At 60.8% G+C, this 43,248-nt stretch carries 51 protein-coding genes, 4 tRNA genes and 3 pseudogenes; 52 read left to right on the forward strand and 6 right to left on the reverse strand.

Annotation, left to right across the window (positions count from 1 at the left end; genetic code table 11):
- Positions 1–185: 185 nt before the first annotated feature.
- Complete coding sequence (locus P1T08_10950) at positions 186–920, reverse strand: hypothetical protein (protein ID MDF1596594.1); 735 nt, start codon at positions 918–920, stop codon at positions 186–188.
- Positions 917–1,885 (reverse strand): hypothetical protein, encoded by a 969-nt coding sequence (locus P1T08_10955; protein ID MDF1596595.1) that lies wholly within the window; start codon positions 1,883–1,885, stop codon positions 917–919. The genes P1T08_10950 and P1T08_10955 overlap by 4 nt, the downstream gene beginning before the upstream one ends.
- Before the next feature lie 207 nt (positions 1,886–2,092).
- Between P1T08_10955 and P1T08_10960 the strand changes: the two genes are divergently transcribed.
- The 17 genes from P1T08_10960 to P1T08_11040 all read left to right on the forward strand — a co-directional run bounded on the left by P1T08_10960 (position 2,093) and on the right by P1T08_11040 (position 18,134).
- Positions 2,093–2,174, forward strand: a tRNA-Tyr gene (locus tag P1T08_10960).
- A 96-nt stretch (positions 2,175–2,270) separates the two neighbouring features.
- Positions 2,271–2,343: transfer RNA gene (locus P1T08_10965), tRNA-Thr, on the forward strand.
- A gap of 130 nt (positions 2,344–2,473) precedes the next feature.
- Positions 2,474–2,550, forward strand: a tRNA-Met gene (locus P1T08_10970).
- A gap of 29 nt (positions 2,551–2,579) precedes the next feature.
- Positions 2,580–3,776: an elongation factor Tu gene (tuf, locus tag P1T08_10975; protein ID MDF1596596.1), complete on the forward strand. Its 1,197-nt coding sequence runs from the start codon at positions 2,580–2,582 to the stop codon at positions 3,774–3,776.
- An 86-nt stretch (positions 3,777–3,862) separates the two neighbouring features.
- On the forward strand, positions 3,863–4,024 hold the full coding sequence (gene rpmG / locus P1T08_10980) for a 50S ribosomal protein L33 (GenBank protein ID MDF1596597.1): 162 nt from the start codon (positions 3,863–3,865) through the stop codon (positions 4,022–4,024).
- A gap of 179 nt (positions 4,025–4,203) precedes the next feature.
- Positions 4,204–5,046: a MaoC family dehydratase gene (locus P1T08_10985; protein ID MDF1596598.1), complete on the forward strand. Its 843-nt coding sequence runs from the start codon at positions 4,204–4,206 to the stop codon at positions 5,044–5,046.
- 4 nt (positions 5,047–5,050) lie between these two features.
- On the forward strand, positions 5,051–5,617 hold the full coding sequence (locus P1T08_10990; GenBank protein ID MDF1596599.1) for a sigma-70 family RNA polymerase sigma factor: 567 nt from the start codon (positions 5,051–5,053) through the stop codon (positions 5,615–5,617).
- The gene (locus P1T08_10995) at positions 5,614–5,961 is read left to right on the forward strand and encodes a hypothetical protein (GenBank protein ID MDF1596600.1); all 348 of its coding nucleotides are present in this window, start codon (positions 5,614–5,616) and stop codon (positions 5,959–5,961) included. The genes P1T08_10990 and P1T08_10995 overlap by 4 nt, the downstream gene beginning before the upstream one ends.
- Before the next feature lie 161 nt (positions 5,962–6,122).
- Positions 6,123–6,198 (forward strand) — tRNA-Trp (locus P1T08_11000).
- 28 nt (positions 6,199–6,226) lie between these two features.
- Positions 6,227–6,532 (forward strand): preprotein translocase subunit SecE, encoded by a 306-nt coding sequence (gene secE, locus P1T08_11005; protein ID MDF1596601.1) that lies wholly within the window; start codon positions 6,227–6,229, stop codon positions 6,530–6,532.
- Positions 6,533–6,534: 2 nt separating this feature from the next.
- Positions 6,535–7,242 (forward strand): transcription termination/antitermination protein NusG, encoded by a 708-nt coding sequence (gene nusG / locus P1T08_11010; protein MDF1596602.1) that lies wholly within the window; start codon positions 6,535–6,537, stop codon positions 7,240–7,242.
- Between the two features lie 73 nt (positions 7,243–7,315).
- Positions 7,316–7,744 (forward strand): 50S ribosomal protein L11, encoded by a 429-nt coding sequence (gene rplK, locus P1T08_11015; GenBank protein MDF1596603.1) that lies wholly within the window; start codon positions 7,316–7,318, stop codon positions 7,742–7,744.
- A gap of 94 nt (positions 7,745–7,838) precedes the next feature.
- Positions 7,839–8,555 carry a 50S ribosomal protein L1 gene (gene rplA, locus P1T08_11020; protein MDF1596604.1) on the forward strand — a complete coding sequence of 239 codons (717 nt, stop codon included), beginning with the start codon at positions 7,839–7,841 and terminating at the stop codon, positions 8,553–8,555.
- A gap of 688 nt (positions 8,556–9,243) precedes the next feature.
- Positions 9,244–10,053 (forward strand): 50S ribosomal protein L10, encoded by an 810-nt coding sequence (gene rplJ / locus P1T08_11025; protein MDF1596605.1) that lies wholly within the window; start codon positions 9,244–9,246, stop codon positions 10,051–10,053.
- Positions 10,054–10,055: 2 nt separating this feature from the next.
- Entirely contained in the window at positions 10,056–10,439 is a 384-nt protein-coding gene (gene rplL, locus P1T08_11030) for a 50S ribosomal protein L7/L12 (protein MDF1596606.1), read from the forward strand.
- 332 nt (positions 10,440–10,771) lie between these two features.
- Positions 10,772–14,155 carry a DNA-directed RNA polymerase subunit beta gene (gene rpoB / locus P1T08_11035; GenBank protein ID MDF1596607.1) on the forward strand — a complete coding sequence of 1,128 codons (3,384 nt, stop codon included), beginning with the start codon at positions 10,772–10,774 and terminating at the stop codon, positions 14,153–14,155.
- Between the two features lie 28 nt (positions 14,156–14,183).
- Complete coding sequence (locus P1T08_11040) at positions 14,184–18,134, forward strand: DNA-directed RNA polymerase subunit beta' (protein ID MDF1596608.1); 3,951 nt, start codon at positions 14,184–14,186, stop codon at positions 18,132–18,134.
- Between the two features lie 102 nt (positions 18,135–18,236).
- On the opposite strand, the gene P1T08_11045 is transcribed toward P1T08_11040, so the two are convergent.
- The 3 genes from P1T08_11045 to P1T08_11055 form a co-directional block, all read right to left on the reverse strand.
- Positions 18,237–18,803 (reverse strand): hypothetical protein, encoded by a 567-nt coding sequence (locus tag P1T08_11045; GenBank protein ID MDF1596609.1) that lies wholly within the window; start codon positions 18,801–18,803, stop codon positions 18,237–18,239.
- On the reverse strand, positions 18,800–19,141 hold the full coding sequence (locus P1T08_11050; GenBank protein MDF1596610.1) for a helix-turn-helix domain-containing protein: 342 nt from the start codon (positions 19,139–19,141) through the stop codon (positions 18,800–18,802). Before P1T08_11050 ends, P1T08_11045 begins: the two co-directional genes overlap by 4 nt.
- A 101-nt stretch (positions 19,142–19,242) precedes the next feature.
- Entirely contained in the window at positions 19,243–21,507 is a 2,265-nt protein-coding gene (locus P1T08_11055) for a GAF domain-containing sensor histidine kinase (GenBank protein ID MDF1596611.1), read from the reverse strand.
- Between the two features lie 335 nt (positions 21,508–21,842).
- Between P1T08_11055 and rpsL the strand changes: the two genes are divergently transcribed.
- The 34 genes and pseudogenes from rpsL to rplQ all read left to right on the forward strand — a co-directional run bounded on the left by rpsL (position 21,843) and on the right by rplQ (position 41,784).
- Positions 21,843–22,214, forward strand: coding sequence for a 30S ribosomal protein S12 (gene rpsL / locus P1T08_11060; GenBank protein MDF1596612.1), 372 nt, complete (start codon positions 21,843–21,845; stop codon positions 22,212–22,214).
- Positions 22,214–22,687: a 30S ribosomal protein S7 gene (rpsG, locus tag P1T08_11065; protein MDF1596613.1), complete on the forward strand. Its 474-nt coding sequence runs from the start codon at positions 22,214–22,216 to the stop codon at positions 22,685–22,687. Before rpsL ends, rpsG begins: the two co-directional genes overlap by 1 nt.
- Positions 22,688–22,765: 78 nt before the next feature.
- Positions 22,766–24,877, forward strand: a complete 2,112-nt coding sequence (fusA, locus tag P1T08_11070) for an elongation factor G (GenBank protein ID MDF1596614.1) — start codon at positions 22,766–22,768, stop codon at positions 24,875–24,877.
- Positions 24,878–24,890: 13 nt separating this feature from the next.
- Entirely contained in the window at positions 24,891–26,087 is a 1,197-nt protein-coding gene (gene tuf, locus P1T08_11075; GenBank protein MDF1596615.1) for an elongation factor Tu, read from the forward strand.
- 83 nt (positions 26,088–26,170) lie between these two features.
- Positions 26,171–26,485: a 30S ribosomal protein S10 gene (gene rpsJ, locus P1T08_11080; GenBank protein MDF1596616.1), complete on the forward strand. Its 315-nt coding sequence runs from the start codon at positions 26,171–26,173 to the stop codon at positions 26,483–26,485.
- Positions 26,482–27,114 (forward strand): 50S ribosomal protein L3, encoded by a 633-nt coding sequence (gene rplC, locus P1T08_11085; protein ID MDF1596617.1) that lies wholly within the window; start codon positions 26,482–26,484, stop codon positions 27,112–27,114. Before rpsJ ends, rplC begins: the two co-directional genes overlap by 4 nt.
- A complete protein-coding gene (rplD, locus tag P1T08_11090; protein ID MDF1596618.1) occupies positions 27,114–27,866 on the forward strand; it encodes a 50S ribosomal protein L4 in 753 nt (250 codons plus the stop codon). The genes rplC and rplD overlap by 1 nt, the downstream gene beginning before the upstream one ends.
- Complete coding sequence (gene rplW / locus P1T08_11095; protein MDF1596619.1) at positions 27,866–28,153, forward strand: 50S ribosomal protein L23; 288 nt, start codon at positions 27,866–27,868, stop codon at positions 28,151–28,153. The genes rplD and rplW overlap by 1 nt, the downstream gene beginning before the upstream one ends.
- A gap of 138 nt (positions 28,154–28,291) precedes the next feature.
- Positions 28,292–29,125: a 50S ribosomal protein L2 gene (rplB, locus tag P1T08_11100; protein ID MDF1596620.1), complete on the forward strand. Its 834-nt coding sequence runs from the start codon at positions 28,292–28,294 to the stop codon at positions 29,123–29,125.
- 91 nt (positions 29,126–29,216) lie between these two features.
- Positions 29,217–29,489 (forward strand): 30S ribosomal protein S19, encoded by a 273-nt coding sequence (gene rpsS / locus P1T08_11105; protein MDF1596621.1) that lies wholly within the window; start codon positions 29,217–29,219, stop codon positions 29,487–29,489.
- On the forward strand, positions 29,486–29,827 hold the full coding sequence (gene rplV / locus P1T08_11110) for a 50S ribosomal protein L22 (GenBank protein MDF1596622.1): 342 nt from the start codon (positions 29,486–29,488) through the stop codon (positions 29,825–29,827). The genes rpsS and rplV overlap by 4 nt, the downstream gene beginning before the upstream one ends.
- 4 nt (positions 29,828–29,831) lie before the next feature.
- Positions 29,832–30,452 (forward strand): annotated as a pseudogene (gene rpsC / locus P1T08_11115) (30S ribosomal protein S3).
- Between the two features lie 518 nt (positions 30,453–30,970).
- Positions 30,971–31,384: a 50S ribosomal protein L16 gene (gene rplP, locus P1T08_11120; protein MDF1596623.1), complete on the forward strand. Its 414-nt coding sequence runs from the start codon at positions 30,971–30,973 to the stop codon at positions 31,382–31,384.
- On the forward strand, positions 31,381–31,614 hold the full coding sequence (gene rpmC, locus P1T08_11125; protein ID MDF1596624.1) for a 50S ribosomal protein L29: 234 nt from the start codon (positions 31,381–31,383) through the stop codon (positions 31,612–31,614). Before rplP ends, rpmC begins: the two co-directional genes overlap by 4 nt.
- Positions 31,614–31,871, forward strand: coding sequence for a 30S ribosomal protein S17 (gene rpsQ / locus P1T08_11130; protein ID MDF1596625.1), 258 nt, complete (start codon positions 31,614–31,616; stop codon positions 31,869–31,871). Before rpmC ends, rpsQ begins: the two co-directional genes overlap by 1 nt.
- Positions 31,868–32,236, forward strand: coding sequence for a 50S ribosomal protein L14 (rplN, locus tag P1T08_11135; GenBank protein MDF1596626.1), 369 nt, complete (start codon positions 31,868–31,870; stop codon positions 32,234–32,236). Before rpsQ ends, rplN begins: the two co-directional genes overlap by 4 nt.
- Complete coding sequence (gene rplX, locus P1T08_11140) at positions 32,236–32,541, forward strand: 50S ribosomal protein L24 (protein ID MDF1596627.1); 306 nt, start codon at positions 32,236–32,238, stop codon at positions 32,539–32,541. Before rplN ends, rplX begins: the two co-directional genes overlap by 1 nt.
- Positions 32,541–33,095 (forward strand): 50S ribosomal protein L5, encoded by a 555-nt coding sequence (rplE, locus tag P1T08_11145; GenBank protein ID MDF1596628.1) that lies wholly within the window; start codon positions 32,541–32,543, stop codon positions 33,093–33,095. The genes rplX and rplE overlap by 1 nt, the downstream gene beginning before the upstream one ends.
- A gap of 10 nt (positions 33,096–33,105) precedes the next feature.
- On the forward strand, positions 33,106–33,291 hold the full coding sequence (locus P1T08_11150; protein ID MDF1596629.1) for a type Z 30S ribosomal protein S14: 186 nt from the start codon (positions 33,106–33,108) through the stop codon (positions 33,289–33,291).
- A 2-nt stretch (positions 33,292–33,293) separates the two neighbouring features.
- Positions 33,294–33,689, forward strand: coding sequence for a 30S ribosomal protein S8 (gene rpsH / locus P1T08_11155; protein MDF1596630.1), 396 nt, complete (start codon positions 33,294–33,296; stop codon positions 33,687–33,689).
- Position 33,690: 1 nt separating this feature from the next.
- Entirely contained in the window at positions 33,691–34,233 is a 543-nt protein-coding gene (gene rplF / locus P1T08_11160) for a 50S ribosomal protein L6 (GenBank protein ID MDF1596631.1), read from the forward strand.
- Complete coding sequence (gene rplR / locus P1T08_11165; GenBank protein ID MDF1596632.1) at positions 34,230–34,583, forward strand: 50S ribosomal protein L18; 354 nt, start codon at positions 34,230–34,232, stop codon at positions 34,581–34,583. The genes rplF and rplR overlap by 4 nt, the downstream gene beginning before the upstream one ends.
- Before the next feature lie 8 nt (positions 34,584–34,591).
- Complete coding sequence (gene rpsE / locus P1T08_11170; GenBank protein MDF1596633.1) at positions 34,592–35,173, forward strand: 30S ribosomal protein S5; 582 nt, start codon at positions 34,592–34,594, stop codon at positions 35,171–35,173.
- 7 nt (positions 35,174–35,180) lie between these two features.
- Positions 35,181–35,372: a 50S ribosomal protein L30 gene (gene rpmD, locus P1T08_11175; GenBank protein ID MDF1596634.1), complete on the forward strand. Its 192-nt coding sequence runs from the start codon at positions 35,181–35,183 to the stop codon at positions 35,370–35,372.
- Between the two features lie 40 nt (positions 35,373–35,412).
- Entirely contained in the window at positions 35,413–35,883 is a 471-nt protein-coding gene (rplO, locus tag P1T08_11180) for a 50S ribosomal protein L15 (protein MDF1596635.1), read from the forward strand.
- A gap of 103 nt (positions 35,884–35,986) precedes the next feature.
- Positions 35,987–37,312 carry a preprotein translocase subunit SecY gene (secY, locus tag P1T08_11185; protein ID MDF1596636.1) on the forward strand — a complete coding sequence of 442 codons (1,326 nt, stop codon included), beginning with the start codon at positions 35,987–35,989 and terminating at the stop codon, positions 37,310–37,312.
- Positions 37,313–37,413: 101 nt separating this feature from the next.
- Positions 37,414–38,052: an adenylate kinase gene (locus P1T08_11190; GenBank protein MDF1596637.1), complete on the forward strand. Its 639-nt coding sequence runs from the start codon at positions 37,414–37,416 to the stop codon at positions 38,050–38,052.
- The gene (gene map / locus P1T08_11195; protein ID MDF1596638.1) at positions 38,049–38,822 is read left to right on the forward strand and encodes a type I methionyl aminopeptidase; all 774 of its coding nucleotides are present in this window, start codon (positions 38,049–38,051) and stop codon (positions 38,820–38,822) included. Before P1T08_11190 ends, map begins: the two co-directional genes overlap by 4 nt.
- A gap of 150 nt (positions 38,823–38,972) precedes the next feature.
- Positions 38,973–39,086, forward strand: coding sequence for a 50S ribosomal protein L36 (gene rpmJ / locus P1T08_11200; protein ID MDF1596639.1), 114 nt, complete (start codon positions 38,973–38,975; stop codon positions 39,084–39,086).
- Between the two features lie 3 nt (positions 39,087–39,089).
- On the forward strand, positions 39,090–39,467 hold the full coding sequence (gene rpsM / locus P1T08_11205; protein ID MDF1596640.1) for a 30S ribosomal protein S13: 378 nt from the start codon (positions 39,090–39,092) through the stop codon (positions 39,465–39,467).
- 19 nt (positions 39,468–39,486) lie between these two features.
- Positions 39,487–39,873, forward strand: coding sequence for a 30S ribosomal protein S11 (gene rpsK, locus P1T08_11210; GenBank protein ID MDF1596641.1), 387 nt, complete (start codon positions 39,487–39,489; stop codon positions 39,871–39,873).
- A 2-nt stretch (positions 39,874–39,875) separates the two neighbouring features.
- Entirely contained in the window at positions 39,876–40,481 is a 606-nt protein-coding gene (gene rpsD, locus P1T08_11215) for a 30S ribosomal protein S4 (protein ID MDF1596642.1), read from the forward strand.
- Positions 40,482–40,495: 14 nt separating this feature from the next.
- On the forward strand, positions 40,496–41,437 hold the full coding sequence (locus tag P1T08_11220; GenBank protein MDF1596643.1) for a DNA-directed RNA polymerase subunit alpha: 942 nt from the start codon (positions 40,496–40,498) through the stop codon (positions 41,435–41,437).
- Positions 41,437–41,784, forward strand: a pseudogene (gene rplQ / locus P1T08_11225) (50S ribosomal protein L17). The gene P1T08_11220 and the pseudogene rplQ overlap by 1 nt, the downstream one beginning before the upstream one ends.
- A gap of 193 nt (positions 41,785–41,977) precedes the next feature.
- Here the strand turns inward: rplQ and P1T08_11230 are convergent.
- Positions 41,978–42,502: a pyridoxamine 5'-phosphate oxidase family protein gene (locus P1T08_11230; GenBank protein MDF1596644.1), complete on the reverse strand. Its 525-nt coding sequence runs from the start codon at positions 42,500–42,502 to the stop codon at positions 41,978–41,980.
- A gap of 283 nt (positions 42,503–42,785) precedes the next feature.
- Here P1T08_11230 and P1T08_11235 point away from each other — a divergent pair.
- Positions 42,786–43,163, forward strand: a pseudogene (locus P1T08_11235) (IS21 family transposase).
- The last annotated feature ends 85 nt before the right edge of the window (positions 43,164–43,248 follow it).

The raw sequence follows: 43,248 nt of genomic DNA on the forward strand, positions 1-43,248 counted from the left end.
GCGTAGTAACCATCAGATTGGCAGAGCCCTCCTAATCAACCGGGAACCCCTACACCCCGCTCAATTCCGAAGCGCCCCTTAACTTCGCCTTTGCTGGCTGGGGATGCCCCCCTCCCCTCGAAGACTCGGGACTCCCCCCACTGTGTGGGGGGAGAACGCGGTGTTCGGCTTTGCTTGGCGGCCGGTTACTTGCTCGGGTCCCAGGTTCCTTCCGTGTAGCCGGGGATGAACCAGGAGGCCGGCGACCAGTTGTCCGAGTTATCGACGAGGATGCGGGGGTTCGGGTCGCCTTGAGCGGCGAGGATGAGCACCCGTCCCTCGGAGTCTTGCACGAGGAGCCACTCTCCGTCTGGCGACCAGGTCGCCTGGTTGAACGAGTAGTCCTTCGGGCCCTCGACTTCCAGGACCGTGCGATCGACACCGGTCGGGCTCTGCACCACAACGCGCGGTGTGCCGGGATCGAACTCCGTGTAGATCTCCGAACCATCGGGAGCGGTGTAGAGGACCCGGCCGACGGGATCCCGCGGGGTTACCGTCTGATCGACCGATATCCGGTTGAGCGTTGTTCCGGTTTCGGGATCGATTACCCGGAACGTCTGCGACTCACCTCGAAATTCCTGCACCAGCAGCATTCCCTCCGGCGTCCAACCCGGCAGAGGATCGGCGAATCCGATGTTGTTGTCACACAGCACCTCATGCGGTGCTTCACCGCCGGCTGCATCGACCGTCCAGATGCATAGATCGCCGTTGTCCCATTGGCTGAAGGCCACGGTGCCGGGGATCGAGGGGTCCGGCTCGTCCACCAGCGAAGCAAACGTTGGAAGCGGGATGATCGCGAAAGCCAGTACCAGTCCGACGACAACTCCGATTACGACCACCGACGCAATAACCGAAATCCAGACCTTGCGTGAGTCGGTCATGATGTCAACTCCTCCGGTTCATGGTCGGCCTCAGCGATGTCTTCCTTGATCTCACCCATCAGCCGCGCCAGCGCCACCGCGCCGCCGATCAGTGCTGCGCCGGAGAGGAGCAGTGCCACCGGCGCTCCGAGTGAATCCCCGAAGAAGTGGAACACCACCTGCGGAACGAAGATGAACACTCCGGCTGCACCGAGTCCGAGGAGCACGATCTGGCGTAGCGTGACGCTGGCCACGATCAGGGCTCCCGCCACCACCACGCCGAGGAGCAGAGGCCAGCCCTCTCCTGCAAACGACAACAGCTGAACGCCGAACAGCGAAGCGGTTCCCCCCAGCGCGTAGCCGGTGATCATCGGGCGGATCGCCGTACCCCAGGTGAGGAACAGCCAGGCGGTCCCTACTGCCCACATCGTGATTCCGAAGAACTCGTCGGGCCACTCGAGCAATGCCACCGCCGGCACAGTCGCAGCCAGCACCGCAGCAAAGAACGCCAGTTGTTGAAGGCTCATGGTTCGGATCCGCCACAGGAAGAAGCCGAGGACACCGGCAACCAGGGCCCCCAGCGTCATCGACGCTTCGTCTATCCAATCGAAACCGTCGGCAGACAGAATGCCGAATGTGAAGCCCGTGCCGACCACGGCGAACAACCACAAAAACCCGGCCAAGCGTCGGATCGCCACGAGGGGCGAATCGCGCAACATCCAGCCGGCAATGAGCAAACCAAGCGTCACGGTGCCGAGCAGAGCCAACCGGCCCCACAGCTCGAGGTCCGCCCAGAACTCCTGGGCGAGAATCAGCACTGCAATCACGGCCAGCGCTCCACCGAGGTAGCCGAGCGCTTCCACGATCAGTGGAATCCGGCGCTCCGGTGCGGCGGTTCGTGACGCTTCAAATGTCCGGATTCGGGATGCTTGATCGTCGGTGATGAATCCGGCTTTCACCCAACGAGACAGTTGTTCTGACAGCATGTCTGCCTCCTATTCACCTTCATCATCCCGCATACCAGCTCCCAGGACATCAGGGGCCGACCCTCACCGTCCCTCAGGGATCTCAGGGTCGTGCCACATGGTTCAGAGTGCTTCGTGCGGCTTTGCTCGAGCCTCGCCTTCCCGGTTACGGCCAATCGGCATCATTGGCTAATCTATCGACGAGCCCGGCCCACGCCGGGCTTTGATGCCGGGATGCCCGAGCGGCCAAAGGGAGCAGACTGTAAATCTGCCGGCAATGCCTTCGGAGGTTCAAATCCTTCTCCCGGCACAGCAACGTTTACAATCCATGAGCAACGGTCCTTGAGTACAGGCCGAGAAGTGCTTCGCACTTCTCAAACGTGCCTGGGCCTAAGGGCCCAGGCATGCCCCCTTAGCTCAGCTGGCAGAGCGCCTCCATGGTAAGGAGGAGGTCTCCGGTTCGAATCCGGAAGGGGGCTCGGTAGGCGGTGAGCGCAGCTCACCGCGGTACCAGGTACGAGGCACCAAGTGCCAAGTACCAAAGGAAGAGGGCGAAGCTGGTGCGGTTGGCATCGCCAACCGCCAACGGCTTGCGTAGCAAGCCGCGGAGGCGGCGTAGCTCAGTCGGTAAGAGCGCTCGACTCATAATCGAGAGGTCGGCAGTTCAAGTCTGCCCGCCGCTACCAAGTGAAGAACAGTACAAGGAGAGAATCCCATGGGTAAGGCGAAGTTTGAGCGGACGAAGCCGCATGTGAATGTGGGGACGATGGGTCATATTGATCATGGGAAGACGACGTTGACGGCTGCGATTACGAAGGTGTTGTCGGAGTCTGGGGTTGGTGGGGCGACGGCGTTTACGGCGTTTGATGATATTGATAAGGCGCCGGAGGAGCGTGAGCGGGGTATCACGATTTCGATTGCTCATGTGGAGTATGAGACGGCGAATCGTCATTATGCGCATGTGGATATGCCTGGTCATGCTGATTACATCAAGAACATGATTACGGGTGCTGCGCAGATTGATGGGGCGATTTTGGTGGTGTCGGCGGCTGATGGTCCGATGCCGCAGACGCGTGAGCATGTGTTGTTGGCTCGTCAGGTTGGGGTTCCGTTCATTGTTGTGTATATGAATAAGACGGACATGGTTGATGATGATGAGCTTCTTGATTTGGTTGAGTTGGAGGTTCGTGAGTTGTTGTCGGAGTATGAGTTTCCTGGTGATGAGTTGCCGGTGATTCGTGGTTCGGCGTTGAAGGCGCTTGAGGGTGGGGATGAGGCTTCGGTTGCTTCGGTTATGGAGTTGATGGAGGCGGTTGATACGTATATTCCGGTGCCGGAGCGGGATACGGAGAAGCCGTTTCAGATGCCGATTGAGGATGTGTTCTCGATTACTGGTCGGGGGACGGTGGTGACTGGGAAGGTTGAGCAGGGGATTCTCAAGACGGGTACTGAGGTTGAGATTGTTGGGATTCGTCCGACGCGCAAAACGGTGGTGACCGGGGTTGAGATGTTCCGGAAGTTGTTGGATGAGGCTCGGGCGGGTGACAATGTTGGGTTGTTGTTGCGGGGGATTGGGAAGGATGATGTGGAGCGGGGTCAGGTGATTTGTATTCCTGGTTCGATTACTCCGCATACTGATTTTGAGGCGAATGTGTATGTGTTGACTCGGGATGAGGGTGGCCGGCATAACCCGTTTTTCCCTGGGTATCGGCCGCAGTTTTATTTCCGGACGACGGATGTGACTGGGTCGGTGACGTTGCCTGAGGGTACTGAGATGGTGATGCCTGGTGATAACACGACGATGACGGTGGAGTTGATTAATCCGATTGCTATGCATGAGGGTCGTGATTTCGCGATTCGTGAGGGTGGTCGGACGGTTGGTGCTGGTCGGGTCACCAAGATTCTGAAGTAAGTGACCGGACGGGTCTGGTGGCCCGTCCGCTCGTACCGGGTACTGGGTACTGGGTACCGCGAACGAGTGAAGCGAGAGAGCAAACAATGCCAAGTGACAAGAGACCGGCCATCACGCTGGCTTGCGACGAATGTAAGCGTCGCAACTATGTGACGGTGAAGAGCAAATCGAACACCCGTGAGCGGCTGGCGCTCAAGAAGTACTGCCGCTGGTGCGGATCGCACACGCTGCATCGCGAACATCGCTGAACACGGGGCACGACCCCGACCCGCGGTGCTAGTTTGGCCGCAGGATTCCGCGGGCGGAACAAGCGGGGCCTGATTGAAGAAGGCGGGCGACATGCCTGCCTTCTTCGCGTCCGGTCGGGTGCAGGGAACTCCTCAGCGTCCAGGTGCCAAGTCCGAAGTACCGGGTACCCTCTTGGCCCATGGGCATGGAAGAACTCCAGGGACGCGTATACCGGCGAAAGTTTCGGGCGGATCGTTCGACGATCTCGGCGTTCATCGAGGCGACCGGCGATGATCCTGCCCGCTGGCCGAACATCGCCCCACCGGGGCTGGCCGCCGCCGCGGTCTTCGCCGTCGCCCCGGCCTTTCTCTTCGACCCGGATGTCGGCGAGTTCTCGCGGATCCTTATTCATGCCGACCAAACATTCCGGTGGCTCGCTCCATGGGAGACCGGAGCCGACTACGCCGTCACCGGGACCGTCGATCGGGTGCGCATGCGAGGCGGAGCGGCGTGGGTGACCTTCTCGGTTGGAGTGGTAGCCGCAGGCAACCGGGTCCTCGATTCCACCTCAACGTTTGTCATGTCGGACCAGCGCCCCGACTCCGAGGTAGCGGAGCGAAACGAACCCGGTCCTCTCGAACGGGCAGACGAGATCCGTCCGGTTTCCTATCCATCCAGCGGGGAGTTGCCCGAAACCGTCCGCTCGGCGAGCCGAGCCGATCTGATCCGGTACGCGGCTGCCAGTCGCGACTTCAATCCATTGCACTGGGATCACGAGACTGCCCGCAATGCCGGTCTGCCAGGCGTAGTGGTGCACGGCTTGCTCATGGCATCGTGGATGCTGCAAACCGCGACGGCGATCGTATTCCCGTCCGCTGGGCGGCCGATCCACGCCGCCAAGTTCAGGTTCCGCAACCCGCTCTTCCCCGGAGAAGCAGCTTCGATCACCGGTGCAATCGGCGCCGCACCGGGCCCGGTCAGTCTCGAACTCACATCCAATTCGGGACCGCTGGTCGGCGGCCTGATCACGGTGGAGCGGTAACCCGATGGAGAATCCAGAAGTCGAACCCGTCGACGAAGCACAGCTGATTCGGACGGCTCAGGTCGGCGACAGAAGCGCATTCGAAGAACTGGTTCGAAGACATCAACACGGAGTATTCACCTTGGCTCTGCGACTGGTAAACGATCGGGAGTTGGCAGCAGACGTCACCCAGGATGCGTTCATCCGGGCCTGGCGCGGACTGCCGCGCTTCCGGGGTGATGCCGCCTTCAAGACATGGATTCATCGGATCACGGTGAACGCCGCATGGTCGATGAAGAAGCGCACCGGTCGCCACCTGGCCGTTCCTCTCGAGGGTGCTCCCCAGATCGCAGACAAGACGCTGTCGGGCGACCTCGAGCGAGCAGGGGAGAACCTCGAACTTCGCCACCGCCTGCGGGCTGCACTCGATGAGCTACCGCGTCCCCAGCGCACGGTTGTGGTGCTCAAGGACATCTACGGTTGGTCGCACGGCGAAATTGCTGAGTCGTTGGGTATCACCGTCACCGCCGCCAAGGTCCGCCTGCATCGCGCCCATCATCGGCTCCGCCAACACCTCGAAGGTGAATCATGAAGGGCATGCTCGCCCGGGAGTGCAAGCGGGTCAGAGGGCGGATCAGCGAAGTCGTGCTCGGCGATGAGCGGCTGTCGGTTGAGGACGAACGACATGCGGCGGCCTGCCTTTCTTGCCAGGCAGAGATTGCTCGCTACAGAGCCATCGACCGCGCTTTCATCGCTTTGCAGCAGGAGGTTGCCATCGCCCCACCCGGGTTGGTGAGCAAGATCATGGCGGGGCTCGATCGCCCGCCCATCCCATGGTTTCGTCGCCCGGGCACCGTCTCGGTGTCGGCAATGTCGGCCGTTGCTGTGGCGACCACGGTGGCCCTCGCCATTCGTCGCCGCCAGGCAGCAGCTTGATGCCGGAGCCGGCCGGCACTCTCGGCGTACTCATGCCGGAATCCGGCCACACGTTGTGCGATGTACGTAGTACGTTGTACACGTGGAGCAAAGCTCCGCGGCCCGGCTTTACACTGGAGTCTGACGCTCCGTATACTTGCGCCACCGTCCGAACCCCCCATAGGGGTGTAGCTCGAAGTTGGTTAGAGCGCCGGTCTCCAAAACCGGAGGTTGGGGGTTCGAGTCCCTCCACCCCTGCTGAGAAACCCGAGGAACAAAGAAGATCATGAACCGAGAGATGCGCCGGCTCCAAGAGGCCGAGGACCGACGAGCGAAGAAGCGGGGGCGCGCCCCGCAGAAGCGTCGACCCAAGCAGAGCACCGGCGAGAAGAAACCGCTCTGGAAACGTCTCGCGACGTTCCTCGGTGAAGTGAGGATCGAACTGCATCGGGTGTCCTGGCCGACCCGATCGCAGATGGTTGCGTTCACGTCCGTAACTCTGATCACCTCGACGGCCGTCACGCTCTATGTTTTCGGCCTCGACTTCGGCTTCGGCGAAGCGATTCTCTGGCTGCTCAAGCGAGGATCGTAACAATGACAATTGCAGAGACACCTGAAGAGACTCCGGTCGAGACCACTGCTCCGGCCGCCGAAGAAACCGCAGTAGCGGCCGCCGGCGCGGTTGCCGTTGTTGAGGAGAGCCCGGCAGAGTCAGATCCGGTTGACGAGACCGTCCTCGAAGAAGAGGAGCCCTTGAGCCCGTTCGATTTGCCGGGCGATTGGTATGTTGTCCATTCCTACTCCGGTTACGAGAACAAGGTGAAGGTAAACCTCGAGACTCGCTCCAAGTCGATGCACATGGAGGATCGGATCTACGAAGTTGCCATCCCGATGGAAGACGTCGTTGAGATCAAGAACGGCAAGAAGGTCACCGTCCCGCGGAAGATGTTCCCCGGCTACATCCTCGTGCGCATGCACCTCGACGACGACTCCTGGTACGGGGTGCGGAACACTCCAGGGGTCACGGGGTTCGTCGGATCGGCCAACAAGCCGGTTCCGTTGTCCCGGCGTGAAGTCGAGCGATTTCTCGGAGTCAAAGAAGAGGAAGACAAGAAGGCGCCTCGCTACAAGCCCTCATGGGAGATCGGCGACAGCGTTCGTGTACAGACGGGGCCATTCGCCGACTTCAACGGAGTCATCGAGGACATCAACCTCGATCAGTCCAAGGTCGTCGTGCTCGTCAACATCTTTGGTCGGGACACTCCGGTCGAGTTGAACTTCGAGGACATCATCAAGAACTAGGTACCAAGTACCGAGTACCAGTACTGGGACCAAGTCTTCGTAGGCCTGGACCACTCAATGCATAGGAACCAACGTGGGTAGAAAAAAACTGAGTACCGTCTTGAAGCTGCAGATCCCGGCCGGGCAGGCCAGCCCCGCCCCTCCGGTGGGTCCTGCGCTCGGCCAGTACGGTGTCAACATCATGGACTTCGTCAAGGCCTACAATGAGGCTACGGCGTCGCAGATTGGGACAATCGTTCCGGTCGAAATCTCGATCTACGAGGATCGGACGTTCACATTCGTCACCAAGACGCCGCCCGCCGCGGTGTTGCTGCGCCAGGCGGCGCGGATCGAGAAGGGCTCGCCCGAGCCGCAAACCATCAAGGTCGGAAAAGTGACTCGCGCCCAGGTGCGCGAGATCGCGGAGACGAAGATGGTCGACCTCAACGCCAACGATGTTGATGCAGCCATGAAGATCGTCGAGGGCACGGCCCGTTCCATGGGTCTTTTGGTCGAAGGCTAGGAACCCTCGACCGGGATGAACAGCGGCGCGACTGCGTGCCGGAAGATGGGAGGTTTCGCACAAGGCGGAGCCGTTCGAACCACAGGAGAGAGACATGCCCAAGCACGGCAAGCGATATCGGGATCTGGTACAGCGGTATGACAAAGAGACCGCCTACTCCCCGGAAGAAGCCATCGAGTTTGTTCGGATGTTCGCAGATGCGAAATTCGACGAGAGCATCGACGTAGCCTTCAAACTCGGAATCGACCCCCGGCAGGCAGATCAGATCGTTCGTGGAACTGTCAGCCTTCCTCACGGCACGGGCCAGGTGGTGCGCGTGGTCGTGTTCGCGCAGGCGGATAAGGCCCGCGAGGCCGAAGCCGCCGGTGCCGACCTGGTCGGGGGTAGCGAACTCGCCGAAGAGATCGCAGGAGGACGGGCTCTCGACTTCGACATCGCCATCGCTACTCCGGACATGATGGCTGAGGTCGGGAAACTCGGGCGGGTGCTGGGCCCTCGGGGCCTGATGCCGAACCCCAAGGCCGGAACCGTGACGGTGGATGTCGCCAGAGCGGTTCAGGAGTTCAAATCCGGCCGCATCGAGTACCGCAATGATCGATTTGGCAACGTCCAGGTTCCGATCGGCAAAGCGTCGTTCGAAGCCGAAGCGCTCGTGACGAACCTCGGCGCCTTGGCCGCCGAACTTCAGCGAGTTCGTCCCGCCTCCGCCAAGGGCCGCTATTTCCGTCATCTTGCCATCTCGTCGACGATGGGCCCCGGGATCAAGATCGACCCGGCTCGCCTAGAAGATCTCGTCAAGGCGAGTAAATAGTCGCGGGTCGCTAGTCGCGGGTCGCGGGTCAATCGAAGGGCGGCCGAACCCGGCCGCCCTTCCTGCTCCGTGCTGATACTCGCGACTAGTAACTCGCGACTAGGAACTAGCAACTCGCGACTAGGGGCGGAGAGCGAGGGGGTTCCGCTGAGAGCGCCGATGCTGCTCGGGCGGCGCCGGGGCCGGGGCCGGCGACTGCGGGCTGCAGTCGCCGTGGGTCACCCTCGCTGCGACGCTGTCAGGGTAGGGGCTGCACGCGTCGCCGGGTATACCCGGGCCGATCTCAGTTGCGGGCGAGGGCGGTCAGGTCAACCCACCCGTCGTTACGAAACCCCCTTCGGGTGTCTCTCCGTGTTGGCACTATCGCGCATATGCCGCAACTTGGCTAGCGGAAACTCGGTGCGTGACGCGGATCGCGCGGATAGAGAAGTTGCGGCGTCGCGAGTCGCGGGTCGCGAGTGGCTGGTGCGTGCCCGCGACTCGCGACGAGTAACTCGCGACGATTCTGACAACTTGCTGTTCCCAACAGGAGGGCGTACGCTCCGTGCCAACAACTCCAACCTCGGTTCTGAGACCGCCGGTGCCTTCGGGCTCAAAGGGTTCGCCCGCCTGCGTAGACCGCCTCCCACAGGGGTCCCCGTCTCATCATGACCGAGGGACCTTTTCTAATGTGAGGAGGAGTACGCGTATGCCGAGACCTGAAAAGGTCCAAGCAGTTGAAGAAATCAAGGAGCGTCTCGAGAACTCTGAGGCGACCTTCCTGGCCGAGTACCGGGGACTGTCCGTGTCCGAGCAGCAGCAGCTGCGTCGCGGATTGCGGGCTGCAGATGCCGAGTACAAGGTTGTGAAGATGTCGCTGGCCCGCCGCGCCGCGACCGAACTCGGACTCGATGAACTCATCGAGTCGATGCACGGGCCGACGGCGCTTGCGTTCGCGAATTCGGATGCGGTTCCGGTTGCCAAGGTTTTGAAGGACTTCGCCAAAGAGCACGATCGTCTCGTGCTCAAAGTTGGTCTGATGTCCGGCAAGCTCTTGCCGCCGGAACAGGTGAGCAAGCTCGCCGAAATCGAACCGCGCGATGTCTTGCTCGCCAAGATTGCGGGAGCTGCCAAGGCGCCGCTCAGCAAGATGGCAGGCATGCTCGGGTCGTTTGTGCGGGATTCCGCTTCGTTGTTCTTCCAACTGCTCGAGATAAAAGAATCGAGTGAACCGGCGCCGGCCGCTGAAGTCGAGGCACCCGCCTCGACAGACCGGGTCGAGGCTGCTGCCGACCCCGCCGAGGTTTCCGCTCCGGCAGACAAGGCCGAAGTCGCCGAAACGACGACCGATGAAGCAGCCGAGGGCGAGGAGCCCACAGCTGAAGTTGATCAGACCCATTCGGCCGAGGCAGAACTTGCCGAAGCCGGCGAAGGTCCCGAGGAAGAGGCCGAGTCAGACGACGAGTCCGATTCCGACTCCCAAAATGATGACAAGGCCGACCAGGCCGAGGAGGAGTAAACATGGCAAAGATGACTACCGACGACCTCTTGGGTGTCTTCGAGGAGATGACGGTCCTCGAGCTCAAGGAGTTCCTCGATGCCTTCGAGGAGAAGTTCGATGTGACTGCCGCCGCGCCCATGGCGATGGCCGCCGTCGCTGCCGGAGGCGCCGATGCTGTTGCCGAAGAGGAGCAAGATGAGTTCAGTGTCTTCCTCGTTGCAGCCGGCGACAAGAAGATCCAGGTGATCAAAGAGGTCCGCGCACTCACGAGCCTCGGGCTCAAAGAGGCGAAAGAACTCGTCGACAACGCCCCCAATGCGGTGCTCGAGGGTCTGGACAAGGAAACAGCAGAGAAGGCGAAAGAGAAACTCGAGGGCGCAGGCGCCACCGTGGAGCTCCGGTAGCGGTGTCTCGGGACGCTCTGCGTCCCGAGCTTTGGAGTTCGGGCTTCGCCCGGACATCCCCTGCCTTCGCTGCAACGTATTTCGAGAGGGGCCGTCCGGAAGGGCGGCCCCTCTCGTTGCTCCTCGCGACGACTCCGGGGATCTCGCTATCCAGTACTTGAATACCCTTGACCATGCGACCATCAATTCGATACACTTCCCGGGAAGGGGCCGCGGTACAGCACCGCGGATAATTGATTGTTTTTCCGCCTTGTAGGCAGGGCTAGCGCGTGCTATCCTGCTGTTTCGCCGTTTCGAGATATCCATCCCTAGGGTCATAAGGAGGCTCGCCGTTGCCTTCGCGCGTCGCCCAGCGTCTGTCTTTCGCCAAAATCCCCGAAGTCCTTCCACTTCCTGATCTCCTGGCCGTCCAACACGAATCATTCAATTGGTTCATCGAGGAGGGCCTGGCCGAGATCTTTGAAGAGATCTCCCCGATCGAGGACTTCACTGGTTCCCTCGCTCTCGAGCTCACGGATCACCGCTTCGGCGATCCGTTGATGTCCATCGAAGACTGCAAGGAGCGGGATTCCAACTACTCCCGTCCGCTGTTTGTCACCGCCCGGTTTGTGAACCGGGAGACGGGTGAGATCAAGGAACAGCAGGTCTTCCTCGGGGACTTCCCGATCATGACCGATAACGGAGTCTTCATCGTCAACGGCACCGAGCGTGTCGTTGTCAGCCAGCTCGTCCGCTCGCCGGGCGTCTACTTCGACATGGGTCGGGACAAGACGTCAGACCGTGATATCTTCACCGGCAAGGTGATCCCCGGTCGCGGTGCCTGGCTCGAGTTCGACACCGACAAGCGCGACACGATCGGCGTCCGCGTCGACCGCAAACGCCGTCAGCACATCAGCGCGTTCCTGCGTGCCCTCAATATTGCCGACACCGATGAAGAGATCCTCGAACTCTTCGATGGTGCCGAGTCGATTCGTAACACGCTCGAGCGTGACACGGCGCACGACAAGGATGAGGCGTTGCTGGATCTCTACCGCAAGCTCCGTCCTGGTGAACCGACCACGGTCGAGTCGGCGCGCGGCCTCATCCAGACGCTCTTCAAGAACCCGAAGCGATATGACCTCACCCGGGTGGGCCGCTACAAGCTGAACCAGAAGTTCGGCAAGCCGATCCCGGAGGACTACCGCGCTGAGGGGCTGCAACTGCTGAGCGATGAGGATCTCGTCGACTCGATTCGCTACCTCGTTGCGCTGCATGCGGGAGACGAGACGATCACCCTCACCGGCGGCACCGAGATCCTGGTCCGCACCGACGATATCGATCACTTCGGCAACCGGCGTATTCGGACGGTCGGCGAGCTGATCCAGAATCAGGTTCGGGTCGGGCTCACTCGCCTCGAGCGGGTAGTGCGGGAACGCATGACCACTCAGGATCCGGAGGCGATCACGCCGCAGAGCCTGATCAATATCCGCCCCGTCGTGGCTGCGATCAAAGAGTTCTTCGGAACGTCACAGCTCAGCCAGTTCATGGACCAGCCCAACCCACTCGCCGGCCTGACTCACCGGCGCCGTCTCTCCGCGCTAGGCCCTGGTGGCCTCAGCCGTGAACGGGCAGGGTTTGAGGTCCGTGACGTGCACCCGTCGCACTACGGTCGCATGTGCCCGATCGAGACACCGGAGGGCCCGAACATCGGATTGATCGGCTCGCTGGCCTCATTCGCTCGCGTGAACCGTTTCGGTTTCATTGAAACGCCATACCGGTTGGCAGAGAACGGCAAAGTCACCACGAAGGTCGACTACCTGACTGCCTCGGAAGAGGAGCGGTTCGTCATTGCCCAGGCCAACGCCCCCCTCAAGGAAGATGGATCGTTCCTCAACGATCGCGTCTTGGTGCGGCGCGCCGGCGGTGAAGTCGACTCGGTGACGCCGGACGAAGTGGACTATATGGACGTTTCGCCGAAGCAGCTCGTTTCGGTGTCTACGGCGCTCATTCCGTTCCTCGAGCACGACGACGCCAACCGCGCCCTCATGGGCTCGAACATGCAGCGTCAGGCCGTCCCGTTGTTGCGGGCCGATGCGCCCTTGGTGGGCACCGGCGTTGAACAGCGCACCGCCCAGGATTCGGGCGACATGGTGATATCCACGGTGGCCGGTGAGGTTATCGACGTGACCGGCGATTTCGTCGTGGTCAAGGAGAAGGACACCAACCGCAAGCACACCTATACCCTCAACAAGTTCGAGCGATCGAACCAGGGCACCTGCATGAATCAGAAGCCTCTGGCCCGCACGGGTGACAAGGTGGCCGTCGGGGACGTGCTCGCAGATGGACCGTCGACCGAGGCCGGTGAACTGGCGCTCGGCCGCAACATGCTCGTGGCGTTCATGCCGTGGGAAGGCCACAACTACGAAGATGCCATCATCATCTCGGAGCGGCTCGTCAAGAACGACGGTCTCACCTCGATTCATATCGAGGAACACGAGCTCGATGCCCGTGACACCAAGCTCGGTGCCGAGGAAATCACCAGGGACATCCCGAACGTCGCCGAAGAGGTGCTGATGGACCTCGACGAAGAGGGCATCATCCGGGTAGGGGCCGACGTTGGTCCCGGCGATTACTTGGTCGGCAAGGTCACTCCGAAAGGTGAGACCGAGCTCACGCCCGAGGAGCGCTTGCTGCGTGCCATCTTCGGTGAAAAGGCCCGAGAGGTTCGCGACACGTCGCTCAAAGTGCCGCACGGTGAGTCCGGCAAAGTCATTGACGTCAAGGTGTTCAAGCGCTCGGAAGGATTCGACCTTCCTCCCGGCGTGAACCAGCTGGTGCGTGTTTACGTCGCCTCGATGAGGAAGATCTCCGAGGGCGACAAGCTCGCCGGTCGCCATGGAAACAAAGGCGTCATCTCCAAGATCCTGCCTGAAGAGGACATGCCGTTCATGGAGGACGGAACTCCGGTCGACATCATCCTGTCGCCGCTCGGTGTGCCGTCGCGTATGAACCTAGGCCAGGTGCTCGAGACGCACCTCGGCTGGGCGGCCGCTCAGGGTTGGTCACCGATCGAAGGATCCGACGGCCCCGCCGCCGGTGGAACCGCGGCGTGGACGAAGGTTGCTACGCCGGTATTCGACGGTGCTCGCGAAGGTGAGATTGCCCAGGTTCTGGAGAATTCTCTCCCGAATCGTGACGGTGATCATCTGGTCGACGGGACCGGCAAAGCCCGGCTCATGGATGGACGGACCGGGTTGCCGTACGACAGGCCGATCACTGTTGGCTTCATCTACATTCTGAAACTCGTCCACCTTGTCGACGACAAGATCCACGCCCGATCAACAGGCCCATACTCGATGATCACCCAGCAGCCGCTTGGAGGAAAGGCGCAGTTCGGTGGACAGCGCTTCGGAGAGATGGAGGTGTGGGCCCTGGAAGCCTACGGTGCCGCCTACGCACTCCAGGAAGTGCTGACGATCAAATCTGATGACGTGCAGGGCCGTGTCAAGATGTACGAAGCGATCGTCAAGGGCGAGAACATCCCCGAGCCCGGCATCCCTGAGTCCTTCAAGGTACTCATCAAAGAGATGCAGAGCCTCTGTCTGAATGTCGAGATGCTGTCGGCTGGTGAAGAGGTCGAGTTGAAAGACCTGGACGAGGACGTGTTCCGCACGGCCGAGTCCCTGGGCATCGACCTTTCCCGTCCTGAGCGTCGCGAAGTCGACGTCGAAATTTAGCCTCCAGCTGTGAGCGAAGGAGCGTGTCTTGCGACAGCCGTTCGATGAACTGAAAATCAGCCTTGCCACCACCGATCAGATCCGTGCCTGGTCGTTTGGTGAGGTGAAGAAACCCGAAACGATCAACTACCGCACGCTCAAGCCCGAAAAGGATGGCTTGTTCGATGAGCGGATCTTCGGGCCGCAAAAAGACTGGGAATGCTATTGCGGCAAGTACAAGCGGATCCGCTACAAGGGCATCATCTGTGAGCGCTGCGGTGTAGAGGTCACGCGTTCGAAAGTGCGCCGTGAGCGGATGGGTCACATTGAGCTGGCTGCCCCGGTCACCCACATCTGGTTCTTCAAGGGTGTGCCGAGCCGCCTGGGTTACCTCATGGACATGTCGCCCAAGGAGCTCGAGAAGGTCATCTACTTCGCGGCCTACCTGATCACGTTTGTCGACGAAGAGCGGCGTCAAGCCGAGCTTCCGGAGCTCGAAGACACGATGAGAGCCGAGGTGCAGATCGTCCGCGACGAGTTCACCGAGTGGAAAGAAGCTCGGCTCGAACGCCTCGAGCAAGAGCTCTCCGGCATGGAGGAGGGTGGTGCCAAGTCACAAGAGATCTCCGCTCGCCGCCGCGAGGTCGAACGTGAGATGCGCGACCGTGAGGAGCGCGCCGAGCATGAGGTCGAATTGATCGAAGAAGCCTTCGATCGGTTCCGCACGCTCGCTCCGAAGCAGCTCATTGAATCCGAGCAGCTCTGGCGTGAGATCTTCGACCGATATGCCGACTTCTATGAAGGCGGCATGGGCGCTGAAGCAGTCAAGGACTACTTGTCCCGGATCGATCTCGACGCCGAAATGGATCTACTCGACGAGATGCTGTCTTCGAACTCTGCGCAGAAACGCCAGCGGGCGACTCAGCGCATGAAGGTCGTCAAGCCGTTCTCCGAGGCGAAGAACGATCCCCAGGCGATGATCCTCGAAACGATCCCCGTCATACCACCCGATCTGCGCCCCATGGTGCAACTCGACGGCGGTCGGTTCGCCACCTCCGATCTCAATGATCTCTACCGCAGGGTGATCAACCGAAATAACCGGCTGAAGCGCTTGCTCGATCTAGGTGCGCCGGAAATCATCGTCAACAACGAGAAGCGGATGCTCCAGGAGGCAGTTGACGCCCTGTTCGACAACGGCCGGCGCGGCCGCGCCGTCACGGGACCGGGGAATAGGGCGCTGAAATCGTTGTCCGACATGCTGAAAGGCAAGCAAGGGCGATTCCGTCAGAACCTGCTCGGGAAGCGTGTCGACTACTCGGGTCGTTCCGTCATCGTGGTTGGTCCCAGTCTCTTGTTGCACCAGTGCGGTCTTCCCAAGATCATGGCGCTGGAGTTGTTCAAGCCGTTCGTGATGAAACGCCTGGTCGATCTCGAAATCGCCCAGAACATCAAGTCCGCGAAGAAGATGGTGGAACGGCGCCGCCCGCAGGTGTGGGATGTGCTCGGTGAGGTCATTCAGGAGCATCCGGTGCTGCTCAACCGCGCGCCGACGTTGCACCGGCTTGGCATTCAGGCATTCGAGCCGGTTCTCGTTGAGGGCAAGGCGATTCAGATCCACCCGCTCGTCTGTGAGGCGTTCAACGCCGACTTCGACGGCGACCAGATGGCCGTCCACTTGCCGCTGTCCGCAGAGGCTCAGGCGGAAGCCCGTTTGCTGATGCTTTCCACCAACAACGTTCTATCGCCCGCTTCCGGGCGTCCGATCGTGACCCCTTCTCAGGACATGGTCATCGGCATCTACTACCTATCCGAGCGCGTCGACGACGCGCCCGGTGCCGGCCGGTCGTTCTCGTCGCTCGAAGAGGCTCGAATGGCATACGAGAACGAGGAGTTGTCTTTGCACGCCCCGGTGAAGATCCGCCTCGGTAATGATCTCGTCGGCAGCGCGGACCTCCACGGTGACTTGACCGGAACGCTCAAGGGTCTCATCACCCCGGAGCCACTCCCCGGAGACAAGTCTGTGGAAACCACGTTGGGGAGGGCCATCATCAACACAGCCTTCCCGGTCGATTTCCCTTACATCGAGGCCGTGATCTTCAAGTCGGATGTCCGGCGGGTGATTGAGGAGATCATCGATCGCTACGGCAAGACCCAGGTCCAGCAGGTCCTCGATGCCGTGAAGGAGCTCGGATTCCATTACGCCACCGTTGCCGGTTTGACGATCGGTCTCGAAGACGTGAAGACGCCGGCCAACAAGGCTGAGATCCTGTCGGCGTTCGAGGAACGCGCCGATAAGGTCCTGGACCTGTATCAGAAGGGCGTGATCACCGACGACGAGCGCCGCCAGGAACTCATCGAGATCTGGACGGAAGCGACGGACCGTGTCAAAGACGCGATGGAGTTGACGCTCAAAGCGGAGAAGTTCAACCCCATCGACATGATGGTGCGCTCCGGTGCCCGTGGAAACATCATGCAGGTTCGCCAGATCGCCGGTATGCGTGGCCTGGTGGCCAACCCGAAGGGCGACATCATTCCGCGGCCGATCATCTCGAACTTCCGTGAAGGGTTGTCCGTGTTGGAGTACTTCATCTCCACACACGGTGCTCGCAAGGGTCTCGCCGACACCGCGCTTCGCACAGCAGACTCGGGCTACCTGACCCGTCGTCTCGTCGACGTGAGCCAGGAAGTCATCATTCGTGAGGACGACTGTGAGACAGATCGTGGCATCAAACTCCAGATCCGCCACGAGGTACGCCGCGGCTCGAAGAAGGTCTGGGAACCGATTCGCAATCTCCGTTCCCGCCTGTTCGGCCGGTATCTAGCCGATGACATAAGGGTCGATGGCAAGCTGCTCCGTGATCCGAACGGAGACACCATAAAGGCCGGTACCGTGATCGGTCGTCAGCAACTGCTCGCCCTCGAGGGTGCCGCGGAAGGTGTCGACACAGTCCGGGTGCGCTCGGTGTTGACCTGTGACTCGCAGCACGGAGTTTGCCGCAAATGCTACGGACTCAGCCTGGCGACGGGACGCGAAGTCGAGTTGGGTGAAGCAGTCGGCATCATGGCTGCCCAGTCGATCGGTGAGCCGGGAACCCAGCTGACCATGCGTACATTCCACACCGGTGGTGTGGCCGGTGAGGACATCACGCACGGCCTGCCCCGCGTCGTTGAGCTGTTTGAAGCCCGCACCCCGAAGGGTAAAGCCGTCCTGTCCGAAGTCGGTGGACCCGTCAAACTGGTCGAGGACGAGGAAGGGCGGCGTCTCATCGTTGCCGCCAAGGAAGGCGACGCCGAGTATCCGATTACTCGTCGGGCGCGGGTTCGTATCGCAAACGGCGATGTCGTCGAACCCGGGACTGCCTTGACCGAAGGCCCGTTGGATCCGAAAGAGGTTCTCGAGATTCGTGGCGTGCGCGCCGCCCAGCAGTATCTGGTCGATCAGGTGCAGGAGGTGTACCGGTCGCAGGGCGTGGACATCCACGACAAGCACATCGAGATGATCGTTCGGCAGATGCTGAAACGTGTGCGGGTCGTGAACCCTCACGACGCCTCTTTCTTGCCTGCCGAGCTGGTCGACGACAAGGTGTTCCGTCAGATCAACCGTGAACTGGTGGAAGATGCCAAGACGCCTGCAGAAGGTCGCCCCGAGCTCATGGGTATCACCAAGGCGTCGCTGGCCACCGATTCGTGGTTGTCGGCGGCTTCGTTCCAGGAGACGACCCGGGTATTGACCGAGGCATCCCTGATGGGCAAGTCGGATTACATGCGGGGGCTCAAAGAGAACGTCATCATCGGCAAACTCATCCCGGCCGGTACCGGCTCCGGGATGTACCAGGCCATCGAGCCGGCGCTCCCAGGAGCTGAGCCGATTTCTGCTTTGGGCATCTTCGGGGATTACCCCGAAGGCAGCTCCGATGATGATCTGCCTTTGAACCCGGCCGAATGGCTGGCCTCGATCGGAGAGCAGAAAGACGAGGAAGAGGTCGCCGAACCGGTGTAGTCGGTCGGCTGCTACCGAGTGGAAGAAGGGCCTCTGGGCCCTCTTCCAATTGCCGGCATCGATCGATACCCGGCATAGGGACTTGGCAATGTAAGAACGATGTCAGTCGAGTGCCTGCTCCAGGCGGCCGAGCAGATCCGGCATGACCTGCAGAAACGGCTCGGTCCCGACCATCGCCGCGCATCTGGCCCTGATAGAGGTCCAGTTGATACGGTCGCGCGCAGCTACCGCGAGAGCAAATGCTTCGTTCCATGTGACCGCCGTTCCGTCGGTTGCCTGGAGCAGCCGGTCCATCATCAGGTCGTTGACGGAGATGATGCGTACGAGTAGTCCTCCCAGATCGATGACCTCGGGCGGTTCCTCGCCCAGGAGCGTGTCGCCGGGGACCTCAATCGCCACAGCTCCCTTCGGCGACTCGAATACCCAATGGCGGCCTCGTTTCTCCAGACCAGCCGACCGGATGCGTTCTTCATCGCGGGAGGTGACCGGACCGACGACGTCGACGTCCGTGATCCGACCTATACCCGTGTGAGTCAATTGGGCGCCGCCGCCGACGAGGACGAGTGGGGCGGCGGTGAGGGCATCGATGGCCGCGACGGCAAACAAGATTCGCTCAGCTGAATCGGCGGGCGCCTCCAATGCTTGCTTCAGCAAGTCCGCGGGTGTCATGTGAGCAGGTTCTCCTCAGTCGACGTGTCTATGCCCCGCCGGCGCTTCCACTCGAGACGTTTGGCCGCTTCGCGGTTCGTGATTCCGCGCGCCCCCAGACGTTCTGAACCTTGCTGCATGCGAGCCTGTACGGCGTCGAGGCTCGAGTTCGTGCGCAATGACAAGCTCAGCTCGAGGCCCAGGGCACCTGCAACAACCTCGATCGTCGAAAGTCTCGCGTCGACCTTCCCCAGCTCGAGACGCGAAAGGTTGGGCTGGGCAATACCGGTCAGGTCGGAGAGTTGGGCGAGCGTGAGTCCCATCAGCCTTCTGGAAGCACGAAGTTCTGAACTGATCATATAAGATATATTACCATATATGATCAGTAGTCGGATGGCAGTGAGCGGGTGCGTTCCAGGTTTGGAATGCTGCTCATGGCCTATTGCCTATTGCCCATGTCTCAACGCACTGCCTCGAGTCTCCTGGCGGCCGGCAAGGTCAGCGTGAAGACGCTCTCATCGCCGGTGTGGAAATAGGTGAGCGACCCATCCATCAATTCAGCGAGTTGGAGTGAGACCGAGAGGCCCAGACCTACAGAGGCAGGCTGGCTCGGGATGTTGTGCGCCCTCTGGTAGGGCTTGAAGATCCGATCATGCGCATCGGCCGGAATCGGGTTGCCCGAATCATGAACACGGATCACAACGGTGTGTTCTTCTTGAGCGAACGTCACCCGAACCCGTTCGCCGCCGTATCGAACTGCGTTGGTCAGGAGATTGCGGAGAATCTGGCGAACACGCGTTGCATCCGCCCAGGCCGGCCGCACGTTACCGTTGCTCGATACGGACACCTTCTCCGCCGGGAGCAGGGTGTTGCCGGCGAGAACGGACTCCGTCTCTCTTCGCAGATCCACTTCACGTCTAATGATGGTCAGACCACCCGTCTCCGCTCTAGCGGAAACGAGGAGGTCTTCGACGATATTGGCCACGTCGAGGCTCTGATCGGCGATCAGCGCGATCAGTTCCCGGACCTCGCGCTCGTCGAATTCGGCCCCGTTCTCGCGCAGTTCATGAGCGAGACCAACCACCGCGGTCAGCGGCGTGCGCAACTCGTGGCTGACGCTGGCCACGAACTCGTCTTTCGACCTGACCAGTTCTTCGAGGCGATGCCTGTTCTGTTGCCTCTCCCAGAACGCCCCCACCAACGCCGCCGCCGTGTGGAGCAAGGCTCTCTCGGCTTCTTCCCAGTTGCGCACTTCTAGGTAGTCCGTGAACCCGATCGATCCGGCCCATCGCCCGGAGACCAAGATCGGGATGTTGAGTTCGACCTTCTCGTCTCCGTACTCAGACCCATTCGCGTTCGGGTCCGTCTCCGGAAACATGGTGAAGTGGTGTCCCTCGGCCAGTCGATCACGCATCTCGGGGAACTCGTCGTAACAGAACACGTAGTTCTCATATTTGCCGGAGTCCGCGTCGAACCAGATTTCGGGGTCGACGAGTTCCTGGTATCCGGGTCGAATGTACTCGTGGGTGACCCGGGCGTAGAGTCGGTCGTCGTCACCAACGAAGTTCTCATCGACGAAGATCTTTTGAGCCTGCATGACCTGCCCGAGGGCGTGGAGGGTGGCGTCGATCGCCTGTTCATCTTCGTTCATCAGGAGCACTCGCGCGGACTCCGCGATGGCTCGTTCGAACCGGATGCGTGCGGCCTGCGCTTCGGCTAATTCCTCCAAGCGCTGTCGCTGACCGCGTCGCTCCAGAAAGGCAGCAATCGCAGAAGCGGCCGCCTGGAGCACCGCGATGTCATCCTCATCCCACTCACGCGGTTCGAGGTCGTCGGAGACGCCGATGAGTCCCACCCATGTTCCTTCAACAAAGATGGGGATGTCGATTTCCGACTTGATTCCCGAGTGCTCGTACTTCGCCCGCTCGGTTCCTCCTAGATCTTCCACGCGAAATGCAAACACCTCTCCGGCTTCCATGTGGCGCCGCGCCACCGGCATCGTCGACCACGGGACGTCGGTCCAGAAACCCTCGGTTGGAGAGTCGGTCCTTGCCCGGGCGGCTTCGTAGAGGATCGACGTGCACAGTCCGATACCCGGTTGCGTGGAGTTCATCTCCACGAACACCGATCGTGCCTCCGTTCCTTCAAGTAAGGCGTTCAGCGCAGCCTCGATCGCGTCCTCGTGTTTGCCCTCGTTGAGAATCCTGGTCGCTTCGGCGACTGCTTGTTCGTAACGAAGGCCGCGAGAGGCGATGTGTTCCGCCCGCCGCGATCGTTCGTCCATGCTGAGCGCCAGGTAGCCGATGAGCAAAAGGATGAATACCCGGGTCGGCACGAGTTCCGGCGGAGCGGGCGGGTCGGTGAATGGAATCGCCAGCGAGTACATCCCGGCCGCCACCGCCGGTAGAAGTCGCCCAAGCTGTCGTGGGAGGAGCAGGGGATACACAGCTACCAGCACGACATACCATGGCAAGAAGAGACTCCGCACGCCATCGGTCTGGATCAGCAGGATGAACCCACCGATGAGTATGAGCGCCGCTCCAATGACAAGCGGTGGATGACGCCCGGTCTCCGACATGTAGGCGAGACCCACCACGCCGGCTGATGCTACGAGTATCCAGGGGACCACGCGCGAGTCGCCCTGGAGCACCAGCACAAACGCACCCTGACCAGCGACGCCGATGAGAGCGAGAGCCTGAATCGGAGGTCTCTTGATGCGGTGCAATTCCTCTCATTCCTACCCGATGAGGATGGTGTGTGACTACCAATACCTATGTCGGCACCAAGACATGGTTCCTGAAGCTTCTAGGTCCTGTTATCGGCGGGTGGTGCGCGCTATGATCCGGTTCCTGGCGGTGTTGCTAGGCACCGGCTTTGACGCCTGTCCGGCGGGAACATATACTGTGCCGCCGTGGTCCTCGCGACCACACATTCCCTCTCGCAAAGGGTCTACCGGTGTGACCTGTGCCGGTGTATGCGTCTCGAGAGTGGACAACTCAGGTTTCGGCGGAATCGGTCGGAGTCGACCGTGCGCCGAATTTCGCGTGTAGAAGGAGAACGATGCCGACAATCCAGCAGTTGGTGCGGCACAATAGGAAGCCGAAGACTAAGAAAGAGAAGACGCCGGGTCTCGCAGGGGCACCCCAGCGTCGCGGCGTTTGCACGCGCGTCTATACCGTCACTCCGAAGAAGCCGAACTCGGCGCTTCGCAAGGTCGCCCGCGTCCGTCTTTCTTCTGGGATCGAGGTGACCGCCTACATCCCTGGTGAAGGACACAATCTTCAGGAACACTCGATCGTCCTCGTCCGCGGTGGACGTGTGAAGGACCTTCCCGGTGTTCGGTACAAGGTCATCCGGGGCACGCTGGATGCCTCCGGAGTTGCCGATCGCCGACAGGCTCGCTCCCGCTACGGGACGAAAAAGGAGTCCTAATGGCACGGCGTGGACCTGCATCCAAACGCAAGATCGAGGCCGACCCGGTATTCCGGAGTGTTCTCGTCGGCCAACTGATCAACAAGGTTCTTCTCAAGGGCAAGAAGGAGAAGGCCCGTACGATCGTGTACGGAGCGATGGAAATCGTCGAGCGCCGCGCCGGGCAAGACCCGCTGACGGTTCTCAAGCGGGCCATCGACAACCTCAAGCCTCAGCTCGAAGTCCGTTCTCGTCGGGTCGGCGGTTCGTCCTACCAGGTTCCGGTTGAGGTTCCTCCCCGTCGATCGAACACGCTGGCCATCCGCTGGTTGGTCGGCTACTCGAGGAAGCGCAAAGAGAACATCACGATGGCCGAGCGTCTGGCCAACGAGATTCTCGATGCCAGCAACCGCAACGGCGCGGCATTCAAGCGTAAAGAAGACATCCACAAGATGGCTGAGTCCAACAAGGCCTTCGCCCATTACCGCTGGTAGGTAGTGAAGCGGCAGTCACCTAGGTGACCCGGCCGCACGACTGACAAGTCCATAGCGACCGGAGAAGTAGAGAAGAAGATGAGCAACAAGGATGCCTTGACGCACTTGCGTCAGATTCCTCTAAGCCGTACCCGCAACATCGGGATCATGGCGCACATCGACGCGGGCAAGACCACCTTGACCGAGCGGATCCTCTACTACACCGGTAAGACCTACAAGCTGGGTGAAGTCCACGAGGGCGCCGCGGTCATGGATTGGATGGAGCAGGAACAAGAGCGCGGCATCACGATCACTTCTGCCGCGACGACCTGCGCCTGGCACGACCATACGATCAACATCATCGATACGCCCGGTCACGTGGACTTCACAGTCGAGGTCGAGCGTTCCCTTCGAGTACTCGACGGCGCGGTGGCGGTATTCGATGCCGTGGCCGGGGTCGAGCCGCAGTCGGAGACGGTCTGGCGACAGGCCGACCGCTATCGAGTACCCCGCATGTGCTTCATCAACAAGATGGACCGGACTGGTGCGGACTTCTATTCGGCGCTCGCTTCAATTCAAGATCGGCTCGAGGCGCGTCCTGTTGCTCTGCAGCTCCCCATCGGTGCGGAAGCGGAATTCGACGGCGTCATCGACCTGGTCGAGATGCGCGCCCACATCTGGAAGGGCGACGACGGCAAGCACTGGGAAACCACCGATATTCCCATCGACATGCTCGACAAGGCGAAGGAGTGGCGTCTGTCGATGCTCGAAACCCTCGCCGACAGTGACGAACAGATCATGGTGAAGTACCTCGAAGAGGCTGAGATTTCCGCAGACGAGATCCACTCCGCGGTGCGGAGTGGTATCCGGCGGATGGACTTCACGCCGGTGCTGTGTGGTTCGGCTTTCAAGAACAAGGGTGTTCAGCCCCTTCTCGACGCCGTCATTCTCTACCTTCCGAGTCCGGCCAACCTTCCCCCGGTCACCGGATTCAAGCCGGGCGATGAAGACGTCTTGCTGTCCCGTGAGCCAGATGACTCAGCTCCCTTTGCAGCACTGGCATTCAAGATCATGAGCGACCAGCACGTCGGCAAGCTCACCTACTTCCGTGTGTATTCCGGCCACGCCTCCAAAGGCGATTCGATCCTGAACACCAGCAACGGCAAGAAAGAGCGTCTCGGCCGTCTCCTGCGAATGCATGCCAACAGCCGTGAGGACATCGATGACATCTTCACCGGCGACATCGTGGCCACGGTTGGGCTGAAGAACACCACGACGGGCGACACCCTGAGCGTGGTCAGCCATCCGATTCAGTTGGAGTCGATGACGTTCCCGGCGCCGGTGATCTCGGTTGCGATCGAACCCAAGACCAAGGTCGATCAGGAGAAACTCGGCGATGCACTGCATCGCCTCTCCGAGGAAGACCCGACGTTCCTGGTTCGGACCGACGAGGAGACCGGCCAGACCATCATCGGCGGCATGGGGGAACTCCACCTGGAAGTGTTGGTAGACCGCCTCGTCCGTGAGTTCAAGGTCGAAGCCAACGTCGGCCGGCCTCAGGTTGCGTACCGTGAGACGATCAAGAAAGCGATCGAAAAAGTCACGATCCGCTACGTCAAGCAGTCCGGCGGCAAGGGCCAATTCGCCCATGTGGTCATCAGCCTCGAGCCGACCGGTCCCGGAGGCGGATACGAGTTCGTCGACGAGGTCAAGGGCGGCCGTATACCGCGGGAGTTCATCCCATCGGTCGACACGGGCATTGAGGGTGCCATGGATCAGGGCGTCCTGGCCGGCTACCCACTGGTTGACGTGCGAGCCCATCTCGTTGACGGATCGGCGCACGACGTCGACTCGAGCGAAATGGCGTTTCGTATTGCGGGATCCATGGCGCTCCAGGAGGCTGCCAAGCAGGCGGGCGTCAAACTGCTCGAACCGATCATGGCGGTCGAGGTTGTCACCCCTGAGGACTACATGGGTGACGTGATCGGAGATCTCTCCTCCCGGCGGGGAAAGATCGACAACATGGGTCAGCGGGGGAATGCTCGCGTCGTCGAGGCAGAAGTGCCGCTGGCTGAAATGTTCGGATACGCCACCGACCTGCGGTCGAGAACCCAGGGTCGCGCAACGTACACCATGCAATTCCATTCGTACCAAGACGTACCGGACCAGGTCGCTCAGGAGATCGTGGCGAAGGTTCGCGGGGAAGCCTAAGGAGGGCTCGACTATGGGTAAGGCGAAGTTTGAGCGGACGAAGCCGCATGTGAATGTGGGGACGATGGGTCATATTGATCATGGGAAGACGACGTTGACGGCTGCGATTACGAAGGTGTTGTCGGAGTCTGGGGTTGGTGGGGCGACGGCGTTTACGGCGTTTGATGATATTGATAAGGCGCCGGAGGAGCGTGAGCGGGGTATCACGATTTCGATTGCTCATGTGGAGTATGAGACGGCGAATCGTCATTATGCGCATGTGGATATGCCTGGTCATGCTGATTACATCAAGAACATGATTACGGGTGCTGCGCAGATTGATGGGGCGATTTTGGTGGTGTCGGCGGCTGATGGTCCGATGCCGCAGACGCGTGAGCATGTGTTGTTGGCTCGTCAGGTTGGGGTTCCGTTCATTGTTGTGTATATGAATAAGACGGACATGGTTGATGATGATGAGCTTCTTGATTTGGTTGAGTTGGAGGTTCGTGAGTTGTTGTCGGAGTATGAGTTTCCTGGTGATGAGTTGCCGGTGATTCGTGGTTCGGCGTTGAAGGCGCTTGAGGGTGGGGATGAGGCTTCGGTTGCTTCGGTTATGGAGTTGATGGAGGCGGTTGATACGTATATTCCGGTGCCGGAGCGGGATACGGAGAAGCCGTTTCAGATGCCGATTGAGGATGTGTTCTCGATTACTGGTCGGGGGACGGTGGTGACTGGGAAGGTTGAGCAGGGGATTCTCAAGACGGGTACTGAGGTTGAGATTGTTGGGATTCGTCCGACGCGCAAAACGGTGGTGACCGGGGTTGAGATGTTCCGGAAGTTGTTGGATGAGGCTCGGGCGGGTGACAATGTTGGGTTGTTGTTGCGGGGGATTGGGAAGGATGATGTGGAGCGGGGTCAGGTGATTTGTATTCCTGGTTCGATTACTCCGCATACTGATTTTGAGGCGAATGTGTATGTGTTGACTCGGGATGAGGGTGGCCGGCATAACCCGTTTTTCCCTGGGTATCGGCCGCAGTTTTATTTCCGGACGACGGATGTGACTGGGTCGGTGACGTTGCCTGAGGGTACTGAGATGGTGATGCCTGGTGATAACACGACGATGACGGTGGAGTTGATTAATCCGATTGCTATGCATGAGGGTCGTGATTTCGCGATTCGTGAGGGTGGTCGGACGGTTGGTGCTGGTCGGGTCACCAAGATTCTGAAGTAAGTGACCGGACGGGTCTGGTGGCCCGTCCGCTCGTACCGGGTACTGGGTACTGGGTACCGCGAACGAGTGAAACGAGAGAGCAAGTGGCAGACGAAGGACAGAAGATACGGATCAGGCTCAAGGCCTACGACCACGAGGTGGTCGATGAGTCGGCGCGCAAGATCTCTGAGACGGTTATCCGGACCCAGGCGAAGATCAAAGGGCCGGTTCCGCTCCCAACGGAGATTCACCGCTACTGCGTGATCCGATCACCGCACGTCAACAAGGACTCGCGAGAGCACTTCGAGATGCGCATTCACAAGCGCCTCATCGACATCCTCGAGCCGACGCCGAAGACCGTCGATTCCTTGATGCGTCTCGATCTGCCTGCAGGCGTTGAAGTGGAGATCAAGCTGTGAAAGCGATTCTCGGCGAGAAACTGGGTATGACCCAGGTCTTCGATGATGAGGCGCGGGCGATTCCCGTGACCGTCATCAAGGCTGGGCCGTGCCGTATCGTGCAAATCAAGACACCAGAGACCGACGGCTATTCGGCCATCCAGCTCTCGTACTTCGAGGTTCCTGCCCACAAATTGACGAAGGCTGAAGCAGGTCACTTCGGCAAGTCCGGCGTAGCAACCTCGCGCCATCTCGTCGAGATCCGGGTCGATGACCTCTCCTCGTTCGAGATTGGACAAGAGATCACGATCGCCGATGTGCTGGTCAAGGGAGGCAGGGCTGATGTGTCCGGTGTCTCCAAGGGCAAAGGCTTTCAAGGCGTTATGAAACGCCACAACTTCTCCGGCCAGGGAGCAAGCCACGGCGTCCACAAGGTTCACCGTGCTCCCGGATCGATCGGCGCCTGCGCCACACCTGCCCGGGTGTTCAAAGGCAAGAAGTTGCCGGGTCGCATGGGCGGCGAGCGCACAACGACCCTCAATCTCGAGGTTGTCGAGATCGACAGCGCCCGGGGACTCGTGTTGCTCGGCGGTTCGGTGCCGGGGCCTACCGGCGGGGTCGTGCTCGTCCGTGAGGCGGTGAAGAACTGATGGCAGACATCAAAGCTCCTCTGTTCAGCGCAGACGGCGTTAGCAAAGGCGAGGTCAGCCTGGATCCCGCGGTGTTCGGAATTGAGCCGAACATCCCGGTCATGCACCAGGTTGTGACCGCGCAGATGGCGGCTGCCAGATCCGGTTCGGCATCAACCAAGACCCGTGCAGAAGTGCGCGGTGGTGGTCGGAAGCCATGGCGTCAGAAGGGCCTCGGGCGTGCACGGCATGGCTCGATTCGCTCTCCGCAGTGGACCGGTGGCGGTGTCGCGTTTGGCCCCAAGCCCCGTGACTTCAGCCAGCGGACCCCCAAGAAGATGAAGAAGCTCGCATTACGGGGCGCGCTTTCGGCACGGGCCAGCGAGTCCGAGATCAAGGTGATCGATTCCTTCGATTGGATCGAGCCGAAGACCAAGAACGCAACCGCGTTGCTTGCTGCGATAGCTGCCGGACGGAAGATTCTCATCGTTCTCGGCGCAGGCGACGATGTGGCCGAACGCTCATTCCGAAATCTCCCGAATGTGCTGACCTGCGACTCGGGCCACGTCACGACCTACGACGTCCTCTGGGCAGAAACCCTCGTGTTCACCACCGAGACGCTCGGCTCAATCACCGGTCTCGAGAAGTTCGACGTTACGAAGGACGACTTTGTGAAAGAGACTTCGAGCTCGAAGAGTTCCAAAACCGTGGAGGTTGTAGAAGAACCTGCCACTGCTCCTGACGATGAATCAGACGAGGGGGGTGAGGGCTGATGAAGGATCCACGCGACATCATCTTCGAGCCGGTGGTTTCCGAGAAGTCTTACGACCTCATCGAACACGCCAATACCTACACGTTCGTCGTCGATCGCCGGGCCAACAAGACGGAGATCAAAGAGGCCGTCAAGTCGATCTTCGGCGTGAAGGTCGTTTCGGTGAACACCATGAACAAGCAAGGCAAAGTGAAGCGGACCGGTTGGGTCCTTGGCAAGCGTCCGAACTCGAAGCGGGCCATGGTGACGCTCGCCCAGGGCGAATCCATCGACATCTTCGGGGTGTAGCGAATGATCTACACGGGTTCACGCGCAATTGAAAAGAACCGTACAACGGACAACGGATTCCGCACCACGACGTCGGAATACGAAGTGCGTGGTGCGTGGTACGCAGCTGAGCGCTGCGAAGCAGAGCGAGGCTGAGTCATGCCGATAAAGAAGAGGAAACCAACTTCACCAGGTCAGAGGTTTCAGACCGTTGCCGACTTCTCGGAACTGACCAAGAAGAAGCCGGAGAAATCGCTGCTCGTCAAGCAGAGCGAGAGCGCAGGGCGCAACTCCCACGGTCGGATTACTTCACGCCACCGTGGTGGCGGGCACAAGCGCCGCTACCGGATCGTCGACTTCCGGCGCGCCAAGGATGGAATCCCGGCCACAGTTGCCGCCATCGAGTACGACCCGAACCGCAATGCGCGGATCGCACTGCTGCACTACCACGATGGTGAGAAGCGGTACATCCTGGCTCCCGTCGGGTTGAAGATCGGAGACAAGCTGGAATCGGGCTCCAAGGCCGAGATTCGCCCCGGCAACGCGCTCCCGCTACGGAACATCCCGGCCGGGACGGTCGTACATGCCATCGAGCTTCGACCCGGTGGAGGGGCCAAGATGGCTCGGGCCGCCGGGACGTCGGTCCAGCTCATGTCGAAGGAGGGCGACAAGGCGCTCTTGCGTTTGCCCTCGAGCGAGATGCGGCTGGTGGCGCTCGATTGCCGGGCAACCATCGGCCAGGTTGGAAACACTGAATCCGAGCTCATCAAGATCGGCAAGGCGGGTCGCAATCGCTGGAAGGGTGTTCGTCCGCAGTCGCGCGGCGTCGCCATGAACCCGGTCGATCACCCGCTCGGTGGTGGCGAGGGCCGCTCATCGGGTGGCCGTCACCCGGTCAGCCCGTGGGGGAAACCCGAGGGGCGTACTCGCAAGAAGAAGAAGGCGAGCGATCAATACATCGTGCGTCGGCGAAGCAAGAAAGGGCGGCGCTGATGCATGCATTTGTCGTTGAAACATCCGCCGACGCAATCGCGCAGCTGGCTGCGCCCGTACGTCGGCGAAGCAGGAAGGGACGGAGGTAATCATGGCGCGCAGCCTGAAGAAGGGTCCCTTCGTTGATGATCATCTGATCGGAAAAGTCGAGGACCTCAATGCCAGGGGAGAGAAGCGAGTGATACGCACGTGGAGTCGTCGCTCCACGATCTTTCCCGAAATGGTGGGACATACCATCGCCGTTCATGACGGCCGCAAGCATGTCCCCGTATACATCACGGAGTCGATGGTCGGGCACAAGCTCGGCGAGTTCGCTCCGACCCGCACATTCCGCGGGCACGCCGGTTCGATGAGGAAGCGATGAAAGCTCACGCACAGGCCAAATACATCCGGCAGTCGCCCAACAAGGTTCGGCGGGTTGTCGATCTCGTTCGTGGTCTCCCGGTCGGAGAAGCGCGTCAAGTGCTCGACCTGACCCAACGCCGGGCGGCCGGCTACGTACGCAAGGTGCTCGATTCGGCAGTCGCCAACGCCGAGCACAACCTCGCCCTCGACGCCGATGAGCTGTTCGTGTCCGAGATCTTCGCCGACGAGGGTCCGACGTTGAAGCGTTGGCGTCCCAGAGCCCGAGGCCGGGCAACCCCTATCCACAAGCGCACCAGCCATATCACGGTCGTCGTGTCCGACGGCGAGGAGGAGTAAGAAGATGGGCCAGAAGACACATCCTTACGGCTTCCGCATCGGTATCGTCACCGACTGGAAGTCCCGCTGGTACAGCGACAAGGACTACACCGAGCTTGTCAATGAGGATTGGAAGATCCGCGACTATCTCGATGGCGAGTTGAAGCGCGGCGCCGTCAGCCGCATCGAGCTCGAGCGCACTCGCGACAAGGTGCAGGTCGACGTTCACACCGCCAGGCCGGGCGTTGTCATCGGCCGCAAAGGGTCAGAAGCGGAGCGTCTCCGGGACGGACTCGAGAAGCTCACCGGGCGCCGCATCAAGCTGAACGTCATCGAGGTAAAAGACCCGGAGACCGACGCACAGCTCCTGGCGCGAGGTGTTGCCGACCAGATCGAAAATCGGGTTGCCTTCCGGCGTGCGATGAAGCGCACCGTCGCTACCGCCATGAAAGCCGGCGCCGAAGGTGTGAGGGTCGAGTGCAAGGGCCGCCTCGGCGGCGCCGACATGGGGCGTCGCGAGTGGTACCGCGAGGGACGGGTTCCGCTGCACACGCTGCGCGCCGATGTCGATTACGGCGTTGCCACGGCTCGCACGACGGTCGGAGCTATCGGCGTCAAAGTCTGGGTCTATAAGGGTGACGTCGTGGCCACCTCGAAAACCACTCGCGAGAAGATCGCGGCCGAAGCGGCGCTGGCCACCGGTGGCCCCAGTCGGGGTCGGGTCGCTCCTGCCAAGTCACGGGCTGAAGCCGCCGCCGGAAGTGATAAGATTCCCCGCCTCATTGAAGCCGGTGGCGGCAAGCGAATCATTGAAGCCGGCGGCGGGAAGCGCAAGGAGACAACGCGACGGGTCGAGTCGACCTCGCGGAAGATCGCTCCCGAAGAGGCAATCAGCCAGTACGAAGAAGCACGTGACGTGTTCGATTCTGAGGTCTCCGCGGTGGAGGCACCGGTCGAGGAGATCACGGAAGAAACACTCATTGCAGCGGAGCCCGAAACGGTTACCCCGGCATTGGAAGGAACGGTTGAGGAGGCGCCGGCAGAAGCCGTGGTTGAGGCAGCCGTTACCGGTGCTGAAACCGCCGTGGAAGAGGCACTCGACGCCGACGCAGCCGAAGTGGTTGAAGGCGGGTCGAGCGAAGTCGACGAAGGAGGCGAGTAGAGATGTTGATGCCCAAGCGGACGAAGTACCGCAAGGTGCATCGCGGCCGGAGGCGCGGGCCTGCCAAAGGTGGCACCCGTGTCAACTTCGGTGACTACGGCCTCCAGTCGATGGAAGCTGCCTGGATCACCTCCAGGCAGATCGAATCGGCCCGTGTTGCGATCACCCGCGCGGTGCGTCGTGGTGGGAAGGTGTGGATCAACATCTTTCCGGACAAGCCGGTGACGGCCAAGCCCGCCGAGACCCGGATGGGTTCAGGCAAGGGAGCTCCTGAGTTCTGGGTTGCCGTCGTCAAGCCGGGTCGCGTGATGTTTGAGTTGTCCGGAGTCGATGAAGATATGGCCAGGGAAGCAATGCGAAAGGCCGGCCACAAACTGCCGGTCAGGACACGATTTGTGACGCGGGAGGAAGGGTGACTGCCGAGGAACTCCGAGAGCTCTCTCCGACCGAGCTGCACGAGGCGCTTGCCGAAGCGAAGGCTGAGGCTTTCAACCTCCGTTTCCAGCTGGCGACCAACCAGTTGGACAACACAGCCCGGCTCGGTGACCTCCGTCGCCAGGTTGCCCGCATCATGACGGTGCTGCGAGAGCAAGAACTCGAAGCGTGGCAGGCGCAAATGGCGACTGCCGACAAGGAAGGTGCGTAATGGCAGACCGGACACGTCGCAAGACGCAAGTCGGGGTCGTGGTGTCTGACAAACGCGACAAGACGATCACGATTGAAGTCATCAGTTCCCGGCGCCATCCGATGTACGGCAAGGTCGTTCGGAGCCGTTCGCGGTTTCACGCACATGACGAGGCCAATGATGCTCGCCTGGGTGACACCGTTCTGATTGCCGAGACCCGCCCATTGTCGAAGACCAAGCGCTGGCGCGTGGTTGAGGTCGTGGAGCGCGCCCGATGATCCAGCAAGAATCCCGTCTCAAAGTGGCTGACAACAGCGGTGCCAGAGAGTTGCTCTGCATCCGCGTGCTCGGTGGCTCGAAGCGCCGCTACGCCGGCGTCGGCGATGTGATCGTCGGCACCGTCAAAGAGGCAATTCCGGGAGCGGCCGTGAAGCGTGGCGAGGTCGTGCAAGCGGTCGTGGTCCGCACGGCCAAGGAGCACCGCCGCCAGGACGGAACGTACATCCGTTTCGATGACAACGCCTGCGTTCTGATCGACACCAACCAGCAGCCGCGCGGCACTCGCATCTTTGGCCCGGTTGCTCGCGAGCTTCGCGAAAAGAAATTCATGAGGATCGTCTCGCTCGCTCCGGAGGTGTTGTGATGCGATTGCGTGAAGGTGACAAGGTCAAGGTCATGGCCGGCAAGGATTCCGGGCGAGAGTCCCGGGTCATCCGTGTCCTGCCCAAGAAGAACAAAGTGATCGTCGAGAATGTGAATACGGCAAAGCGGCACCAGAAGCCGCGCGGCCAGACGATGCAGGGTGGCATCATCGACAAGGACATGCCTATGGATGCCTCCAACGTCATGATCATTTGTGACGAATGCGGTCCAACCCGCATCGGGTATCGCGTTGACGGCGACGGAAACAAGACCCGCATATGCGTGAAGTGCGGAGGTGAGCTGTGATTCCCCGGCTGAAACAGCGGTACAACGACGAGATAGCCGCCAAGCTCAAAGAAGAACTCGGCGTCGCCAACGCGATGCTGGTTCCCCGCCTCGAAAAGATCGTGGTCAATGTCGGCGTTGGTGAGGCGGTTGCCGACAAGAAGGCCATCGAGTCGACCATGGAAGAGCTGGCCATCATCACCGGGCAGAAGCCGAAATTGAATCGGGCCAGGAAATCGATCGCCAACTTCAAGGTCCGGAAGGACATGCCGGTCGGCGCATCCGTGACTCTGCGTGGCAAACGCATGTGGGAGTTCTTCGATCGGCTCGTCGCCGTGGCGATTCCCCGTGTCCGTGACTTTCGCGGCCTGAACCCGAAATCGTTCGACGGGCGCGGCAACTACTCATTCGGTGTCACCGAGCAACTGATTTTCCCCGAGATCGACTACGACAAGGTCGCCGCCGTGCGTGGAATGGATATCACCATCTGCACGACGGCCGACAACGACGAACATGCACGGGCCCTGCTGAATGCGTTTGGGTTCCCGTTCCGCAGACAACAAGCGCAGGTGTAGGAGCTAGTTCATGGCGAAGAAATCGATGATTGCGAAGGCCAACCGCACGCCCAAGTTCAAGTCGCGTGCCTACAACCGCTGCAAGCGGTGCGGTCGGCCGCGCGCCTACCTGCGCCAATTCGGCATGTGCCGTATCTGCGTCCGTGAACTTGCTCGCAAGGGCGAGCTCCCCGGTGTGAGAAAGGCGTCGTGGTAATCATGATGACCGATCCGATTGCCGACATGTTGACCAGGATCCGCAACGGAGTCCAGGCAGGACACACGTCTGTGTCGATGCCTTCTTCGAAGCTGAAGGAAGCCGTAGCCGGCATACTCGCCGCCGAGGGATACATCGACGGGTTCGATGTCGAGCCAAAAGGGCCTGCCCGCGAGATGACGGTCCAGCTGAAGTACGGCCCGCGCCGTGAGAAGATCATCAGCGGCCTCCGCCGCGTATCGAAGCCGGGACGCCGTGTCTACAAGCGGGCCGATCAACTTCCCCGCTCACATGGTGGGCTTGGTGTCGTGGTTATCTCGACGTCGCAGGGACTGTTGCCGGACCGTGAAGCCAGGCGCCGCCAGCTCGGCGGCGAGATTCTGTGTGAGGTCTGGTGAGATGAGCCGTATTGGAAAAGCACCTATCACCGTGCCGTCCGGCGTGACTATCGCCATCGACGGACAGAAGGTGACGGTCAAGGGCCCGAAAGGGCAACTCGAACGGGAGTTCCATGAGCGCGTTTCTATTGCAGAATCCGACGGTGTTCTCACCGTTGGGCGCTTCAACGACGAACGGCAGTCGCGCGCCATCCACGGTCTGAGCCGGGCCCTGCTCGCCAATATGGTGACCGGCGTTTCCGACGGGTACAGCAAGGAGCTCTCAATCGTCGGCGTGGGATACCGCGCTGCGCTCAAGGGCAACTCCATCGATCTGCAGTTGGGTTTCAGCCATCCGGTGAGCGTCGACGCACCATCGGGGATTACCTTTGAAGTTCCGGAACCCACCAAAATCATCATCAGCGGAATCGACAAAGAGGCAGTCGGTCAGGTTGCTTCCGAGATCCGGGCCCTTCGCCCGCCTGAGCCCTACAAGGGCAAGGGAATCCGCTACACGAACGAGCAGGTGCGGCGCAAGGCCGGAAAGGCAGGTGTTGCACGATGAGCATCTCTAGAGGAGCGCAGCGGAAGATCCGCCATCGCCGCGTCCGCAAGCGCGTTGCCGGAACGGCCACCCGTCCACGGCTGGCCGTGTTCCGCAGCAATCGCTACATCTATGCACAGGTCATCGACGATGTCTCCGGCGTAACGCTGGCCACGGCATCTTCGCTTGAGAAGGATCTTCGTGGAAGCCGGCTCACCGTTGAGACCGCCACGAAGGTCGGCCATTTAGTCGCCGAGCGTGCTCGCAACGCCGGTGTCGGTCAGGTGGTATTCGATCGGGGAGGCTATCCGTTCCACGGACGGGTGAAGGCCCTGGCAGAAGCTGCCCGCACAACCGGGTTGGAGTTTTAGGAGATACGATGGCAAGACAGCAGCGCCAGCAGCGTCCACAGCAGGAAACCGACGGCCCGCAGCTCGACGAGCGGGTTATTCAGATCAACCGTGTCGCCAAGGTCGTCAAGGGTGGGCGGCGGTTCTCGTTTACCGCGCTCGTTGTCGTTGGTGACGGTAAGGGCAACGTCGGTGTCGGATACGGGAAAGCCAAAGAAGTACCGGCCGCCATTCAGAAGGGCATGGAGATTGCCCGTCGGGCAATGGTGGCGATACCGATGGCCGGATCGACGACTATCCATGAGAACATCGGCAACCACAGTGCCTCGCGGGTGCTGGTGAAGCCGGCTGCCCCTGGAACGGGCGTGATCGCCGGTGGCGCCGTGAGGCAGATCCTCGAGGCGGCAGGCATCCGCGATGCCCTCGCCAAGTCGCTCGGTTCGCCGACCCACCTCAACGTGGCGAAGGCCACCATGAATGCGCTCCTCACTCAGCATCGTCCTGACGAGATCGCCAAGCTGCGCGGCAAGAGCGCTGAAGAGGTGACTCCTCCGGGATTGCTGGCCGCCTACCGGTCGACCGAGATGATTCGTGCCCAGGCAGGGGAGTGAAGGAACGATGGCTGCCAAGAAACTGACAGTGACGCTCCGCAAGAGCCTCATCGGGCAGAAGCCGAAGACACGCGCAACTGTGCGCGGCCTTGGCCTCCGCAGACTGAACCAGACGGTCCAGCACGACGACACCGACGCTATCCGGGGAATGCTTCACAAAGTGAAGCACCTGATAGAGGTCGAAGAGAGCAAGAAGTAGTCGGTACGTACCGGGTACTGCGTACCACGAAGAGGAACCCATGGCCGAGAACGAGAAGAAAAAAGCGAAGCTCCAGTTGCACCATCTGAAGCCCTCGCCCGGTTCGAAGAAGAAGGGCATCCGCGTCGGACGCGGTGAGGGCGGACGTCGTGGCAAGACCGCAGGTCGAGGCACGAAGGGTTTGAAGGCGCGCGGGAAGGTCCGCCCCGGGTTTGAAGGTGGCAGCATGCCTTTGCAGCGTCGCCTTCCTCATTTGCGGGGATTCAAGAACCCCAACAAGGAGTACTACGCCGTTGTCAACGTGGAGCTCCTCAACGGGTTCGAAGTCGGTGCAAACGTGACGCCGGATGATCTTCGATCGGCAGGTCTGATCAAGAAGCGCGGTAACGTCAAAGTCCTGGCCAGGGGAGATCTGACCAAGAAGCTGACCGTCCACGCCCACGCCTTCAGCAAAGAGGCCACTTCCAAGATCGAAGCAGCAGGCGGAAAAGCGGAGGTCATTGGAGGCTGAGGGTGCAATCGACCTGCCGGCTGCAAGAATGCCTCCGGATCACAACCTAAAACCCAAGACCTAGAACCTAGAACCCAAACCAGACTCGAAACTCAGGATTGTCATGCTCGCCGTTTACCGCCACATGTTCACGATTCCCGATCTGCGCAGGAAGATCCTGTTCACTCTGCTGATCATCGGCATCTATCGCCTCGGGACGAACATCCCCGTCCCGGGCACCGATCTCGATGCCGTCCAGTCGATCGCCGAGGGCGCAGAGGTCGGCGGTATCTTCGGCTTGCTGAACTTGTTCTCGGGTGGCGCCTTGGAACGATTCTCGGTTTTCGCCCTCGGCATCATGCCCTACATCACCGCCAGCATCATCATGCAGCTCCTCGCAGTGGTGATTCCACGTCTTCAGGCTCTTCAGGATGAAGGCGACCGGGGTCGAAAAGTCATCACCCAGTGGACTCGTTACCTGACCGTCGTCCTGGCGCTGCTCCAGTCGACGGCGTTGACGGCGCTCTTTGCCAGCGCCGGTGGCGCTGCCCAGCTGGGTCTGAGTCAGCCGCTGATCGCAGACTCGAGCCCCGGCAAATCCGCACTGATCGTGTTGACCATGACGGCCGGCACCGCCTTCATCATGTGGCTCGGTGAGTTGATCACCCAGCGCGGCATTGGCAACGGCATGTCGCTCATCATCTTCACGAGCATCATCAGCCAGTTACCTGCCAGCTTCTCGCTGATCTATCAGCAGACGGTCGGTGCTTCCCAACCGATGTTGTTCGTGCTGATCATGCTCGTCTTCGTCGCCATGGTTGTGGCCATTCTCTACATCGAGCAGGGTCAGCGCCGCATTCCTATCCAGTTCGCCAAGCGGGTACGCGGTCGCCGGGTGCTCGGCGGCCAGGCGACCTACATCCCGCTCAAGGTCAACACCGCAGGAGTGATCCCGGTGATCTTCGCGACGAGTGTGTTGTTCTTCCCGGCGCTGATCGTGACGATGATTCCGAACGCGACGAACTCGGTACTCGAGTCGATTCGGAACTGGGTGAACGAATACCTCGGCTCGGGTGGCAGTTCGACATGGACCTACGTCATCATCCTCTTTGCTCTCATCGTGTTCTTCACGTATTTCTACACGGCCATCCAGTTCGACCCGGTCCGTCAAGCGGAGACGATTCAGCGTCAAGGTGGGTTCGTGCCCGGTATTCGTCCCGGCAAAGCAACGGTCCATCATCTCGAGTACATCCTGAACCGGATCACCCTTCCGGGGTCGATGTTCCTGGCCACGATCGCGGTTCTCCCGGCGGTGGCTTCTGTCATTTGGGGTTTCCAGATCGGGTTCTCGGGTGTCTCGATTCTCATCGTCGTGGGCGTGGCGCTAGAAACGATGAAACAGATCGAAAGCCAGCTCACGATGCGAAACTACGAAGGATTCTTGACGTAGCAGTCAGAAGCAGCGCGTATGAAGTGCAACGGCCAACGTAACCCAGTCACCACCAGGAGACGCAGTTCTTGGCATGTGCCCGGGGAAGCGAGGCACCGAACATGAGGCTGCTCTTCCTGGGACCGCCAGGAGCGGGAAAAGGGACCCAGGCCAAACGGGTTGCCGCCGAACTCCGGATTCCACACATCGCAACGGGTGACATGCTGCGGCAAGCCGTCGCCGATGGCACAGAACTGGGGCTCCAGGCGAGGGCCGTCATGGAACGCGGCGACCTCGTCCCCGACAACCTCGTCATCGCAATGCTCATGGAACGTGTCGGTCGTGACGACGCCAGAGACGGGTTCATTCTCGATGGCTTTCCGCGAACGATTGCACAGGCCGAGGCGCTCGAGTCTCGTTTCGGCGACGCAGGCCTTGATGCGGCTGTGGTCATCGAGGTTGACACCGAGGAAATCGTCCGGCGGATCTCCGGTCGGCGAGTCTGCCACAACGGTCACGTGTTCCATATCGACGAGGCGCCCTCATCGACTGGAGGTGTCTGTGACCAGTGTGGTGAGTCCGTGTATCAGCGCGAGGATGATCGGGCGGAGACCGTGCGAAATCGCCTCCACGTCTACAGGGATCTCACCGAGCCGCTCATTGCCTTCTACGCGGAACGCGACATCACGATGCACGTCGTCGATGGCGTCGGTGGCGTTGACGCCATCACCGAGGCCATCATGGCGGCTCTTCGCTCGTGATCACGATCAAGAAACGGGATGAATTCGAGCGAATGGCTGTGGCCGGTGCCACGGTTGCGGTCGTGTTGCGAACCGTGAAAGAAGCCGCAGCCCCGGGCGTGACCATGAAAGAACTCGATGCGATTGCGGCTGAGGTGATCCGGGGGCGGGGGTGCACTCCATCTTTCCTCGGATATCACGGCTTCCCTGCTCACATCTGCACATCGCCGAACTCGGTGATAGTGCACGGTATCCCGAACACGTACCGGCTCAAGCCCGGGGACGTACTCTCCATCGATGCCGGTGCGATCTACGAAGGTTTCCACGGTGACGCGGCGATCACCTTCGGAATCGGCGGGATCGACCCCGCCGCCCAGAAGCTCCTCGATGCTGCGGAGGCCGGCCTGTGGGCAGGAATTCAAGAGGTCAAGCACGGCGCTCGCCTCGGTGACATCGGCAGCGCCGTCCAGGCAGAGGCTGATCGGCTCGGATATGGCGTGGTACGGGAGTATGTGGGACATGGCATAGGCCGGCAGATGCACGAAGAGCCACAGGTGCCGAATTTCGGGAAGAAGGGAACTGGCATGAAGCTCCGGACCGGCATGGCGGTTTGTATCGAGCCGATGTTCAATCTCGGAGGGCCTGAGACAAGAGTTGAAGCAGATGGGTGGACGGTCGTGACGGCGGATGGGTCGCTTTCCGCTCACTTTGAGCACACGATTGGCATCACCGAAGATGGCCCGGTGGTGTTCACCGCAGGCGATTTGTTGTCTGGTTCCGACGGCGACTAAGATCTCCGTCTGGCCCAAGGGCCGGTTTGAGCGTGTTCGGCTCGAAGTAGGCGGACGAGCTTGAGTTCCCAATCATTCCCTCACCGCTTTGCGTCTGTGGTGTGAGGCTGTGGAACATCGGTGGTTTGTCCGAGAGTGTCTGGAGACACAATGAAGGTTCGTCCTTCAACTAAGAAAATGTGTGAGAAGTGCCGGATCATCCGGCGCCGTGGACGCGTGTGGGTCATTTGTCCGAACCCGCGTCACAAGCAGCGACAGGGGTAACTGATGGCTCGTATCGCAGGTGTTGACCTCCCTAGGGAGAAGCGACTTGAGATTGCATTGACCTACATCTTCGGAGTCGGTCGTACCACTGCTCTGAGTATCTGCGATCAACTAAGCATCGATCGCGGCACCAAGGTGCGCGATCTCACGGACGATGAGGTGTTGCGGATTCGTCGGCATCTCGATCAGAACACGCGGGTGGAGGGTGACCTCCGGCGCGAAGTACAACAGAATATCCGGCGAAAGGTCGAGATCGGCTCGTACCAGGGAATTCGGCATCGGCGCGGTTTGCCGGTACGAGGGCAACGGACTCATACCAATGCCCGGACCCGCAAGGGCCCGAGGGTCGCAATCGCTGGTAGGAAGCAAGTCGGCAAGTAGATAGGTCGCGGAGGTCCCCTTGGCGGAACAGAGGCGAGTACGTCGCCGTGAGCGCAAGAACATCCCCCATGGGGTGGCGCGCATCAAGGCCAGTTTCAACAACACCATCATTTCAATCACCGATCAAACCGGAAACTCCATTGTGTGGACCTCCGGAGGTTCGGTTGGTTTCAAGGGCTCGAGGAAGTCGACGCCCTACGCCGCCCAGGTGGCGGCCGAAGAGGCTGCCAGGCGTGCTGGTGAGCATGGGGTCCGCAAGCTCGACGTGATCGTCAGCGGCACGGGTTCTGGTCGCGATACCGCCGTGCGCACACTGCAGAACATGGGTTTGGAGATCACCGGCATCCGCGACGTCACTCCGATCCCGCACAACGGTTGCCGGCCAAAGAAGCGCAGGGGAGGCTGAGAATGGCTCGCTACACAGGTCCCCGCCACAAGGCATGCCGGAGGGCGCGCACACCGCTGTGCCAGTCGAAGCGCTGCCCCGTCGACAAACGACCGTATCCGCCCGGCGAGCACGGGCGTGCCAGAGTTCGCGAGAGCGACTACCTGATTCAGCTACGGGAGAAGCAGAAGCTTCGTGCCATGTACGGAATCCTCGAACGGCAGTTCCGCCGTTACTACGAGGAAGCCGCCAGACAGAAGGGCATCACCGGCGACAGTCTGTTGCTCATCCTGGAGAGCCGGCTCGACAATGTTGTATATCGCGCCGGTCTGGCCGCCACCCGGCCGCAGGCTCGACAGCTCGTGAACCATGGCCACTTCAACGTCAACGGTAAGAAGGTAGATATTCCCTCTTTCCGGGTTCGCAAGGATGACGTTGTCTCCCTTCGGGAAGGCAGCAAGGATCTCATCATCGTCCAACACGCCGTCGACACGGGCGACCGCACTCCATCGGAGTGGCTGGAGGTCGACTCGACGGCAAAGCGGGTGGTCGTGCGCGATCTTCCTAGTCGCGCGCAGATCGACACCCCAATTCAGGAACAGCTCATCGTTGAGCTCTACTCCAAATAGCAAGGGGAACCGTCGTGTTGATCGTCCAACGTCCACAAATCGAGGAGCAGGTTGTCTCCGATATCCGATCGCGGTTCGTCGTAGAACCGTTGGAGCCCGGATTCGGATACACGCTGGGCAACACCCTGCGTCGAACGCTCCTGTCCCGTATTCCCGGCGCCGCCGTGACCACACTGCAGATCGAAGGTGTGCAGCACGAGTTCTCCACGGTGGAAGGCGTCGTTGAGGATGTCGTCGACATCATCCTCAACATCAAACAGGTGGTCGTCCGAATGGAGGACAACGAGACTCAGACCATCTACCTCTCGGCCAAGGGGCCGGGCGAGGTGACGGCAGGACAGCTCAAGGTTCCCGCCGGCGTCGAGATCATCAACCCGGACCTCCACCTGGCCACGCTCTCGTCGAGCGGCCGTCTCGAGGTCGAAATGAGCGTCGAGCGAGGCGTCGGCTACCGCAGCGCCATGCGCGGGAGCGGCTCGGACGCCATCGGTGTCATGCCGATAGATGCGATCTACTCGCCGGTTCGGAAAGTCGCATACCGGGTCGAGTCGACTCAGGTTGGTCAGATGACCAACTTCGATCGTTTGATCGTTGACGTCGAGACCGATGGATCACTCACCCCGAGTGAGGCCATCTCGTCGGCGGGTAAGACCCTCGGCGAGTTGCTCGGACTCTTCGCCGACATGGGCGAAGGTATCGGGCTGGAACTCGGCGATGTGGCCGTCGCAGAATCCAGTTCGCCGGATCTCGATCTTCCCATCGAGGCGCTCGACCTTTCGGAACGGCCCCGCAACTGCCTGCGCCGCGCCCAGGTGAAGACCGTTGGCGAAATCGTTCAGAAGACCGAAGACGATTTGCTCAACATCACGAACTTCGGACAGAAGAGCCTCGAAGAGGTCATCGCAAAGCTCGACGAGCTGGGCCTGAGCCTGACCGCCGGAGGGGGCGAAGCCTGATGCCTCGTCCCACTAAGGGCGCACGGCTCGGCTCCGGACCGACTCACCAGAAGCACTTGCTGGCGGGTCTGGCTGCCTCTCTCATCTGGGAGGGCAGGGTGACAACGACCGTTGCCAAGGCCAAAGCAGTGCGGCCGCTGGCAGAGAAGCTCATCACCAAGGGCAAGCGCGGCGACCTTCACGCTCGCCGCCAGGTGTTGAAGTTGATCCACGACAATGAGATCGTGACGAAACTGTTCGACGAAGTTGGCCCTCGTTATGAGGAGCGCAACGGCGGGTATACCCGCATTGTCCGCACCGGTCCACGTCGCGGTGACAACGCCGAGATGGCGGTGATCGAACTCGTCTAGACGAGTTCGAAGCTGACGGCAGTCAGTAATCAGCCATGAGCTATTTGAGAGCGGGCCCTGCGGGGCCCGCTTCTTTGTGTTGCAGCTAGTCACCTTTGCTCTGTGGCGCTGACGTGCCGGGCAGGATCCGCGCCGATCTGGAGCCGTTCGGCGTACGACCAGGCCCGTGAGCCTGCCCGGTTGCCCCTCTTTAGTCTTCGGTTTTGAGGTCTTTGAACCAGGTGTCGGGGGGATACGCCTCGATGTCTCCTCCAACCTCGATGATTCCCGGCATGATCTCTGCCGAGTTCCACGACAGCCACTTCGCAGGCGTGATCTCGATCGTCGTGTCCTCATGAGCAGCCAGCAATAGGCCAATGGTTGCCAAGCCGGCCTCAGTCAATAACCGCTCGCGGATCCCCTCATTGATACGAGCCGCATCCTGTCCCATGATGACCCTGGCCGGGCCTGTGCAAGACACCCAACCGCCGCCGTCCAGCGACACGAAGAAGGTCGCCACCGGCCGGGCTTGGACGTTCTTGACCTTTCGGGTCGCGTGTGGGGTCGGCAGATGGACCCGATCATGCTCATCAAGTGAGAAGAGAAGCTCGGTGAGGTGCGGAGACCCGTCGGGATTCACTGTCCCCAGGATGGCGTTCCCTTCTTCGAGCAGGCGGGTCCTGAGATCATCGGCGAGTCCCTGAGGTGTCCGATACACGGGGTGTATTCCAGTCATCTCACGAACCTACCCTGAAACGGCAAGACGATGAAGACGGCGGATTGGCGCGCAAGGCCGGCTGTGCCAACTGGCCGCCTTCAGGTGACCCGACGCTGAGCGGTCGAACCGTCTGTCCATGGCCATGTGAAAGTCCTCGTTGGTGGCCAGCAAAAGTCCTCGCGGTGGATGTGTAGGTAATTCACTGCGGGGCCTCCTTGAGCGGTGATCGTGACTGATGCAAGTCAGGACACGAGTCACTCACCCGAGGAGGCTGCCGCCCATGTTGTCAGCGAGGAAGACGATGGATGTTGTTTCGGCGTATAGGGATGTCGGGTCGTATCGGGGTGCCGCGGAGGTCTGCGGGGTTGACCCGAAGACGGTGAAACGCAAGGTGTTGGCTTATGAGACTGGCGAGCTCGATGATCAACGGGTCAGTCGCAGGGTTGTGGCGAAAAACACCGACGTGGTTCGGGACTTGGTCGTCAAGCGTATCGAGACAACGAAGGCGAGGATCACCGCGAAGCGACTGTTGCCCGAAGCTCGGGCGGCCGGGTATGAGGGGTCGGCCCGGAACTTCCGACGGCTGGTCGCAGCCGAAAAGAAGGCGTGGAGGATCAGCCACGGGCGTCAGCGTCGACCGGCGGTGTGGGTGCCGGGTGAGACGCTGGTGATCGACTGGGGCACCATTGACCACGCTCATTGAAACTCCCCAGACCTGCTCACTGAAATTCCCCACCTCCTGAGAGGGAATACCCACTGTTGGG

The sequence above is a fragment of the Acidimicrobiia bacterium genome, from assembly GCA_029210695.1.
Classification (GTDB): Bacteria; Actinomycetota; Acidimicrobiia; order Spongiisociales; family JAHEDJ01; genus JAHEDJ01.

Excerpts from the sequence above, each read along its gene's own strand:
- rplP (MDF1596623.1), top strand. The coding sequence starts at position 30,971 with ATGTTGATGCCCAAGCGGACGAAGTACCGCAAGGTGCATCGCGGCCGG.
- P1T08_11230 (MDF1596644.1), bottom strand. The coding sequence starts at position 42,502 with ATGACTGGAATACACCCCGTGTATCGGACACCTCAGGGACTCGCCGAT.
- rplD (MDF1596618.1), top strand. The coding sequence starts at position 27,114 with ATGGCAGACATCAAAGCTCCTCTGTTCAGCGCAGACGGCGTTAGCAAA.
- P1T08_10985 (MDF1596598.1), top strand. The coding sequence starts at position 4,204 with ATGGGCATGGAAGAACTCCAGGGACGCGTATACCGGCGAAAGTTTCGG.
- P1T08_10955 (MDF1596595.1), bottom strand. The coding sequence starts at position 1,885 with ATGCTGTCAGAACAACTGTCTCGTTGGGTGAAAGCCGGATTCATCACC.
- secE (MDF1596601.1), top strand. The coding sequence starts at position 6,227 with ATGAACCGAGAGATGCGCCGGCTCCAAGAGGCCGAGGACCGACGAGCG.
- rplW (MDF1596619.1), top strand. The coding sequence starts at position 27,866 with ATGAAGGATCCACGCGACATCATCTTCGAGCCGGTGGTTTCCGAGAAG.
- P1T08_11050 (MDF1596610.1), bottom strand. The coding sequence starts at position 19,141 with ATGATCAGTTCAGAACTTCGTGCTTCCAGAAGGCTGATGGGACTCACG.
- P1T08_10950 (MDF1596594.1), bottom strand. The coding sequence starts at position 920 with ATGACCGACTCACGCAAGGTCTGGATTTCGGTTATTGCGTCGGTGGTC.
- rpmG (MDF1596597.1), top strand. The coding sequence starts at position 3,863 with ATGCCAAGTGACAAGAGACCGGCCATCACGCTGGCTTGCGACGAATGT.
- P1T08_11190 (MDF1596637.1), top strand. The coding sequence starts at position 37,414 with ATGAGGCTGCTCTTCCTGGGACCGCCAGGAGCGGGAAAAGGGACCCAG.
- rpsD (MDF1596642.1), top strand. The coding sequence starts at position 39,876 with ATGGCTCGCTACACAGGTCCCCGCCACAAGGCATGCCGGAGGGCGCGC.
- rpsG (MDF1596613.1), top strand. The coding sequence starts at position 22,214 with ATGGCACGGCGTGGACCTGCATCCAAACGCAAGATCGAGGCCGACCCG.
- P1T08_11045 (MDF1596609.1), bottom strand. The coding sequence starts at position 18,803 with ATGACACCCGCGGACTTGCTGAAGCAAGCATTGGAGGCGCCCGCCGAT.
- P1T08_11150 (MDF1596629.1), top strand. The coding sequence starts at position 33,106 with ATGGCGAAGAAATCGATGATTGCGAAGGCCAACCGCACGCCCAAGTTC.
- rplB (MDF1596620.1), top strand. The coding sequence starts at position 28,292 with ATGCCGATAAAGAAGAGGAAACCAACTTCACCAGGTCAGAGGTTTCAG.
- secY (MDF1596636.1), top strand. The coding sequence starts at position 35,987 with ATGCTCGCCGTTTACCGCCACATGTTCACGATTCCCGATCTGCGCAGG.
- rpsS (MDF1596621.1), top strand. The coding sequence starts at position 29,217 with ATGGCGCGCAGCCTGAAGAAGGGTCCCTTCGTTGATGATCATCTGATC.
- rpmD (MDF1596634.1), top strand. The coding sequence starts at position 35,181 with ATGGCTGCCAAGAAACTGACAGTGACGCTCCGCAAGAGCCTCATCGGG.
- rpsE (MDF1596633.1), top strand. The coding sequence starts at position 34,592 with ATGGCAAGACAGCAGCGCCAGCAGCGTCCACAGCAGGAAACCGACGGC.
- P1T08_10990 (MDF1596599.1), top strand. The coding sequence starts at position 5,051 with ATGGAGAATCCAGAAGTCGAACCCGTCGACGAAGCACAGCTGATTCGG.
- tuf (MDF1596615.1), top strand. The coding sequence starts at position 24,891 with ATGGGTAAGGCGAAGTTTGAGCGGACGAAGCCGCATGTGAATGTGGGG.
- rplF (MDF1596631.1), top strand. The coding sequence starts at position 33,691 with ATGAGCCGTATTGGAAAAGCACCTATCACCGTGCCGTCCGGCGTGACT.
- fusA (MDF1596614.1), top strand. The coding sequence starts at position 22,766 with ATGAGCAACAAGGATGCCTTGACGCACTTGCGTCAGATTCCTCTAAGC.
- rpsL (MDF1596612.1), top strand. The coding sequence starts at position 21,843 with ATGCCGACAATCCAGCAGTTGGTGCGGCACAATAGGAAGCCGAAGACT.
- tuf (MDF1596596.1), top strand. The coding sequence starts at position 2,580 with ATGGGTAAGGCGAAGTTTGAGCGGACGAAGCCGCATGTGAATGTGGGG.
- P1T08_10995 (MDF1596600.1), top strand. The coding sequence starts at position 5,614 with ATGAAGGGCATGCTCGCCCGGGAGTGCAAGCGGGTCAGAGGGCGGATC.
- nusG (MDF1596602.1), top strand. The coding sequence starts at position 6,535 with ATGACAATTGCAGAGACACCTGAAGAGACTCCGGTCGAGACCACTGCT.
- rpsQ (MDF1596625.1), top strand. The coding sequence starts at position 31,614 with ATGGCAGACCGGACACGTCGCAAGACGCAAGTCGGGGTCGTGGTGTCT.
- rplJ (MDF1596605.1), top strand. The coding sequence starts at position 9,244 with ATGCCGAGACCTGAAAAGGTCCAAGCAGTTGAAGAAATCAAGGAGCGT.
- rplX (MDF1596627.1), top strand. The coding sequence starts at position 32,236 with ATGCGATTGCGTGAAGGTGACAAGGTCAAGGTCATGGCCGGCAAGGAT.
- rplA (MDF1596604.1), top strand. The coding sequence starts at position 7,839 with ATGCCCAAGCACGGCAAGCGATATCGGGATCTGGTACAGCGGTATGAC.
- rpmJ (MDF1596639.1), top strand. The coding sequence starts at position 38,973 with ATGAAGGTTCGTCCTTCAACTAAGAAAATGTGTGAGAAGTGCCGGATC.
- rpsM (MDF1596640.1), top strand. The coding sequence starts at position 39,090 with ATGGCTCGTATCGCAGGTGTTGACCTCCCTAGGGAGAAGCGACTTGAG.
- rplV (MDF1596622.1), top strand. The coding sequence starts at position 29,486 with ATGAAAGCTCACGCACAGGCCAAATACATCCGGCAGTCGCCCAACAAG.
- rplO (MDF1596635.1), top strand. The coding sequence starts at position 35,413 with ATGGCCGAGAACGAGAAGAAAAAAGCGAAGCTCCAGTTGCACCATCTG.
- rplN (MDF1596626.1), top strand. The coding sequence starts at position 31,868 with ATGATCCAGCAAGAATCCCGTCTCAAAGTGGCTGACAACAGCGGTGCC.
- rplR (MDF1596632.1), top strand. The coding sequence starts at position 34,230 with ATGAGCATCTCTAGAGGAGCGCAGCGGAAGATCCGCCATCGCCGCGTC.
- rpsH (MDF1596630.1), top strand. The coding sequence starts at position 33,294 with ATGATGACCGATCCGATTGCCGACATGTTGACCAGGATCCGCAACGGA.
- rplL (MDF1596606.1), top strand. The coding sequence starts at position 10,056 with ATGGCAAAGATGACTACCGACGACCTCTTGGGTGTCTTCGAGGAGATG.